At 50.9% G+C, this 56,417-nt stretch carries 55 protein-coding genes, 1 tRNA gene and 2 rRNA genes (1 of these 58 running past the window's edge); 31 read left to right on the forward strand and 27 right to left on the reverse strand.

The window, feature by feature from the left end; translation table 11 throughout:
* Positions 1-151, forward strand: a 23S ribosomal RNA gene (locus tag AC1W8Y_RS11715); the annotation flags it as partial.
* A gap of 323 nt (positions 152-474) precedes the next feature.
* A 5S ribosomal RNA gene (gene rrf / locus AC1W8Y_RS11720) occupies positions 475-587 on the forward strand.
* A 101-nt stretch (positions 588-688) separates the two neighbouring features.
* Here rrf and AC1W8Y_RS11725 read toward each other — a convergent pair.
* The 9 genes from AC1W8Y_RS11725 to AC1W8Y_RS11765 all read right to left on the reverse strand — a co-directional run bounded on the left by AC1W8Y_RS11725 (position 689) and on the right by AC1W8Y_RS11765 (position 8,138).
* Positions 689-1,852 (reverse strand): NAD-dependent epimerase/dehydratase family protein, encoded by a 1,164-nt coding sequence (locus AC1W8Y_RS11725; RefSeq protein WP_482014667.1) that lies wholly within the window; start codon positions 1,850-1,852, stop codon positions 689-691.
* On the reverse strand, positions 1,849-2,880 hold the full coding sequence (locus AC1W8Y_RS11730; protein ID WP_482014668.1) for a polysaccharide biosynthesis protein: 1,032 nt from the start codon (positions 2,878-2,880) through the stop codon (positions 1,849-1,851). Before AC1W8Y_RS11730 ends, AC1W8Y_RS11725 begins: the two co-directional genes overlap by 4 nt.
* Before the next feature lie 135 nt (positions 2,881-3,015).
* The gene (locus tag AC1W8Y_RS11735; protein WP_482014669.1) at positions 3,016-3,618 is read right to left on the reverse strand and encodes a Maf family protein; all 603 of its coding nucleotides are present in this window, start codon (positions 3,616-3,618) and stop codon (positions 3,016-3,018) included.
* Between the two features lie 5 nt (positions 3,619-3,623).
* Positions 3,624-4,094, reverse strand: coding sequence for a 23S rRNA (pseudouridine(1915)-N(3))-methyltransferase RlmH (rlmH, locus tag AC1W8Y_RS11740; protein ID WP_482014670.1), 471 nt, complete (start codon positions 4,092-4,094; stop codon positions 3,624-3,626).
* Between the two features lie 22 nt (positions 4,095-4,116).
* The gene (rsfS, locus tag AC1W8Y_RS11745; protein ID WP_482014671.1) at positions 4,117-4,581 is read right to left on the reverse strand and encodes a ribosome silencing factor; all 465 of its coding nucleotides are present in this window, start codon (positions 4,579-4,581) and stop codon (positions 4,117-4,119) included.
* A 19-nt stretch (positions 4,582-4,600) separates the two neighbouring features.
* Positions 4,601-5,200 carry a nicotinate (nicotinamide) nucleotide adenylyltransferase gene (nadD, locus tag AC1W8Y_RS11750; protein WP_482014672.1) on the reverse strand — a complete coding sequence of 200 codons (600 nt, stop codon included), beginning with the start codon at positions 5,198-5,200 and terminating at the stop codon, positions 4,601-4,603.
* Entirely contained in the window at positions 5,197-6,102 is a 906-nt protein-coding gene (hemF, locus tag AC1W8Y_RS11755) for an oxygen-dependent coproporphyrinogen oxidase (RefSeq protein ID WP_482014754.1), read from the reverse strand. The genes nadD and hemF overlap by 4 nt, the downstream gene beginning before the upstream one ends.
* Positions 6,103-6,117: 15 nt before the next feature.
* Positions 6,118-7,401: a phosphoribosylamine--glycine ligase gene (purD, locus tag AC1W8Y_RS11760; RefSeq protein WP_482014673.1), complete on the reverse strand. Its 1,284-nt coding sequence runs from the start codon at positions 7,399-7,401 to the stop codon at positions 6,118-6,120.
* Positions 7,402-7,406: 5 nt separating this feature from the next.
* Positions 7,407-8,138 (reverse strand): YebC/PmpR family DNA-binding transcriptional regulator, encoded by a 732-nt coding sequence (locus AC1W8Y_RS11765; RefSeq protein WP_482014674.1) that lies wholly within the window; start codon positions 8,136-8,138, stop codon positions 7,407-7,409.
* A 110-nt stretch (positions 8,139-8,248) separates the two neighbouring features.
* Here AC1W8Y_RS11765 and AC1W8Y_RS11770 point away from each other — a divergent pair, with 110 nt between their 5' ends.
* Positions 8,249-9,235, forward strand: coding sequence for a quinone oxidoreductase family protein (locus AC1W8Y_RS11770; RefSeq protein ID WP_482014675.1), 987 nt, complete (start codon positions 8,249-8,251; stop codon positions 9,233-9,235).
* A 119-nt stretch (positions 9,236-9,354) separates the two neighbouring features.
* Here the strand turns inward: AC1W8Y_RS11770 and AC1W8Y_RS11775 are convergent, their stop codons facing one another.
* The 3 genes from AC1W8Y_RS11775 to AC1W8Y_RS11785 are packed head-to-tail and all read right to left on the reverse strand — an operon-like array spanning position 9,355 to position 13,471.
* Positions 9,355-10,365: a class 1 fructose-bisphosphatase gene (locus tag AC1W8Y_RS11775; RefSeq protein ID WP_482014676.1), complete on the reverse strand. Its 1,011-nt coding sequence runs from the start codon at positions 10,363-10,365 to the stop codon at positions 9,355-9,357.
* A gap of 41 nt (positions 10,366-10,406) precedes the next feature.
* A complete protein-coding gene (gene pepN / locus AC1W8Y_RS11780; protein WP_482014677.1) occupies positions 10,407-13,106 on the reverse strand; it encodes an aminopeptidase N in 2,700 nt (899 codons plus the stop codon).
* Positions 13,107-13,108: 2 nt separating this feature from the next.
* On the reverse strand, positions 13,109-13,471 hold the full coding sequence (locus tag AC1W8Y_RS11785; RefSeq protein WP_482014678.1) for an H-NS histone family protein: 363 nt from the start codon (positions 13,469-13,471) through the stop codon (positions 13,109-13,111).
* Positions 13,472-13,735: 264 nt separating this feature from the next.
* Between AC1W8Y_RS11785 and AC1W8Y_RS11790 the strand changes: the two genes are divergently transcribed.
* The 7 genes from AC1W8Y_RS11790 to glcF are packed head-to-tail and all read left to right on the forward strand — an operon-like array spanning position 13,736 to position 22,437.
* Entirely contained in the window at positions 13,736-14,557 is an 822-nt protein-coding gene (locus AC1W8Y_RS11790; protein WP_482014679.1) for a carbon-nitrogen hydrolase family protein, read from the forward strand.
* Complete coding sequence (gene tldD, locus AC1W8Y_RS11795) at positions 14,554-16,014, forward strand: metalloprotease TldD (RefSeq protein WP_482014680.1); 1,461 nt, start codon at positions 14,554-14,556, stop codon at positions 16,012-16,014. Before AC1W8Y_RS11790 ends, tldD begins: the two co-directional genes overlap by 4 nt.
* Before the next feature lie 44 nt (positions 16,015-16,058).
* Positions 16,059-17,132 carry a 3-deoxy-7-phosphoheptulonate synthase AroG gene (aroG, locus tag AC1W8Y_RS11800; protein WP_482014681.1) on the forward strand — a complete coding sequence of 358 codons (1,074 nt, stop codon included), beginning with the start codon at positions 16,059-16,061 and terminating at the stop codon, positions 17,130-17,132.
* A gap of 12 nt (positions 17,133-17,144) precedes the next feature.
* Positions 17,145-18,566: an FAD-binding oxidoreductase gene (locus AC1W8Y_RS11805; protein WP_482014682.1), complete on the forward strand. Its 1,422-nt coding sequence runs from the start codon at positions 17,145-17,147 to the stop codon at positions 18,564-18,566.
* Positions 18,563-20,059, forward strand: coding sequence for an FAD-linked oxidase C-terminal domain-containing protein (locus AC1W8Y_RS11810; RefSeq protein ID WP_482014683.1), 1,497 nt, complete (start codon positions 18,563-18,565; stop codon positions 20,057-20,059). The genes AC1W8Y_RS11805 and AC1W8Y_RS11810 overlap by 4 nt, the downstream gene beginning before the upstream one ends.
* A gap of 8 nt (positions 20,060-20,067) precedes the next feature.
* The gene (glcE, locus tag AC1W8Y_RS11815) at positions 20,068-21,159 is read left to right on the forward strand and encodes a glycolate oxidase subunit GlcE (RefSeq protein ID WP_482014684.1); all 1,092 of its coding nucleotides are present in this window, start codon (positions 20,068-20,070) and stop codon (positions 21,157-21,159) included.
* A 42-nt stretch (positions 21,160-21,201) separates the two neighbouring features.
* Complete coding sequence (gene glcF / locus AC1W8Y_RS11820; protein WP_482014685.1) at positions 21,202-22,437, forward strand: glycolate oxidase subunit GlcF; 1,236 nt, start codon at positions 21,202-21,204, stop codon at positions 22,435-22,437.
* Here the strand turns inward: glcF and AC1W8Y_RS11825 are convergent, their stop codons facing one another.
* Genes AC1W8Y_RS11825 through AC1W8Y_RS11835 form a run of 3 tightly spaced genes read right to left on the reverse strand, consistent with a single transcriptional unit; the run spans position 22,438 to position 25,330 of the window.
* Complete coding sequence (locus AC1W8Y_RS11825) at positions 22,438-23,886, reverse strand: NAD(P)(+) transhydrogenase (Re/Si-specific) subunit beta (protein WP_482014686.1); 1,449 nt, start codon at positions 23,884-23,886, stop codon at positions 22,438-22,440. It lies immediately after the preceding gene.
* Complete coding sequence (locus AC1W8Y_RS11830) at positions 23,883-24,212, reverse strand: NAD(P) transhydrogenase subunit alpha part 2 (RefSeq protein ID WP_482014687.1); 330 nt, start codon at positions 24,210-24,212, stop codon at positions 23,883-23,885. The genes AC1W8Y_RS11825 and AC1W8Y_RS11830 overlap by 4 nt, the downstream gene beginning before the upstream one ends.
* Positions 24,212-25,330: a Re/Si-specific NAD(P)(+) transhydrogenase subunit alpha gene (locus AC1W8Y_RS11835; protein ID WP_482014688.1), complete on the reverse strand. Its 1,119-nt coding sequence runs from the start codon at positions 25,328-25,330 to the stop codon at positions 24,212-24,214. Before AC1W8Y_RS11835 ends, AC1W8Y_RS11830 begins: the two co-directional genes overlap by 1 nt.
* Before the next feature lie 82 nt (positions 25,331-25,412).
* Between AC1W8Y_RS11835 and mnmA the strand changes: the two genes are divergently transcribed.
* Entirely contained in the window at positions 25,413-26,531 is a 1,119-nt protein-coding gene (mnmA, locus tag AC1W8Y_RS11840; RefSeq protein WP_482014689.1) for a tRNA 2-thiouridine(34) synthase MnmA, read from the forward strand.
* A gap of 23 nt (positions 26,532-26,554) precedes the next feature.
* Here mnmA and AC1W8Y_RS11845 read toward each other — a convergent pair whose 3' ends face one another.
* A complete protein-coding gene (locus AC1W8Y_RS11845; protein WP_482014690.1) occupies positions 26,555-27,166 on the reverse strand; it encodes a glutathione S-transferase N-terminal domain-containing protein in 612 nt (203 codons plus the stop codon).
* Positions 27,167-27,295: 129 nt separating this feature from the next.
* Between AC1W8Y_RS11845 and purB the strand changes: the two genes are divergently transcribed.
* Both purB and AC1W8Y_RS11855 read left to right on the forward strand, forming a co-directional pair.
* A complete protein-coding gene (purB, locus tag AC1W8Y_RS11850) occupies positions 27,296-28,672 on the forward strand; it encodes an adenylosuccinate lyase (protein WP_482014691.1) in 1,377 nt (458 codons plus the stop codon).
* A 61-nt stretch (positions 28,673-28,733) separates the two neighbouring features.
* The gene (locus tag AC1W8Y_RS11855) at positions 28,734-29,189 is read left to right on the forward strand and encodes a c-type cytochrome (RefSeq protein ID WP_482014692.1); all 456 of its coding nucleotides are present in this window, start codon (positions 28,734-28,736) and stop codon (positions 29,187-29,189) included.
* Between the two features lie 61 nt (positions 29,190-29,250).
* Here AC1W8Y_RS11855 and pcaD read toward each other — a convergent pair whose 3' ends face one another.
* The gene (gene pcaD / locus AC1W8Y_RS11860) at positions 29,251-30,027 is read right to left on the reverse strand and encodes a 3-oxoadipate enol-lactonase (RefSeq protein ID WP_482014693.1); all 777 of its coding nucleotides are present in this window, start codon (positions 30,025-30,027) and stop codon (positions 29,251-29,253) included.
* Positions 30,028-30,078: 51 nt separating this feature from the next.
* Positions 30,079-30,780: a cytochrome b/b6 domain-containing protein gene (locus AC1W8Y_RS11865; RefSeq protein WP_482014694.1), complete on the reverse strand. Its 702-nt coding sequence runs from the start codon at positions 30,778-30,780 to the stop codon at positions 30,079-30,081.
* Positions 30,781-30,835: 55 nt separating this feature from the next.
* Between AC1W8Y_RS11865 and AC1W8Y_RS11870 the strand changes: the two genes are divergently transcribed.
* The 10 genes from AC1W8Y_RS11870 (at position 30,836) to AC1W8Y_RS11915 (ending at position 39,186) form a co-directional block, all read left to right on the forward strand.
* Complete coding sequence (locus AC1W8Y_RS11870) at positions 30,836-31,873, forward strand: ABC transporter ATP-binding protein (RefSeq protein ID WP_482014695.1); 1,038 nt, start codon at positions 30,836-30,838, stop codon at positions 31,871-31,873.
* Positions 31,874-31,971: 98 nt separating this feature from the next.
* Positions 31,972-33,243 carry an ABC transporter substrate-binding protein gene (locus tag AC1W8Y_RS11875; RefSeq protein ID WP_482014755.1) on the forward strand — a complete coding sequence of 424 codons (1,272 nt, stop codon included), beginning with the start codon at positions 31,972-31,974 and terminating at the stop codon, positions 33,241-33,243.
* 4 nt (positions 33,244-33,247) lie between these two features.
* Positions 33,248-34,123, forward strand: coding sequence for a carbohydrate ABC transporter permease (locus AC1W8Y_RS11880; RefSeq protein ID WP_482014696.1), 876 nt, complete (start codon positions 33,248-33,250; stop codon positions 34,121-34,123).
* Positions 34,120-34,944 (forward strand): carbohydrate ABC transporter permease, encoded by an 825-nt coding sequence (locus AC1W8Y_RS11885; RefSeq protein WP_482014697.1) that lies wholly within the window; start codon positions 34,120-34,122, stop codon positions 34,942-34,944. Before AC1W8Y_RS11880 ends, AC1W8Y_RS11885 begins: the two co-directional genes overlap by 4 nt.
* 92 nt (positions 34,945-35,036) lie before the next feature.
* Complete coding sequence (gene cynS, locus AC1W8Y_RS11890) at positions 35,037-35,480, forward strand: cyanase (RefSeq protein WP_482014756.1); 444 nt, start codon at positions 35,037-35,039, stop codon at positions 35,478-35,480.
* Between the two features lie 74 nt (positions 35,481-35,554).
* Entirely contained in the window at positions 35,555-36,925 is a 1,371-nt protein-coding gene (locus AC1W8Y_RS11895) for a surface-adhesin E family protein (protein ID WP_482014698.1), read from the forward strand.
* Between the two features lie 135 nt (positions 36,926-37,060).
* Positions 37,061-37,137: transfer RNA gene (locus AC1W8Y_RS11900), tRNA-Met, on the forward strand.
* A gap of 27 nt (positions 37,138-37,164) precedes the next feature.
* Entirely contained in the window at positions 37,165-37,515 is a 351-nt protein-coding gene (locus tag AC1W8Y_RS11905; RefSeq protein WP_482014699.1) for a CidA/LrgA family protein, read from the forward strand.
* Positions 37,508-38,233, forward strand: a complete 726-nt coding sequence (locus AC1W8Y_RS11910) for an LrgB family protein (RefSeq protein WP_482014700.1) — start codon at positions 37,508-37,510, stop codon at positions 38,231-38,233. The genes AC1W8Y_RS11905 and AC1W8Y_RS11910 overlap by 8 nt, the downstream gene beginning before the upstream one ends.
* Before the next feature lie 59 nt (positions 38,234-38,292).
* Positions 38,293-39,186, forward strand: a complete 894-nt coding sequence (locus AC1W8Y_RS11915; protein WP_482014701.1) for an alpha/beta hydrolase — start codon at positions 38,293-38,295, stop codon at positions 39,184-39,186.
* Here AC1W8Y_RS11915 and AC1W8Y_RS11920 read toward each other — a convergent pair.
* The 5 genes from AC1W8Y_RS11920 to AC1W8Y_RS11940 form a co-directional block, all read right to left on the reverse strand.
* The gene (locus AC1W8Y_RS11920) at positions 39,183-39,404 is read right to left on the reverse strand and encodes a SlyX family protein (RefSeq protein WP_482014702.1); all 222 of its coding nucleotides are present in this window, start codon (positions 39,402-39,404) and stop codon (positions 39,183-39,185) included. The two genes, AC1W8Y_RS11915 and AC1W8Y_RS11920, sit on opposite strands and share 4 nt — an antisense overlap.
* Entirely contained in the window at positions 39,401-40,459 is a 1,059-nt protein-coding gene (locus AC1W8Y_RS11925) for a J domain-containing protein (protein ID WP_482014703.1), read from the reverse strand. Before AC1W8Y_RS11925 ends, AC1W8Y_RS11920 begins: the two co-directional genes overlap by 4 nt.
* A 105-nt stretch (positions 40,460-40,564) precedes the next feature.
* On the reverse strand, positions 40,565-41,152 hold the full coding sequence (locus AC1W8Y_RS11930; protein ID WP_482014704.1) for a chromate transporter: 588 nt from the start codon (positions 41,150-41,152) through the stop codon (positions 40,565-40,567).
* Positions 41,149-41,715, reverse strand: a complete 567-nt coding sequence (locus AC1W8Y_RS11935; protein ID WP_482014705.1) for a chromate transporter — start codon at positions 41,713-41,715, stop codon at positions 41,149-41,151. Before AC1W8Y_RS11935 ends, AC1W8Y_RS11930 begins: the two co-directional genes overlap by 4 nt.
* Positions 41,716-41,748: 33 nt before the next feature.
* Complete coding sequence (locus AC1W8Y_RS11940) at positions 41,749-41,889, reverse strand: hypothetical protein (RefSeq protein WP_482014706.1); 141 nt, start codon at positions 41,887-41,889, stop codon at positions 41,749-41,751.
* A 135-nt stretch (positions 41,890-42,024) separates the two neighbouring features.
* Here AC1W8Y_RS11940 and AC1W8Y_RS11945 point away from each other — a divergent pair, with 135 nt between their 5' ends.
* Genes AC1W8Y_RS11945 through AC1W8Y_RS11955 form a run of 3 tightly spaced genes read left to right on the forward strand, consistent with a single transcriptional unit; the run spans position 42,025 to position 44,571 of the window.
* Positions 42,025-42,429 carry a YchJ family protein gene (locus AC1W8Y_RS11945; protein ID WP_482014707.1) on the forward strand — a complete coding sequence of 135 codons (405 nt, stop codon included), beginning with the start codon at positions 42,025-42,027 and terminating at the stop codon, positions 42,427-42,429.
* Positions 42,430-43,287 carry a DMT family transporter gene (locus AC1W8Y_RS11950; protein ID WP_482014708.1) on the forward strand — a complete coding sequence of 286 codons (858 nt, stop codon included), beginning with the start codon at positions 42,430-42,432 and terminating at the stop codon, positions 43,285-43,287.
* A 15-nt stretch (positions 43,288-43,302) separates the two neighbouring features.
* Complete coding sequence (locus tag AC1W8Y_RS11955) at positions 43,303-44,571, forward strand: MFS transporter (RefSeq protein ID WP_482014709.1); 1,269 nt, start codon at positions 43,303-43,305, stop codon at positions 44,569-44,571.
* A gap of 33 nt (positions 44,572-44,604) precedes the next feature.
* Here the strand turns inward: AC1W8Y_RS11955 and AC1W8Y_RS11960 are convergent, their stop codons facing one another.
* Together AC1W8Y_RS11960 and AC1W8Y_RS11965 are read right to left on the reverse strand one after the other, a co-directional pair.
* Complete coding sequence (locus tag AC1W8Y_RS11960; RefSeq protein ID WP_482014710.1) at positions 44,605-45,942, reverse strand: NAD(P)H-dependent oxidoreductase; 1,338 nt, start codon at positions 45,940-45,942, stop codon at positions 44,605-44,607.
* A gap of 72 nt (positions 45,943-46,014) precedes the next feature.
* Positions 46,015-47,019 carry an asparaginase gene (locus AC1W8Y_RS11965; protein WP_482014711.1) on the reverse strand — a complete coding sequence of 335 codons (1,005 nt, stop codon included), beginning with the start codon at positions 47,017-47,019 and terminating at the stop codon, positions 46,015-46,017.
* Between the two features lie 150 nt (positions 47,020-47,169).
* Between AC1W8Y_RS11965 and nudC the strand changes: the two genes are divergently transcribed.
* The 4 genes from nudC (at position 47,170) to AC1W8Y_RS11985 (ending at position 52,555) form a co-directional block, all read left to right on the forward strand.
* Positions 47,170-47,949 carry an NAD(+) diphosphatase gene (gene nudC, locus AC1W8Y_RS11970; RefSeq protein ID WP_482014712.1) on the forward strand — a complete coding sequence of 260 codons (780 nt, stop codon included), beginning with the start codon at positions 47,170-47,172 and terminating at the stop codon, positions 47,947-47,949.
* Positions 47,950-48,040: 91 nt separating this feature from the next.
* Positions 48,041-50,629 carry an ATP-dependent chaperone ClpB gene (gene clpB, locus AC1W8Y_RS11975; RefSeq protein WP_482014713.1) on the forward strand — a complete coding sequence of 863 codons (2,589 nt, stop codon included), beginning with the start codon at positions 48,041-48,043 and terminating at the stop codon, positions 50,627-50,629.
* Between the two features lie 88 nt (positions 50,630-50,717).
* Positions 50,718-51,737 carry a glycosyltransferase family 2 protein gene (locus tag AC1W8Y_RS11980; protein WP_482014714.1) on the forward strand — a complete coding sequence of 340 codons (1,020 nt, stop codon included), beginning with the start codon at positions 50,718-50,720 and terminating at the stop codon, positions 51,735-51,737.
* Positions 51,734-52,555: a ChbG/HpnK family deacetylase gene (locus AC1W8Y_RS11985; protein WP_482014715.1), complete on the forward strand. Its 822-nt coding sequence runs from the start codon at positions 51,734-51,736 to the stop codon at positions 52,553-52,555. The genes AC1W8Y_RS11980 and AC1W8Y_RS11985 overlap by 4 nt, the downstream gene beginning before the upstream one ends.
* Here AC1W8Y_RS11985 and AC1W8Y_RS11990 read toward each other — a convergent pair.
* Together AC1W8Y_RS11990 and glnE are read right to left on the reverse strand one after the other, a co-directional pair.
* Positions 52,521-53,231 carry an epoxyqueuosine reductase QueH gene (locus AC1W8Y_RS11990; RefSeq protein WP_482014716.1) on the reverse strand — a complete coding sequence of 237 codons (711 nt, stop codon included), beginning with the start codon at positions 53,229-53,231 and terminating at the stop codon, positions 52,521-52,523. The genes AC1W8Y_RS11985 and AC1W8Y_RS11990 overlap by 35 nt on opposite strands.
* 23 nt (positions 53,232-53,254) lie before the next feature.
* Complete coding sequence (gene glnE / locus AC1W8Y_RS11995; protein ID WP_482014717.1) at positions 53,255-56,035, reverse strand: bifunctional [glutamate--ammonia ligase]-adenylyl-L-tyrosine phosphorylase/[glutamate--ammonia-ligase] adenylyltransferase; 2,781 nt, start codon at positions 56,033-56,035, stop codon at positions 53,255-53,257.
* A 136-nt stretch (positions 56,036-56,171) separates the two neighbouring features.
* Between glnE and AC1W8Y_RS12000 the strand changes: the two genes are divergently transcribed.
* Positions 56,172-56,417, forward strand: the beginning of a protein-coding gene (locus AC1W8Y_RS12000) for a YhdP family phospholipid transporter (RefSeq protein ID WP_482014718.1). It continues 3,393 nt past the right edge of the window; 246 of the gene's 3,639 nt are visible here — the first part of the coding sequence; it begins with the start codon at positions 56,172-56,174; the stop codon falls past the right edge of the window.

A 56,417-nucleotide genomic window follows, 5' to 3' on the forward strand; every position in this document is an offset into this window, starting at 1 on the left:
TCTAAGCGGGAAACTCGCCTTGAGATGAGATTTCCCTGGGGGTTCAACCCCCCTGAAGGGTCGTGGAAGACTACCACGTTGATAGGTCGGGTGTGGAAGTCCAGTAATGGATTAAGCTAACCGATACTAATTGCCCGTAAGGCTTGATCCTATAACCCTACAGGTTATGGTGCTGAGACTGACTCGCATGCGGCGCATCGCAAGATGCAAAACAAGCGTGACAGATTGAAGCGTTCAAGTGTCGTTCGAATCCTGAGATATGGATTCACACGCAAAGCAGTATGAAAGAAATTATGCAGTCGTTGATTACAACCAGCGACGTTATCAAAGACAGTCTAACGACAGTCTAGACACACACACCAAACAAACACACCGTTTTGCTTCTTCCCAGATTGGAGATGTTGATCATCACCACACGCCCGAGCCCCTCAAGTGGGCCGCGTCTGGCGAGCGTCAACCTCTCAACAAGCTACGCTTGACGACCATAGCGAGGTGGTCCCACCCCTTCCCATCCCGAACAGGACCGTGAAACACCTTAGCGCCGATGATAGTGGACGTACGTCTGTGAAAGTAGGTCATCGTCAAGCTCTTACCCCTCAAACCCCCGTCTGCCAAAAGCAGGCGGGGGTTTGTCTTTGGGCAAAGCAAACAGGTAAACGCTGATCACCCTGCGCTCGCATCGAAAAGATCAATCTTTGTTCAATGAGCGCCAGCTGACTCGCGGCATTACTTTATGTGTGTCGATACTGTCTTTGTACGACTCGATCACCTTCAACATATCTGTAATGACCTCTGTCGTTAACAAATGAGGCACCAAACCCATATCGGTCAGACCTTGATGGGAAGCGTTGTAGTAATGACTTTCTAATTCGTTTCTAGGGTTGGTGATGGCGTTGATTTCGACCTTCAGCCCCATTTGCTTTGCTGCAAGCACGACCTTTTTGGCAAGTTCGTTGACAGAGAATAGCTCAGTGAACTGATTAAGTATTCTCAATTGACCAGATTCAATGGGTTGGCTCGCAGCAAGTTCGAGGCATTGCAGGGTATCTTTAATATTAATGTACCCTCGGGTTTGTCCGCCCGAGCCATACACTGTCAAAGGGATGCCCGCGACGGCTTGAACCAAAAATCGGTTTAATACAGTACCAAAGATGTCGTCATAATGAAAATTCGGCAGTAACCGCGGATCTTGTTGGCTTTCATCGGTCAGCAGGCCGTAAACGGGGCCTTGCATTAGATCAGTTACTCGCAGACCATAGGATCTGACATAGAACCAAAGTAAGTCAGTATCCAGAATTTTTGTCGTATGGTAGAGCGACCCTGCCTGCCTAGGGAACAGAAACTTGTCAGTCCTTCCCTTGTGCTCAATATCGATCCAACCTTCTTCGATATCTATGTTTGGGGTACCGTATTCACCCATCGTACCGAGCTTGATAATGTGACACGCTGGGGCGTGCTGAATGACGGACCAAATGACATTGAAAGTTGTCTGAAGATTGTTATCAAATGTCGTTTTAGCTTCGGTGAAACCCCGCATAGAGTAGGGCGCTGAGGGCTGCTCTGCATAGTGAATCAGTACGTCAGGTTTCGTTCGTTCAACGATTGTGCCAAGTGCCGTGGCATCTGTGCAATCTTGTATCTGAACGTCAATATTCTGTTGACTTAAGGCTCTGAATATCCGTGCGCGCTCAATAAGATCTGGGGTTTCAATCAGTGCTTCAGACTGTGTTTGCCTAGCCAGCGTTCGTCTTAAGTAGTTATCAACCACGGTGACACGATGTCTTTTGCTAGCGAAACGCATAGCGGTTGGCCATCCTAGATAACCGTCACCCCCTAGGATCAATACATTCATAGAATCCGATTTTTGATGAGATACAACCGTAACTCTTCTTTCGTTAACGGTCTACCAAGATTGGAGCTATAAGGATGCTCAACCGAGGTATTCAAGGCACCAGCATATTGATAACTAATATTTTGATAGACGGAAGTGAAGGCCGGCTTGATGACATAGTATTTCTTTAATTCGATAGAGCGTCGCGTTTCGTCGCTACTTAACAGTTCTTCATAAAGCTTTTCACCCGCTTGTGCACCGATGTTTTTGATTTTGATTTTCTTTGGATCGTGGCCATAAATTGGTGCAAGCTCTTCGATCATCACCTGTGCCAAATCCTGGATAGTAATGATAGGCATTTTGGTGACAAAAACTTCACCACCTTGAGCCGCTTTCATCGCGTTCATCATTAAGTGAATTGACTCGGCCGGCGTCATGACAAATCGGGTCATCTGACTGTCGGTCAGCGTGACTGGCCCACCGGCGGCAATTTGTGCCTTGAATATCGGGACAACCGATCCGTGTGATCCCAGCACGTTGCCAAACCTGACTGACGAGAAGACGGGGCCGTTGACGTGTTTGTGCGAGCTGATCGCCGTTACTAATCGTTCGCCCAGCAGCTTGGTCGTCCCCATTACGTTTGTTGGGTTGACGGCCTTGTCAGATGATGTGAACAAAAACCGCTCAACGCTCCTGCTATTGACCGCGGCTTCAATGACGTTTTGCAACCCCATAATGTTGGTACTGACAGCATCTCGTGGAGAGCGTTCAGATAATAAAACATGTTTTAAAGCCGCCGTATGAAAGATATGCTGCATTCCTCTAAATTGATAGAGCATTTTTTCTCTATCCCGTATATCACCAAGGATGATATCGACGTGATCCATCTTGCGATACTTTTCGAATAGAGTGGCAACACCGCTTTCATCCTGATCAATGCCGCGGATGGACGCTGGCTTCTGGGGGATCAGTTGCTTGATGAGCTCTTGGCCAATTGTGCCGCAGACGCCCGTGATAAAAATATGCTTGTCTGTAAAAATACTAGGCATGTAGTCGCTACGAAATTCAACGGAACAGAGTGTAGACCGTCTCCAGCCTAGTATGTCCCAGCTTTTAGTGCCTAGGTGATACCTTGCACGACCATTTATTTCAATTGGTTACGCAAATACTTTTTAAGCTATTTTTCAGTGCTGTGCCGACAACAGAAGGGCTGTTTCAAACAGAGGCAAACCGACGACGCCGCTATAGCTGCCAGTCAATTGGGTGATGAAAGAGGCTGCCCGTCCTTGAATGCCGTAAGCACCCGCCTTACCGAACGGTTCGCCCGTTTGTATGTAGTGCTCGATCTGTTCCTGAGTCATCGCAGCAAATGTGACCGTAGAGGTCGAAAGGACACTGCGTATCTTTGTCTCTCTGATCAATACAACCGAGGTATAGACTTGATGCGTTTTACCAGATAGCTTCGATAGAATACGAAACGCGTCCTGAATGTCTGTTGGTTTACCGAGAATTTCGGCGTCAAGCGCAACGGTGGTGTCCGCTGTCAAAATCGGTTTGTCAGCCATTTGTCGTTCGAACACCTGTTCTTTCAACCATGAGGCTGCGAGTTGAGCTTTGCTTAGCGCTGTGCGTTGCACATAGTGGACTGGCGTTTCATTAGGAAAGACAGGTTCATCTTCACCCGGCGGTGGGGGTACCTTCAATACTTCGTGAGGCACACCGATCTGATTCAATAACTCATGTCTCCTTGGGCTCGCAGAGGCTAAGTATATGTTTGGGTAGAGCATGGTGATCAGACGCGGTGATAGGGGTGGTTAGTTAAAATCGACCAGGCCCTGTAGATTTGTTCAATCAGCATTACTCTGACCATCGGGTGAGGCATGGTTAGCGACGACAGCCGTATTTGCTGTTGGCAAATCGATTTGAGATGGGGGTCTAAGCCGTCCGGTCCGCCGATGATCAGGGTGATCGCCTGCCCGTCATCATGCCATTTGCCCAATTGCGCTGCAAAACCGGTCGTCGATAAGTCTTTGCCATGCTCATCTAAGGCAATGTTGACGGTATCCGGTAATAAACAGGCTTGAATGCGCTTTGCCTCAGCAAGCATTAACTGACCGGCCGTTTTGCCAGAGGTTCTCGCTTCGGGTTTAATCTCTTTAAGGGTGACTGACCAATCGGCGGGAAGCCTTTTGATGTAATCGGCCCAAGCCACTTCTACCCAATCGGGCATGCGGTTACCCACGGCGATGATGAGTATTTTCATGCCAACTCAACCTAGCCCAATATCAACGGGTCTGCGGTTTGCTGACTCGGCTAGCTGCGCGACGACCCGTTGGAAGCTCTGGGATCATATTCGGCTCATTATCTTCGTCGTCTGCGTAGGCCATCACGCCTCGATTAGATTCGGGTAAGAGTTTCATCCGAACGGGTTTGCCCCCCCATACTTCTTCTAGGTTGTAATAAGCACGGATGGCGGGTTGCATGATGTGCACGACAATATCGCCAACGTCGACAAGCACCCACTCACCAGTCTCTTCACCCTCAATGGCGATGACTTGAAGGCCGGCACTTTTTACTTTTTCAGCAACGCTTGATGCAAGTGCGCGTGTTTGGCGGTTAGACGTCGCCGATGCAATGATGACTCGATCAAAGAGACTGGTCATGTGCATCGTGTTGTAGACATGAATGTCCTGGGCTTTGACATCCTCCAGTGCGTCTACGACTAAGCGTTGTTGTTTTGTAATATCCATGTAGTGGCGTGTTGTCCAGTTAGGTAGGCAGTTGTTTGTATAAACCGTGGAGAGCAATGTAATTGGCCACTGGGGCAGTAATAAGTCCGCTAGTAGATTGGCCGCGGGCAATCCGTTGTCTGATACCGTTGGCCGACACATCCATCGGGTCGAAACTGAGTTCAAGCAAGTGTTTGTTTTTTAGCGCTAATAATCGAGCCAACTCGTCAGGCGCGATGAGATCAGCCCCTGGCCGCTGCGCGACCACGAGCGTGACTCGCTCGATGATTTCTTGCCAATGGCGCCAAGTGCAAAAATTAACAAGTTGATCGGCACCTAACAACCAAAAATAATCTGGCCCTGCCGGAAGTGCGTCAAGTGTCTCGATTGTATACGTTGGGCCATTTCTGTTAATTTCAATCGGGTTGATCACCAAACCAGGCGTTTGACCAACCGCTAGCTCGAGCATCGCCATTCTTTGCGAGGGAGAAGCCCCGAGCGGTGCTCTTTGCCAAGGTTGACCGGCCGGAATGAGTTGCACCTGGTGTAGTGACAACGTCGCCAGTGCGGTGCGTGCCAACGCCAAATGAGCACTGTGCACGGGATCGAAGCTACCCCCAAATAGACCAATTCGGGTCATAGCCAATCGCGCGGGGTTAGAAACGCATTCAAAGCGGCTTCTCTGCTGTCCGGTGCGGCGTGCCAATCGTATTTCCAGCTGGCGTTGGGTGGCATCGAGAGTAAGATCGATTCTGTACGCCCACCCGATTGCAAGCCAAATAACGTTCCTCGGTCGAACACCAGATTGAACTCGACGTATCGGCCTCGGCGATAGGCTTGAAAATCACGCTCTCGCACAGAATAGGGAAGTACACGCCGTTTTTCGACAATCGGCATGTATGCCGGTATCAGTGCATTACCGACAGATTGTATTAAGGAAAACGACTGGTCAAATCCTAGTTCATTTAAGTCGTCAAAGAAAATGCCGCCGATGCCTCGGGTCTCTTGGCGATGTTTGAGAAAAAAGTATTCGTCGCACCATTTCTTGTAGCGAGGGTAGAGCGCTTCTCCGTAGGGAGCCAAGGCATCATGACACATTTGGTGAAAATGTTTGGCATCGTCCTCAAACGCATAGTAAGGCGTTAAATCCATCCCGCCTCCAAACCAAAAGATATCACTTTGATCAGGGACGTTATCGCTTTTAGCCACAAATAGGCGCACGTTCATGTGGGTTGTCGGGATAAAGGGATTTCGCGGATGCAACACCATCGAGACACCCATTGCCTCCCAAGGGCGTCCGCTTAATTCGGGGCGATGGGCACTGGCTGAGGGGGGGAGTGTTTTGCCCTTGACATGACTAAACAACACACCGGCTCGCTCAAATAGTTCACCGCCTTCGATGAGTCTTGATACACCGCCACCACCTTCATCTCTCACCCAACGGTCGCTTCTGAAGCGTTCAGCACCCGCCTTCTCAAGTTCGACGACGATGTTTTGCTGAAGACTGAGCAGGTAGTCTTTCACGAGGTCGATGTTGATCATCGAATTGACCGTCAATTAATTGTTCTCCAGGGCTCGCCACCCGATGTCGCGTCGATATTGTGCACCAGCGAACGCGATGGCATTCAGGGCCTGATAGGCACGCGACCGTGTCGCCCGGACATTATCATCCAAGGCGGTGACGCATAACACGCGTCCACCCGAGGTGGTTAAATTCCCCTCGCTTAGCGTGGTGCCCGCATGAAACACGATGCAATTGTCTTCATCGCTCGGTATACCAGTGATGAGGTCCCCTAAGCGTGGCGTGTTGGGGTAATTGGCGCTAGCCATCACAACGCCAAGCGCGGTCCGCGGATCCCAATCAATCGTCGCTTGATTCAGGGTGCCTGCGATGGCGTGCTCAAAGACTTCAGATAAATCACTTTTGATTCGAAGCATAATGGGCTGCGTCTCCGGGTCTCCCATTCGGCAATTGAATTCAAGCACTTTGATTGGGCGGGTATGGTCGTTACCGTCACCGATCATCAAGCCTGCGTATAGGAACCCGGTGAATTCAATACCGTCGGCAGCCATCCCTTGAATGGTAGGTTCGATGACCTCCCGCATGATTCGCTCGTGCACGACTGCAGTCACAATTGGCGCCGGTGAATAGGCACCCATCCCACCCGTGTTTGGGCCTTGATCACCGTCGCCTAAACGTTTGTGGTCCTGACTGGTGGCGAGCGGCAAGATATGCTTGCCGTCGCAAAGAACGATAAAACTAGCCTCTTCGCCAAGCAGACATTCTTCGATAACGACGCGTGCACCCGCTGCACCGAGAGAGCCGTCTCCCAGCATGGCGTCGATGGCCTCATGGGCTTGAGTCGTTGATGTGGCGACTACGACGCCTTTGCCGGCCGCCAACCCATCCGCCTTGATCACAATCGGCGCCCCTTGCTTATCAACGTAATGATGTGCAGAGACCGGATCAGTAAAGGTTTGATGGACAGCTGTCGCAATTTGGTGGCGAACTAAAAATTCTTTTGCGAAATCTTTAGAGCTCTCTAATTGAGCGGCTGCTTTCGTCGGACCAAATATCTTGAGCTGTTGACTTCGAAAAACATCGACGATGCCTTTGGCCAGCGGCGCCTCTGGGCCCACCACCGTAAAACTAATGTTCTTGTCCTTGACGAACTCTGCCAGGGCATTCGCGTCAGTAAGGTCGACGTTCGAGGCGCCTTTCATGCTGGCCGTGCCACCATTGCCGGGCGCTACAAAAACGTGACTGACACGGGGTGATTGCAATAAACGCCAAGCTAGCGCGTGTTCACGTCCGCCTGACCCGATGACGAGCAATTTCATGTTGATCAATCCTGTTCGTCAATGAGTGCGTTGCTGTAGACTTCTTGCACATCATCGAGATTTTCAAGCGCATCGAGCAGTTTTCGCATTTTTATGCCGTCGTCACCTGACAGTTCGATTTCGGTCTGAGGTTTCATCACGATATCCGACATTTCAGGTTGCAAGCCTTTTGCGACAAGCGCGGCCTTGACCACGGCATAAGCGGAAGCGGGACAAATCACTTCAACCACGCCTTCCTCGTCGGTGGTGACGTCGTCAGCCCCTGCATCGAGCGCCACTTCCATAATGGCATCTTCAGAGGTACCTGGCGCAAAAATGAATTGGCCACAGTGATTAAACATAAATGCAACTGAGCCCTCTTGACCTAAGTTGCCCCCATGTTTAGAAAATGCATGTCGTACTTCTGCAACTGTTCTCACTCGATTGTCCGTCATGCAATCAACCACCACGGCAACGCCGGTAATACCATAGCCTTCATAACGAATTTCTTCGTAATTGGCACCGTCCGCCCCTCCAGCGCCTCGTGTGATGGCTCGCTGGATATTATCTTTAGGCATGTTGGCATCCATTGCCTTATCCCAAGCCATCCTGAGCCTAGGGTTGGCGTCCGGATCTGCACCACCAGCACGCGCGGCTACGGTGATCTCACGGATGATTTTGGTCCAGAGCTTGCCGCGTTTCGCATCTTGACGGCCTTTGCGGTGCTGGATGTTCGCCCACTTACTGTGTCCTGCCATAATTTTTATTTACTGATCCGCTAATTTTGGTCAAGTGTTCATTTTACCCTGTGGCGATATACACTTGTCGACTGAACAGTTTTGTTTTTTTTCATGTGTCAGGAGCATTCATGAGCAATCTCGTTAAAGCAATCCGTATTGATCAGAACGGTGGTCCCGAAGTCTTGCAAGTTGTCGAAATCGAGGTGCCCGCGCCCGCGGATCATGAAATCACCATCAAGCAGCACGCAATAGGTTTGAACTTCATCGATGTCTACTTTCGCACGGGTTTGTACAAAGCACCTTTGCCGCATGGGCTAGGGTTTGAGGGCGCTGGCGAAGTCATTGCTGTCGGTAAAGCAGCGAAGCGCTTCAAAGTCGGTGATCGAGTGGCTTACGGTCAGAGCCCCTTGGGCGCCTACGCCGAGGTACGTAATGTTCCCGAAGCCCAAGTCGTTGCGATCCCTGACAAAATTAGTTTTGAGCAAGCGGCAGCTATCATGCTCAAAGGGCTGACGGTGCAGTATCTGTTCCGGCAAACGTATCGCTTGCAAGGCGGTGAATCGATTCTGTTTCATGCTGCAGCAGGTGGCGTTGGTTTGATCGCTTGCCAATGGGCCAAAGCGCTCAAGGTTAAGCTGATCGGCACCGTGTCGACACCAGAAAAGGCCGAGCTTGCTAAAGCCCACGGGGCATGGCAGGTGATCGACTATTCAAAAGAAAACGTCGTTGAGCGTGTTGCAGAGCTTACCAAAGGAAAAAAATGTCCTGTCGTTTATGACGGCGTCGGTAAAGATACTTGGGAGACCTCGCTTGATTGTCTGCAACCCAGAGGATTAATGGTGAGTTATGGCAACGCGTCAGGTTCAGTCGAGGGCGTGAATTTGAATATTCTGGCGGCGAAAGGTTCGCTGTTCGTCACCCGTCCCACACTCGGCACGCATGTGAACACAGCAGCCAAAATGCAAGCGGCTGCTGATGAGCTCTTTGATCTGGTGCTTAACAAGAAAATCAAGGTTCGTATCGATCAGCGCTACAAACTTGAGCAAGCCGGCCAAGCTCAGGCAGCCCTCGCATCGAGACAAACAACGGGTGCTACTGTTTTTACGCTTGACTAACTACTGCAATTAAAGCGAACTGCCGAGTATTTTTTTAACGCCGCAGACGCAAAGTCTGCGGTGGTTTCGGTCACTTCGGCTGTGCGTGCCCGTGTGATCGGCGTTTAGTGCGGCAATGCTCAAGCGCCATGATGATATTGAGTGACTCGTTCAACTTCATTTTTTGAACCAAGCACAACGCCAACTCTTTGATGCAATGAGGTGGGTTGAATGTCCAAAATTCGTTGCTGCCCGTCGGTCGCTGCGCCTCCAGCCTGCTCAACCAGCATACTCATCGGATTTGCTTCGTACATTAACCGCAATTTGCCAGGTTTTCCGGGTTCGCGCGCATCCCACGGATACATGAACACCCCACCGCGCATCAGCAAACGATGCACGTCGGTCACCATCGAGGCGATCCATCGCATATTGAAATCTTTGCCGCGCGGCCCCGTTTTACCTGCCAGGCATTCATCAATGTAGCGCCTTACAGGCGCTGCCCAGTGGCGCATATTCGACATATTAATGGCGAACTCTTTGGTGTCTTCCGGGATAGTAATGTTGTCATGGGTCAGAATCCACGAACCCATTTCACGGTCAAGCGTAAAGCCGACTACTCCATGTCCGATGGTGAGAATCAGCATGGTCTGCGGGCCGTAGACGGCATATCCAGCACAGACTTGCGTCGTCCCTTTTTGTAAAAAATCTTGCTCGGTCACTTCTCTGCCCGATGCATCCGCCGGTGCTCTGAGAACGGAAAAAATGGTTCCGATGGTGACATTGACGTCAATGTTTGACGAACCATCCAATGGGTCAAACAGCAACAAAAACTCGCCTTTAGGATAGCGATTTGGGATAAGGTGGACGGTTTCCATCTCTTCAGACGCCATCGCGGCCAAGTGTCCACCCCATTCGTTAGCTTCGAGCAGAACTTCGTTTGACATCACATCCAGGCGTTTTTGGACTTCGCCTTGGACGTTTTCGGTTTCCAGGCTGCCCAACACGCCACCTAGCGCGCCTTTGCTCACCGCATGGCTGATCGTTTTGCAAGCGCGCGAAACGATCTCGATTAAAAGCCTGACTTCTGGCCCCAACGCTTGCGCGGCACGCTGTTGTTCGACGAGGTACTGAGTAAGTGTTTTGCGTTTCATTGGCTATTTTGATCTATCGGAGTGAGTCTTATACGTGGAGTTTAAAGTGCGATTGCTTTGCTAACGATCTCTAGTGTATTGCGAGATAGGCCCGGTTGCGAAGCAACATATTGAAGCTTTTCAAGCATGGCTGTCCTCGGTTCAGTGGCAAAACGTCCCCAGAGATCCATGACTCGTGCCAGTCTGGCGGCTATTTCTGGATTGATCTTATCGAGCGCAAGTACCTGCTCCGCCCAAAATGCGTACCCGGCACCACTGGAGGCGTGAAATCCTTTTGTATTTTGTGAACAGAACGCAAAAATCACTGATCGTGCTCTGTTGGGATTTTTGAGGGTGAATGAAGGATGCTGCATCAGTGTGTTGATATGCGTGACAGTGGCGACAGGGTTAGTCGCTTGTACTGAAAACCATTTATCCAGCACCAGTGGTTGCTGATGCCACCTGCGATAGAAGTCCTCAAGCGCCGCGTCCTGATATTGGTTGGTCGATCCGTGCACGAGGCAGCTAAGGGCGCCCAGGCGGTCAGTCATGTTCGTGGCGTTGTCATACTGCTGCTTGGCAAGTGCGGCGCCATGGGTTGCATCGCCAGACATCAAATAACTCAGCGCCAGATTTTTTAATGAACGTTTGCCCGCCGACAAGGGATCAGGACTGTATGTGCCGGGCGTTTGATGATTCGCATAAATACAGTCCAATTCGTCGGCAAGAGATTGACCAATTTCTTTTCTCAAATGGTCGCGGGCCGTGACCACGGCCAGTGGATCTATGACTACCATTCGTTCAAGCAAGGTCTTTTCACTCGGCATCGTCATCGCCCGTGCACGATAACCAGCGTCAAGCGTTGGGTCACTCGCCAGTGTTTTCCATACATCCAATATCGCGGGGCTGGCAGCAAGCGGTTGTTCGTGTCGACGCCAATGCTCGGCAGACTTCAGTAGATGACGAGTCGCCAGTTCTTGTCCCGCTTCCCAGCGCGCGAATGGGTTCGTGTCAAAAGCGGACAGCACGCATAGGTCTTGCTCACTGTAATCGTAATCGATGATAACGGGTGCAGAGAAGTCCCGTAGCAACGAAGGAATAGCATGCACGGCCTGACTCTTGAATGTCCACGTCTGACGCTGGGTGGTCAGTTCGAGCATTTTTGTCTCTGTGACCCCGTCTTTGTCTTCTAGCAATACGGGCTGACCGCGTGCGTCTAAAGCACCAAATTTAATTGGAATGTGAAAATCTTCTTTTTGCAAGGCTCGCTGCTTTTCAACACCAACAGGCGGGCAGCTTTGTGCTAGCGTGATGGAGAGCGTTTGGTTGGTGGCATTCGTGGTGAGAGTCGCAGCGACACGTGGTGTACCAGCCTGGCGATACCAGCGGCGAAACACCTCGAGCGATTGCTCTGGTTTGCTTTTCACATACGCGAATTCCATTGCATCGACAAAGTCGTCGCAAGTGACGGCTTGACCATCATGCCGTCGAAAATATTCGTCCATCCCGGCTCTGAACACCTTCTCGCCAAGCAGCGTATGCAACATACGAATCACTTCAGATCCCTTTTCGTACACCGTTGCCGTGTAGAAATTACTGATCGACTGATAGCTCTCAGGTCGAATGGGATGCGCCATTGGCCCGCTATCCTCTGGAAACTGAGCGGTTCTCAGCGTAATGACATCGTCTATCAGTTTCGTTGCGCGTGCGCTTTTCGCTTCTCTGTCGGATAAACCGCTTGCCATCATGTCAGCCGTGAATTCGTGATCCCTGAAAACGGTCAATCCTTCTTTGAGACTGAGCTGAAACCAATCCCGGCAAGTCACTCGATTACCCGTCCAGTTGTGAAAGTATTCATGTCCAATCACTGCTTCGATGCCTTGGTAGTTGACATCGGTTGCCGTCTCTGGGTCTGCTAAGACATAAGCCGCGTTGAAAACGTTAAGGCCTTTGTTCTCCATGGCCCCCATGTTGAAATCACGAGCGGCGACTATCATGAAACGGTCGAGATCAAGCTCAAGGCCAAAACGCTGTTCGTCCCATTGCACTGATCTAACGAGTGAATCCATGGCCCAACTGGTTTGGTTGAGTGTCCCGGGGTCGCTGTAGATTTGCAGCAAAACTGGTTTGCCGCTTTGGGTATACATGTTGTGTTCACGACAATCGAAAACCCCGGCGACAAGGGCAAATAAGTAGGAAGGCTTTGGAAATGGATCATGCCAAACGGCCTCGTGGCGGCCGTGCTCTATCTCTCGAACTGAAACTAGGTTGCCGTTTGAGAGCAGCGTTGGATAAGCTTGTTTGTCAGCACGGACAGTGACGGTAAAGATGGACATCACGTCTGGACGATCCGCAAACCAAGTGATTTTTCTGAACCCCTCGGCCTCGCATTGGGTGAAAAAGCTGTTGCCCGATACATACAGACCCATCAAACTGCTGTTCGCAGACGGACAGCAGCTGCCCACAATTTCGAGCTCACCGTGAGCCGGAAACCTCGGTATCGTCAGCGTTTCACCGGTCAGCACATATTGCGTTTGATCAAGCACTTCACCATTTAAGACAAGCCGCTCAAGCGAGAGATCCTGACCATTTAAGACTAGCGGCTCATCCTGACTTGCTTGGCTTCGTCGCTGGACGACTAAGAGGGTTTTGATGGTGGTCTGATCGGGCCGCAGATCGATCTCTAGCTCGACGGTGGGGATGACAAACGGAAACGGTTGGTAATCGCCTCGGTAGATGGTCTTGCTGTCGTTGCTATGCATGACTAAATCAGAAACAGTTGACGAGATTGACCGGACTTTTCCGCTTCTAGAATCCAAAGTGGTGCTTTGCCACGACCTGTCCAAAGCGCACCTGTGGCAGGGTTGCGATATTTGGCGGCGACCGGTTTTCTGGGTCGGTCAGACTTGACAGACTTTGCCAGGGGAGCAGTCTGCGCCTCAATCGCAGCGTTGGCAAACGCCTGGCTCACCTCTTCTGGTGAAATGTCATATTCTTTCATAGACTTTAAAATAGCTGCGAGCACAGGTTTGCGACGTTTTGCTTGAAGCAATAAGGCCTGTTTCTGCAGTTTTGCGATATTTTTCTGAAGTTTGGCTTGTTGCGATGCGTAAGAGAGTTTGTTCATTGAAGACCTACTGAGGTAAATGAAGCACTGGATTCAATAATATGTATTAAATATGTCTTAATGGTTTTTCGGATCGATCAATCTTTCATGCGGCGTTTTTTCGATGGTGTTAAATGATTAAATATTCTGTCAAATAATCATTGAAAATTTAGATTTAAACCAATTATATGATGTGAATAATTTTGAGTCTCGATGTAATAAAAAATTACAATTTCAATATTTATTATTTAAATGTTTCATTTTTAATGAACAGAGGCGTCATCCATGCAAAATAAATTTGAAGTCGCTGCTATACAAATGGTGACAAGTACGTCCCTCAGCGATAATCTGGCTACCGCTGGGCATTTGATTGAACAAGCGGTGGATGCCGGCGCGAAGCTGGTGACGCTACCAGAGTATTTTTGTTTACTAGGACAAAAAGAGACGGACAAACTTGCCATCGCTGAAGCCGATGGTGTGGGGCCTATCCAGGATTTTTTAGCTGAAATTTCCTCTAGACTCAATATCTGGTTGGCGGCAGGCAGCATCCCACTAAAAACGAGTGATCCTAATCGCGTATTTAATACTCAACTGGTTTTTAATCCTGCGGGTGAACAAGTTATCCGCTACGATAAAGTTCATTTATTTAGTTTCACGCGCGGTGAAGAGAGTTACGACGAATCTCGCGCGATAGAGCCGGGGCGTGACATTAAAATCTTTGATTGTGAGCTAGGTCGAATCGGATTGTCGATTTGTTACGATCTGCGGTTTCCAGAAATGTATCGGGCGATGGGGCCAGTCGATCTGCTGTTGGTACCGTCGGCGTTCACCTATACCACCGGGCGGGCGCACTGGGAGATCCTCTTGAGAGCGCGTGCAATCGAGAATCAGACCTATGTTCTCGCCGCCGCACAAGGTGGCGTGCATCAAAACGGTCGTAGAACGTGGGGGCATTCTATGCTAATCGATCCCTGGGGTGACGTGCTGAGCGTTTTGCCAGAGCACGAAGGGGTAGTAAGCGGTACCATTGACCCTCAGCGTCTGTCCGATATTCGACAGTCGCTTCCAGCACTTAAACATCGAATTTTTAATCAAAAAACGACATGACTCTGACGAATCCTTCGATCTCCGCGTTGGCAACTGCGAAAAGCGTTTTACTTGACCCCTGGGGATTGACCGAGACAGACATGGCACGTGCGCTCGGCGAAATTTTCACCCACAAGGTTGACTACGCTGATTTGTACTTTCAGTACACCCGAAGCGAGGGTTGGAGCCTGGAAGAAGGCATTGTAAAGACGGGTAGTTTTTCAATTGGGCAGGGCGTTGGGGTGCGAGCCGTCGCGGGTGAAAAGACGGCTTTCGCCTATTCAGACGCACTATCTGGCGATGCACTGTTGAATTCTGCACGAGCAGTGCGTGAGATCGCGCGTCAAGGGGCTGGCAAGATTCATGTGCCTGCGTACAAAGACGAGGGCAATGCCCGAGCGCTTTATCAGCCGATCGATCCGTTGACGACCTTGACGGCGCCAGAGAAGGTGGCGTTGCTCGAGCGGCTTGAAAAAATGGCGCGCGCCAAAGATCCGCACGTCATTCAGGTGATGGCAGGTCTGGGTATGGAATACGACGTGATTATGGTCGCCGGCAGCGACGGCCGATTAGCCGCCGATGTGCGACCGCTGGTGCGGCTATCCCTGACGGTTATTGTCGAGCGTCAGGGGCGACGGGAAACAGGTCATGCGGGTGGTGGTGGCCGAACCGGATTGTCTTATTTCACCGATGATGTGCTGCGGTTTTACGTAGAGCGAGCCGTCCACGAAGCAATGACGAACCTCGATTCCAGACCTGCCCCCGCAGGCGAGATGACGGTCGTCTTAGGCAGCGGCTGGCCAGGCATCTTGTTGCACGAAGCGGTGGGCCACGGGCTCGAAGGTGACTTTAACCGCAAGGGCTCCAGTGTCTTTTCTGGCAAAGTTGGACAGCAAGTGGCGTCCAAAGGTGTCACTGTGATTGACGATGGCACGATTGCAGATCGCCGCGGGTCCTTAAATATCGACGATGAAGGTAATCCAACACAAAAGAACGTCTTGATAGAAGACGGCGTGTTACGCGGATATATGCAAGACGTGACCAATGCGCGTCTAATGAAGACCGGTGTGACGGGCAACGGGCGACGTGAATCCTTCGCTCATTTGCCCATGCCCCGAATGACCAACACTTTCATGTTAGCTGGGGATAAAGATCCCAAAGAAATTATCGCCTCCGTGAAGAAAGGCCTGTATGCCGTTAATTTTGGCGGAGGGCAAGTGGACATTACCAGTGGTAAGTTTGTCTTCTCGGCTTCCGAGGCCTATATGATCGAAAACGGTAAAGTGACCTATCCCGTCAAAGGGGCGACGTTGATTGGCAACGGGCCTGATGCGATGAACCGTGTCGAGATGATCGGTAACGATTTGTCGCTCGACAGTGGGGTAGGGACATGTGGCAAAGAAGGGCAAAGCGTACCCGTGGGTGTCGGTATGCCAACCTTGCGCATGGAAGGCCTGACGGTCGGCGGTACCGCTTAACAAATACAACAAACCATGATTGATTTAGAACTGGAGTAATTTTTGTGTCACATAATACCGACGACTTGCGTATCAAAGAAATCAAAGAGTTAGCTCCTCCATCCCACGTTATGCGCGAGTTTCCTTGTAGTTCTGAGGTGGCCGAACTGGTTACTGAAAGTCGAAATGCCTTGCACCGTATCCTTCACGGGATGGATGACCGCTTGATTCTCGTCATCGGGCCATGTTCGATCCATGACCCCGTTGCTGCAGTGGATTATGCAAAGCGACTAAAGGCCAAGCGAGATGAGTACAAAGGTGAACTCGAAATTCTGATGAGGGTTTATTTTGAAAAGCCCCGGACAACGGTTGGGTGGAAAGGTTTGATTAATGATCCCGACATGGATTCAAGTTTCAATATCAACAAAGGTTTGCGGATTGCTCGTGGTCTATTGAGCGAAGTCAACGGCATGGGTCTGCCTGCCGGTTGTGAATTTCTCGATATGATTACGCCGCAATATATTGCAGATTTAGTCTCCTGGGGGGCCATCGGCGCACGGACAACTGAGAGTCAAATCCATCGCGAACTGGCTTCTGGCCTGTCTTGTCCGGTAGGCTTTAAAAACGGCACCGATGGCAATATCAAAATCGCCGTTGATGCGATGAAAGCAGCCTCATCGCCTCATCACTTTTTGTCGGTCACCAAAGGCGGTCACTCGGCCATCGTGTCCACCGCAGGCAATGAAGACTGTCACGTCATTCTGCGCGGTGGTAAAACGACCAATTATGATGCGGCAAGTGTTCAGGCGGCAGCTGACGATTTAGGTAAAGCCGGTTTGGCGCCTCGCCTGATGATAGACACGAGCCATGCAAACAGTAGCAAAAAGCCCGAAAATCAACCCCTGGTGTGCGATGACGTAGCCCGTCAGATCGAGGCAGGTGAGACCCGTATTGTTGGCTTGATGGTTGAAAGCAATCTCGTCGCTGGCAGGCAAGATATGGTACCCGGTCAACCGCTTGTTTACGGTCAGAGCGTTACCGATGGCTGTATTGACTGGGATAGCTCTTTGCAGGTGATCGAGAGACTCGCCACTGCGGTGCGTGAGCGTCGACGGATTCAAGCCACCAAAAGCGAATAAGGACGATTCCCCATGAACGCACCTCATCATTTTCAAGTGCTTCGTAAACCTCTACCGGTCGACATGGCGGCAGAGTTGCAACGGTTATTTGGTGATCGGTTTTCGACAGGCCAAGCCGTGCGTGAGCATCACGGAAAGGATGAATCCGCCTACCCCTCGATGCTGCCGGATGCAGTGGTGTTTGCGTTGACGACCGATGAAGTGGTGGCCGTAGTGACGCTGTGCAATCAGTTTCAGGTGCCTTTGATTCCCTTCGGGGCTGGGTCGTCGCTTGAAGGACATTTGCTCGCCATCGAAGGCGGGATCAGTCTGGATTTAAGCGGGATGAATCAACTCATCTCTCTTGATGCCGAAGATCAAACGGTGACAGTTCAGCCAGGTCTGACGCGTAAACAGTTAAATGAGCAAATTCGTGACTCGGGTTTGTTTTTCCCCATCGATCCCGGTGCAGATGCATCATTGGGGGGAATGGCCTCGACTCGAGCGTCGGGAACCAACGCGGTGAGATACGGCACGATGCGAGAAAATGTCGTTTCGTTGACCGTCGTGACGGCGCAAGGCAAAGTCATCAGAACATCGCGTCGTGCGCGTAAATCCTCGGCAGGCTACGATCTGACCCGTTTGTTTGTCGGAAGTGAGGGGACACTCGGTGTCATCACCGAGGTGACAGTGAAGCTATACCCCCAACCCGAGGCAGTCAGCGCAGCAGTCTGTAACTTCCCGTCCGTGCATGACGCGGTTCAATGTGTGATTCAAGCCATTCAAATTGGGGTTCCGCTTGCTCGCGTTGAATTAATGGATACGGCAGCCGTGCACGCCAGTAATCGATACAGCAAATTGACGCTGCGTGAGACGCCGTTGTTGCTCTTCGAATTTCATGGCAGCGAGACGAGCGTCAAAGAGCAAGCTGAAATGGTGCAAGAGCTGGCGAAAGAGTGCGGTGGGATGGACTTTGATTGGGCGGATCGCACCGAGGATCGCAATCGTTTGTGGACAGCGCGTCACAATGCATACTTCGCTGGCTTGCAGTTACGGCCAGGATGTAAGGCGAGCACCACCGATGTATGCGTGCCGATCTCTCGTCTGGCGCAGTGCATTGATGAGACGACCGCTGAGCTTGAGCAGGCGAGCTTTCCGACCACCATTGTCGGCCACGTCGGTGACGGAAATTTTCATGTCCTCATGCTGCTGGATCCGAATGATGCAGATCAGTGGGAAGAGTCCGAGCGAATCAATCAGAGCATCGTGCGTCGCGCAATCGAGATGGATGGCACCTGCACAGGTGAGCACGGCATCGGCCTCCATAAAATTCAGTTCATGGCGCTAGAGCACGGCGAGGATGCACTAGATTTAATGCGAACCATCAAGCGATCGTTTGATCCCAATAATATTCTGAATCCAGGAAAGATTATCGAGCTGGAGTTCGTCAAATGAACGCGTTGACTGATGCTGGATTGCTTACCTCTCCTGCTGTGGATCCAGCGACAGTGATCGCAGCGCTGTTAAAGGTGCTGCCAGCCCATTGCGTCTTAAGTCGGCAAGAAGACACCCGTCCGTATGAATGCGATGGGTTGTCGCTCTACCGATCATTGCCGATGGCTGTCGCTTTGCCTGAAACAGAAAAGCAGATTCAGGATGTGCTGATGACGTGTCGCAGGCTCAACGTCCCCGTGGTCGCACGAGGTGCAGGTACTGGTTTATCCGGTGGTGCCATGCCTCACGCGCATGGCGTTTTGCTGGGTTTAGCAAAGCTGAACAAGATCAAGCATATTGATCCCCAGGCGGCGATCGCCGTGGTCGAGCCAGGCGTTCGCAATCTTGCCGTGTCTGAGGCAGTTGCACCCTACGGCCTCTATTACGCACCGGATCCGTCGAGCCAAATCGCCTGCACCATTGGTGGCAATGTCGCTGAAAACTCAGGCGGTGTCCATTGTCTGAAATATGGATTGACCGTGCACAACGTCATGATGGTGCGAATGATCACCATTGACGGCGAAATTGTTGAGCTAGGCTCACTGTCACCCGATAGCTCAGGCCCCGACTTGCTGTCGGTCTTTGTTGGATCGGAGGGCATGCTGGGTGTGGTCACTGAGGTGACTTTGAAGCTAACGCCCAAACCTGCCTTGGCGCGCGTCATCATGGCGAGTTTTGATGACGTTGAGAGCGCTAGCCGCGCGGTGTCGGAAATCATCGCAGCGGGCATTATTCCCGCTGGTCTTGAGATGATGGACAGACAAGCGACTCAAATGGTTGAGCCCTTTGTCAAAGCCGGCTATGACACCTCAGCCGCAGCTATTCTGTTGTGTGAATCCGACGGTACCGTGGAAGAAGTGGCCGATGAGATCGCCAGGATGGAGGCAGTGTTCAGGCACGTTGGCGCAACTAAGCTACAGGTTTCCGATTCTGAGGCGCAACGACTGCTGTTTTGGGCAGGACGAAAAAATGCGTTTCCTGCTGCCGGCCGCGTGTCGCCAGACTACTACTGTATGGATGGGACCATCCCCCGGCACAGTCTGGGTGAGGTGTTAAATGCCATTACCGCCATGGAAAAGCAGTTTAGTTTGCGATGCGCAAACGTTTTTCATGCGGGTGACGGTAACTTGCACCCCTTGATCATGTTCGACTCAAACATCGCAGATGAAGTACAACGTGCCGAAGATTTTGGTGCGGCCATTCTTGAACTCTGCGTGAAAGTGGGGGGTACCATCACGGGCGAGCACGGTGTGGGGATGGAAAAAATCAATCAAATGTGTGTTCAGTTCTCGAGGGACGAGCTTGAGAAGTTCTTGGCCGTTAAGCGGGCGTTTGATCCTGCGACCTTACTCAATCCGGAAAAAGTTGTCCCAACACTTGCCCGTTGCGCCGAGTACGGCAAAATGCATGTGCATGGTGGTGTGTTGCCTTTCGCCGATTTACCCAGATTTTAAGCTTATCGATGAATAGTCAATTAGCAGTGCTGTGTGAGCAGATTCAAACGGCCGCTAGTCAGTCGTTGCCGATCGTGATCGCGGGTGGTAACACCAAACAATTTTACGGCAATGCGTATGTTCAAAAGGATCTTGTTCCGCTTGAATTAGACATGACGGGCTTGTCGGGCATCATCGATTACGAACCAACCGAACTTGTCATGACCGCCTGGTCTGGCACGCCTTTGCAATTGGTTAAAGAGCAGCTAAATGCCGCAGGACAGATGCTTGCTTTTGATCCACCTTCCTTTGGCCCGCGAGCAACCCTGGGTGGTATGGTGGCCGCAGGCTTATCTGGCCCGTTTCGCCACGGCGCTGGATCACTCAAGGACTTTGTGCTGGGGGCAAACTTGATCGATGCCGATGGCAAGGTCCTCAAGTTTGGCGGCCAAGTGATGAAGAACGTAGCTGGTTATGATGTTTCGCGACTGCTGGCTGGATCTCTCGGCATGTTCGGTCCGATGACGCAAGTGTCTGTGAAAGTGGCGCCCAAGCCGCTAGAAACCCTAACCTTGCAGTTCGTGCTTGGTGAACAAGCTGCTTTGGATATGTGTCTGAGTTGGCGTGCTCAGCCTTTACCTATTTCTGCGACTGCAATCACTGCCGACGGTTTATACGTGCGACTCGCTGGCGCACCCAGCGCAGTTCAGTCCGCTCATAAGAAACTGGGTGGGTCGGCCTTAATAGGCTTAGAGGCCTCAGTATTTTGGGATAGCTTGCGCGAACAGACACATGCCTTTTTTGATGGTCTGACTTCACCGCTGTGGCGTATTGCCGTTGCGCCTCATACCCCCGCTTTGAATCTTGGGCCAACCTTGATCGAGTGGGGGGGGGGGCAGCGCTGGACAAAGACGGATCTGGCTGCGTCGCACTTGCGTCAGTTAGCGCTAAAGTCTGGCGGGCACGCAACGCTGTTCAGAAGCCAACCAGATCAGCGTCTGCCAGGAGACGGTGTTTTTCATCCGCTGACACCTGGTGTCAGCACCATTGTTCGGCGTTTAAAGCAAGAGTTCGATCCCAAGGGCTTGTTCAATCCCGGTAGGCTGGTCTGGGGCATTTAGCACTCGGACTCCCATTAAAGTTTTTGACGAGCTTAGATCATTATGCAAACCAACCTTGCCCAGTGGGCCCTTGATTCAAATTTAGGTCAAGAGGCTGACGCTATTTTGCGTCGTTGTGTTCACTGTGGATTTTGCACCGCTACTTGTCCGACTTATCAAGTCCTCGGCGATGAGCTCGACAGTCCTCGTGGCCGTATTTACTTGATTAAAGAAGTGCTTGAAGGCAAAACCCCGACTCGGGCAACGCAAGAGCACTTGGATCGGTGCTTGACCTGTCGCAATTGCGAAAACACGTGTCCTTCTGGTGTTCAATACGGCCATCTTGTTGATATTGGCCGTGAGCTTGTCGAACAACGAGTCTCACGACCGACATCCGAGAGATTAAAGCGCTTTGCGCTACGTAAAGGGCTGGTGTCACCACTCTTCGCACCCGCGTATAAGTTGGGGCTGGTGCTACGGGATTTCTTACCATCCGTCATGAAAAAGAAGATGTTGCAAAGCCGGCCTGCGGGCTTAATCCCAAATACCGGTCACCATCTCAAACAAGTCTTGATCTTGGCAGGATGCGTTCAACCCGCCATGATGCCCAGTATCGACGCAGCTACCATCCGGGTGCTTGATCGCCTTGGTATTGGTACCAAGGTAGCAGCAGGGTCAGGTTGTTGTGGCGCGTTGAGTTTCCACTTAGATGACCAAGCCGCAGCGCTCACACAGATGAAAGCAAATATTGATGCTTGGTGGCCGTTCATCGAATCCGGTCGAGTTGACGCCATTGTGATGAACGCGTCCGGCTGCGGCGCCATGGTCAATGAATATGCACATCATTTGCGCCATGATGTGCACTACAAAGAAAAGGCCGAAAAGGTTCAGTCGCTGGTGCGTGATGTTGCCGAACTGTTGGGCCCTTATGCTGACCAACTGACCGACATGATCGATCAAAAGCAGCTACCTGCACGCCCCGTTTTTCATCCCCCTTGCACGCTGCAACACTGGCAGGGGCTGCGTCCACAAAGCGAACAGTTACTGATGAAATTGGGCTTGGCATTACAGCCATTTGTTGACACCCATCTTTGCTGTGGCTCGGCTGGTACTTATTCGGTGTTGCAACCAGAGATATCGACGGCGTTGCGGGATCGTAAGCTAAACAGTTTGCATGAAGCCAAACCAGATATGGTGTTGTCATCCAACATCGGTTGTATCGGCCACTTGCAAAGTGGCACCGATACTCCCGTTAGACATTGGATTGAAGTGATTGATAGCGCGTTAATACCGAAATGATTAACCCGCCTCAACTGCTTTGATAATATCTTCAATGACTTTCTTGGCGTCACCGAAGACCATCATGGTTTTATCGAGGTAGAAGAGTTCATTGTCCAAACCCGCGTAACCGGCAGCCATCGAGCGCTTGTTAACAATGATGTTGCGCGCTTTGTAGGCCTCTAAGATAGGCATGCCAGCGATCACTGATTTCGGGTCGTTTTTAGCTGCCGGATTAACCACATCATTCGCACCCAGCACTAACACGACGTCGGTTTGGGAGAACTCGCTGTTAATGTCGTCCATTTCGAACACTTGGTCGTAAGGCACTTCAGCCTCAGCAAGCAGCACATTCATGTGACCGGGCATGCGACCAGCCACTGGATGAATCGCGTATTTGACTGTCACGCCGTGAGAAGTGAGCTTCTCAACTAACTCTTTGAGCGCATGTTGCGCCCGAGCTACCGCCAGTCCGTAGCCAGGCACAATGATGACGGTTTCGGCATTGTTGAGCAAGAAAGCAGCGTCGTCAGCACTACCGCTGCGCACGTTACGTTGGGCTTGTGCGCCAGCGGCACCGCCCGCGTCAGGTGTGGCACCGAATCCCCCCATGATCACGTTGATGAATGAGCGATTCATCGCTTTGCACATGATGTATGACAGAATTGCACCCGACGATCCCACCAGTGAGCCCGCAATGATGAGCATCGGGTTATTGAGTGAGAAACCAATGCCAGCAGCAGCCCAGCCTGAATAACTGTTCAGCATTGACACGACGACAGGCATATCAGCACCACCAATAGGTATGATGATGAGTACACCCAATACGAAAGCCAGGGCTGCCATCATGACGAACGGTGTCCAGCTTTGACTCATCATAAATGCAATGCCACAGCCAACCATCGTCAACGCCACGACCAGGTTGACCCCATGCTGACCGTTGAAAACGACAGGGGTGCCCTGAAACAAGCGAAACTTGTATTTGCCTGACAATTTGCCGAACGCAATGACAGAACCTGAAAACGTCACGGCGCCAACAAATGTGCCGATGAACAACTCGAGGCGGTTACCGAAAGGAATGGGGTCACCAGCAGCAGCCACTAGTTTGAAGGCTTGCGGCTCAGCCACAATGGCAACCGCGATGGCCACAGCTGCTAGACCAATCATGCTGTGCATGAACGCCACGAGTTCAGGCATTTTCGTCATTTCGACACGCTTGGCCATTAACGTGCCAACACTACCGCCGATGAGCAGACCGAGCAATACCCAACCGAGCCCAGCAATGCTCATGCCGGCGCGGGCTTGTCCGACGATCAAGACGGCTGTTGTCAATACGGCGATCAACATACCGATCATGCCGAATGCGTTGCCAAGTCTGGATGTATTTGGATGCGATAAGCCTTTGAGAGCCTGGATAAAACATATCGAGGCCACGAGATATAAAAGAGTGACGAGGTTCATTGAAATCATTTGCCGTCTCCCTTGGTTGCTTGGGTAAGGGCTTTTTTATCTTTTTTCTTAAACATTTCAAGCATGCGTCGCGTGACTAAAAATCCACCAAAAACATTGACCGCCGCAAGTGCGACAGCAACAACTCCCATACCTCTCGCGAGGCCGCTATCCGTCAATCCCGCCGCCAGCATCGCCCCAACAATCACAATGGCAGAGATGGCGTTCGTGACCGCCATCAAGGGCGTATGCAGCGCAGGGGTGACATTCCAGACGACGTGATATCCGACGTAAATCGCTAGAACAAAAATAATCACATTGATCAGGGTGTGGTCAATCGCTTCCATTAGCTTTTCCTTATGAGTTCGCCGTTTGCACACATCAGGCACGCTTTGACGATTTCATCTTCTAGATTGATATTTAGTTTTGCGTCTGCACCGATAATGAGCTTGAGAAAGTCCATGAGGTTACGCGCGTACAACGCAGAGGCGTCCGTTGGTACCATGCCTGGCAAGTTGGTCAAACCAACCAACTTCACCCCGTGATGTTCGGTCACTTCGCCTTTGACAGACAGTGGGCAATTTCCACCACGCTCGACGGCGAGATCAACGATGACCGACCCAGGCTTCATGCCAGCGACAGTCTCCGCAGACACCAGCGTTGGTGCTGGACGGCCAGGGATCAGGGCAGTGGTAATGACGATGTCGGCTTGTTTACACCGTTCAGCGACCAGCACCCCTTGCCGAGCCATCCAAGATGCCGGCATTGGTCGCGCATACCCACCGACACCTTGGGCGATTTCACGCTCCTCATCGGTTTCAAATGGGACATCAATGAATTTAGCGCCGAGTGATTCGATCTGCTCTTTCGCTGCGGGCCTGACATCTGAGGCTTCAACCACTGCACCCAGCCGCTTGGCAGTCGCAATGGCTTGTAAGCCCGCGACGCCAGCACCCAGCACAACAGTCCGAGCAGCCTTTAACGTGCCCGCAGCTGTCATCATCATTGGGAACATACGACCGTAGTAGTGCGCAGCCAAAAGCACGGCTTTATAACCAGCCAAATTTGCCTGCGACGAGAGTACATCAAGGCTCTGAGCACGCGTGATACGCGGCGCTGCCTCAAGCGCAAAAGCTGTAATGCCAGCGCTGTTCAGCGCGTTGAGTCCTGCTTGATCAAACGGATCCAACATGCCGACCACCGTTGCCCCGGCTTTGATTTTGCTGATTTCCTCGGTCGAAGGTGCTCTGACTTTTAAAATCAGCTCGGCACTGAGGCATTCGGCCGCGTCCACCAGTGTTGCACCGGCAGCGGTGAAGGCTTCATCCGTGTAGTAGGCATGGCCACCAGCGCCGCGCTCAACCACGACATCGTGGCCCGCACTGACGTATTTTTTTACAGTTTCTGGGGTGCCAGCTACTCTGGTCTCGTGATCACGAGTCTCTCGCGGGATTCCGATTCGCATAGATCTGTCCGTCTATTAGTTCAAAAGGATTGTTTATACACCAGACAGGGTGAAGACTGAGAGTCAGTCTACAATTTGGTTGATGATAAATGAACTGAAGTCTACGAAAAGTCGCGTGGTTGTCGGCATGTCCGGCGGGGTCGACTCGTCTGTCACCGCTTGGCTGCTCAAACAACAGGGCTACGACGTTGTCGGGCTGTTCATGAAAAACTGGGAAGACGATGACGACTCGGCTTATTGCTCGACTCGCCAGGACTGGCTTGATGCCGTGAGCGTTGCCGACGTGATCGGCGTTGACATTGAGGCGGTCAACTTTGCTACCGAGTACAAAGACCGTGTATTTGCTGATTTTTTACGTGAATATTCTGCCGGTCGTACGCCAAACCCAGACGTACTGTGTAACGCCGAGATTAAATTCAAGGCATTTTTGGATCACGCAATGTCGCTCGGTGCAGATCACATCGCGACAGGGCATTATGCTCGGGTAAGAAGGGTCTCTGGCCCAAGCGGTGATCGTTTTGAATTACTCAAAGCGTTTGATCACACCAAAGATCAAAGCTATTTTTTGCATAGACTAAGTCAAACACAACTCGCTAAGACCTTATTTCCGCTCGGCGAGCTTCCCAAAACTGAGGTCAGACGCATTGCCCATGACTTGGGCTTGCCGAATGCGGCCAAAAAAGATTCAACAGGTATTTGTTTTATAGGCGAACGACCGTTCAGAGCGTTCTTAAATCGCTACCTACCGACACACCCTGGGCCAATTCTGACTGAGGCAGGCAAACAAATTGGCCAGCATCATGGCTTATCTTTTTATACGATCGGGCAGCGTAAAGGCTTAGGCGTGGGTGGTGTCAAAGGCGAACAGGGCGCCGATGGTACAGGCCCGGTCTGGTACGTCGCGCGTAAAGATCTAAAAAACAACGCACTGTTTGTCGTACCAGGGCATGAACACCCCTGGTTGCTTGAGTCGTCGCTACTGGCGGCTCAGGCCAGCTGGATTTCAGGCGCTGTCCCCGCATTGGGCGCCTATTGTGCGAAAACCAGATACCGACAAGCGGATGCGCTCTGCAACGTCTTGCGAACCGAAGGTGAACAATTCAGCTTGTCTTTCGCCGAACCACAGTGGGCCGTCACTCCCGGCCAATCCGCGGTGCTGTATGACGGGGATATCTGCCTTGGGGGGGGCATTATCGAATAGTTGAGATGGATTGCTACCACCGTTTAGGCAGACACCGGTACCGTATCGACGAAAGAGGGTCGTGCAGACAGCTTTTGATATAGCTTGGTTAAATTCGGGTGATTGGTGCGCCATTCCAGGTGGGCAAATCGAAAGTCCAAAAGCCCCAGCAGGCAACCGACTGCGATGTCGGCCAACGTGAAATTAATACCCATACAGAACGCATGGTCTCCGAGTGTTTGCTCCATATGGTCAACAGCAGCGGTGATTTTCCCGTACTGACGCGTGATCCATTCAGCGCTTTGCTTGCCTTTGGGTCGTTGCTGCTCTTTAAGGATAGCAACCCCGGCGTCCATTGCCCCGTCTGCTAACGCCTCCCAGCACTTGACCGCGGCCCGCTCGCGTCCGCCTTGCGGAATCAGCCGACTGACAGGGGATAGGGTATCCAAGTATTCAACGATCACCGCCGAATCAAATAACGCACTGTCATCCTCCATGATCAAGCAAGGAACCTTGCCCAGAGGATTATGATCTTGTATTTTTGTATCGTCTGCCCAGACGTTTTCTAATTGAATCTGATAATCGAGTTTTTTTTCAGCCATCACAACGCGCACCTTGCGCACGTATGGGCTGGTCATTGAAGCAATGAGTTTCATGAGCCTGCGTCTAAAACGAATCTGAATGCTAGTGTATCGTCTAAACGACGGCGTGACGCATTTTATGCAGTGATAAAATCAGCGTATTCGTTTTTGTCGTTTTTTTTCTCGTTTTTGACACCCGCCACCATGCAAACTAGTCCCGGCCTTACGCTTTTGAATGCACTTTCACCCATAGACGGGCGCTATGCGTCTCGTTGTGACCGGTTGAGACCACTGCTGTCCGAAGCTGGGTTCATGGCGCATCGGGTTGAAGTCGAAATTGCCTGGCTCATTGGTCTGTCAGAGGCTGGTTTGCCCGAGCTCACCCCATTTTCGTCTGACGCCAAGACGCATCTGAATAATTTGGTTAGTCATTTTTCAGAATCAGATGCGCAACGGATTAAAGAAATCGAACGAGTCACCAACCACGATGTGAAAGCCGTCGAGTACTGGCTGAAAGAAAAGGTCGCGGATTACCCCGAATTGACCAAGGCCGGTGAATTTATTCATTTCGCGTGCACCTCCGAAGACATCAATAACACCTCTCACGCTCTAATGCTTTCAAGGGCGCGCGATCAGGTGATTCTACCTACGTTAAACCAATTGCTCGTCGCTTTGACGAACATCGCCAACGATCAGGCGACCCAACCGATGCTGGCGCGCACCCATGGTCAGGCTGCAACGCCAACGACGCTTGGTAAAGAATTCGCCAATGTGGTTGTTCGCTTAAAGGATGCGATTGCGAATATCGAAAAAGTGATCCCTTTGGCAAAGATGAATGGTGCGACGGGTAACTATAATGCGCATGTCAGCGCTTATCCCGAAATCGATTGGCCTAAATTCAGTGCTGGGGTGCTGGCGCGCTTGGGTCTGAAACAGAACCCGCTCACGATTCAGATTGAGCCGCATGATTGGATGGCAACGCTATTTGATGCCATCGGTAGAGCCAACACGATTTTGTTGGACTTGAATCGAGATGTGTGGGGCTATATCTCGTTGGGTTACTTCAAACAAAGATTGAAAGACGGTGAGGTCGGCTCGTCAACGATGCCGCATAAAGTTAACCCTATCGATTTCGAAAACTCCGAGGGTAACCTTGGGTTGGCGAATGCGTTATTGCGACACCTGTCTGAAAAGCTACCGATTTCCCGTTGGCAGCGCGACTTGACGGACTCGACCGTGCTTCGTAACTTAGGGGTGGCGTTTGGCTACAGCCTGGTGGCCTATGATGCTTGCCTAAGAGGGTTAGGTAAGCTGGAAGTCAATAGCGCCGTTATCGACGCTGATCTTGATCGCTGCTGGGAGGTTCTCGCCGAGCCGATTCAAACGGTGATGCGTCGTTATGGCTTGCCAGCGCCTTACGAACAATTGAAAGCGTTAACGCGTGGCAAGGGGATCACCCAAGAAGGGTTGGCTGTGTTTATTGCGGGTCTTGCCTTGCCCGATGAGGTCAAAGCACGTTTGTCAAAGCTGACACCACGCAGTTATATTGGCCTCGCGGATCAGCTGGTTAAAGAGATTTAATGCTGTTGTAGTTGACGGATTGAAGCCTGTACTTTTCAACTAACCCTTTGGGAGCACTGCAATGAAAAAAACGTCTATTTTTGCGATAACCTTGATGTTATTTGCCTCGATTTGGGCAGGTAGTGCGAGTGCTCAGTTCTCAAAACCGGAACAGGCAATCAAATATCGGCAGTCAACCATGATCCTGATTTCATCACACTTTGGCCGTATGCAACCTGTGATCAAGGGTCAGGCACCTTACGATAAAGCCGCCATTCAAGCTAACATCGCTGTCCTCTCAACGTTGGCGGCTTTGCCTTGGCAAGCGTTTCCAGAGGGTACGCAAAGTAAAACTGCGTTGGCCGATATCTGGAAGGATCCCGCTGGCTTTAAAGCTGCGCAAGAGAAATTCACGAACGCGGTCGCCAAGCTCTCAGCAGCCGCTGACACGGGTGACTTAGCAATGATCAAAACGTCTTTTGGTGAGGTGGGCGCTTCTTGTAAGTCGTGTCACGACTCGTATCACGAGAAAAAATAACGTAGCTTCGCGGGCTATTCAGGCAACAAAAAAAGCGCTCAGGCGCTTTTTTTGTGTGGTGCTACTGGTTCAAAAATCCCAGTAATACCGCTAGGTACTGTTTTGGTATCTCGGTGGTTGGAATGTGCGCGCAAGGCAAGCTGACCAGTGTTGCATTTGCCAACTTATCGACAATGTCTTGCCCGCGAAATGGGGGGGTCGATAAGTCAAACTCGCCAACAACCACGAGTGCGGGAACATTGATGGTGCTGAGGCGATCCGCGAGATGCATATCGCGGATGGCGGCGCAACAACCCGCATAGCCATGGGGTGTCTGCATTAAGACAATGTTTTTCAGGTGCCTGAACTCGACACTGTTTGCTTGAATGAAGCCGTCAGTAAAAAACCGACCCAGGACTGTATCGATGATTGATCCCAGACCACCCCGGGTGACCGAGTCAATTCTCGCATCCCAAATGCCATCAGGAAACTCAAACGCAGTATTACTCAGCACGACGCGAGTCAAGCCTTTAGGTTGCCGGGCAGCGAGCTCCATCCCGACCATGCCGCCCAGTGAGATACCGGCGTAGCTGTAAGACGTGAGCCCCGCCGCCTGAATCACGGCTTCTACATCGCCAACCAATGTATCGAGTGAATAGTCTCCCTGGGGTGCGTCAGAGCCACCATGCCCTCTCATGTCAAACCGGACCACATAGAAATGCTGCATCAACTCGGGAATGATGGGATCCCAGAGCGACACATCCGTGCCGAGCGAATTACCTAATACCAGGCCTGGCAGTGAAGGGTCTCCGTCGCCACGCCAATAAAGACGACAAGATTGATGTTGAGTGATCGGCACGAAAAGCTCCTTTTTTGCTTTTTTCTATCTTGCTTGCTCGTGCCCCAATGATCAAGTCATTTTAATCAGGTAATAGGCACCGGTTGCGATCACACCGGCGAGCACCAGCGCAAATAAACGCAAAGCGACACCATCATTGGCGGCAACCGTGGCGGGCGGCAACTGGTCAGCAGGCACATCTCCCATGATCATCGGCTTGATGAGCGCATGTTTTTTCAACGTATAAAAAACGATAGCTAACAGATGCAAGCCAAGGATAATGTAAATCGGTACCGCATTAAATTCGTGGATACTTGTCATCAGTGATCCCGTGGTTTCGCTCACCAAGCTAACGAGCGGCCCTTGGGTCATCACGTCATCACTCGTGAAAAGCCCTGTGGTCGCTTGTACACTTAGTAGAAACAACATAGCCAGTACTGACCATGCGCCAAGCGGGTTGTGCCCAGCTGTCTTATGCGTTGGCGGGTTAGCCTGACGGAGATAGGCCAAAGTCGCTCTCGGTGATCTGACAAATTGACTAAAGCGTGCGTACTGCGATCCCACAACCCCCCAGACCAAACGAAAGGTCAAGAGGGCCAAGCTGATAATGCCCAGTCTGACGTGCCATTCCATCCAATTGTCGCCGAGTTTGACAGCAATAATTGCGCCCGTGACTGAGCATGCAAGCAGCACATGAAATAATCGTAACGGTAAATCCCAAATGCGGATTTGATCTGAAGCGCCCGATGTTTCAGGAATTTTTACAGGAGTCATATATTTGTCATATTTGTTGCGTTAGAGTTCAAATCAAATCATTGATAGAAAAAACATGCAAGCCGTTAAATTCGAACAAGTCAGCAAATCATGGGGCGGCACACACGCGCTCTATCCAACCGATCTAGAAATGCCTGCTCACCAGTTTACGGTACTGTTAGGGCCTTCAGGTTGTGGCAAAACGACGACCTTGAGATTAATTGCTGGCCTTGAAACAGCCAGTCGGGGCGTCATTAAAATCTTCGAAAGCGACGTGACAACGCTGCACGCCTCGCAGCGCGGCGTATCGATGGTTTTTCAAAGTTACGCTCTTTTTCCGCATTTGTCTGTTGCCGAGAACATTGTGTTCGGCTTGAGAGTAAGAAAGGTATCGAAAGCTGACATTAGTCAAAAATTGAAAGTGGCTATCGATCTGTTGGGATTACAGCACTATCTTGATCGCAAGCCTAGCCAATTATCTGGCGGGCAACAGCAGCGCGTGGCACTGGCAAGGGCTCTGGTGGCGGACAGTCAACTGTGCTTAATGGATGAGCCCCTGTCTAACCTTGACGCTCAATTGCGACAAGAAATGCGGCTCGAATTGCGAGCATTACAACAAAAGCTGGGGCTCTCTGTGGTCTATGTGACGCACGATCAAGTCGAGGCCATGAGTATGGCTGATCAAGTTGTTTTATTGAATGCGGGCAGAGTCGAACAAGTCGCGCGCCCCGTTGATTTGTATCAGCGTCCGGCAAACTTATTTGCAGCTAAATTCATTGGGCAGACACCCATGAATATCTGGCCACTAGAAGCCGATTGCCTTAGGGGAAGTACGATCCGCGTCAATCCCCCTTCGGGGGCGAAATGGCTGGGCGTTCGTCCCGAAGCGATAACGGTGTTGCGTGAGCCCGAACACCGTTTTGTCGGCAACGTTGAAAAAATCGAATACACCGGCGCTGACGCGTTGCTGACGTTAGTCGCACAAGGGGTTAGTTTTGTGACGAGGATACCGGGTGACTTAGCGATAGGGTTAGGTGGTGCGGTGAACTTTGGCTGGATGAACGCCGCTCAAGCTTGGTTTGACGACCAAGGTTGCGTGATGAAGTTGAGTTAGCAGACTGAGACGTTGCGCAAATTGCGACGGTGATGAATGTTTTACGTGTTGATTCGTTCGATTCTTTGGAGAGATCAGTGAAAAATTTATGCAAATCGATGGTGGCCTTCGCGGCCTCTGCCTGTTTTAGCCTTGGCGCGAGCACCAATGCGCTCGCTAAGACAGATATCTCATTTTATTTTCCGATTGCTGTCGGTGGGCCAATCACGAAAATAATCGACCAATATGCAAATGACTTCAATAAAGATAACCCTGATTTAAATGTGATCCCTGTCTACGCGGGGACGTATCAAGAGACCATTGTCAAAGTACTTACTGCGCACAAAGCGGGCAAACCTCCTGCGGCAGGTATTTTGTTGTCGACGGATACTTTTACGCTGGTCGACGAAGATGCAATTGTGCCTGTGGATAACTTTGTCAAAACGGATGCAGATCGTGCTTGGCTGAAAGGTTTTTTCCCTGCTTTCATGCTGAATGGACAAATTAACAACAAGACATGGGGTATTCCCTTTCAACGCTCCACCGTCGTGATGTTCTGGAACAAGAGCCTTTTCAAAGCCGCCGGCCTAAACCCAGAACAAGCGCCCAAGAACTGGCAGGAAACCATTGATCTGAGCAAGCAGCTGACCAAAAAGGATGCGAGCGGCAACGTCACGCAATGGGGTATTCAGGTGCCGTCCAGTGGTTTTCCGTATTGGTTGTATCAAGGGTTTAGCACCCAAAATAATGCTGTACTGGCGAATCAAGAGGGCACCAAGGTCAACTTTGACGACCCCAACGCCATTGCTGCCTTACAGTATTGGGTTGATCTGTCTAAAACTCACCAAGTGTCACCCGCCGGTGTTGTAGAGTGGGGTACCACACCCAGAGACTTTCTAGAAGGCAAAGCAGCCATGATTTGGACAACCACGGGTAATCTGACCAATATCCGTAGCAACGCAAAGTTTGATTTCGGTGTCGCGATGTTGCCAGAAGGTAAACGTCGTGGTTCTCCAACGGGGGGCGGTAACTTTTTTATCTTCAAGAAAACCAGTGCCGCCGAGCAAGAGGGCGCTTACAAGTTTGCCAAATGGCTCACTCAGCCAGAGCGTGCTGCCCAATGGAGTATTGACACCGGCTATGTCGCAGTGTCGCCTGCCGCTTACGATACGCCAGCATTGAAGAAATACACGAGCGATTTCCCGCCCGCCATCGTGGCACGCGATCAACTGCCTTTTGCAGTGGCAGAGTTTTCGACCCACGATAATCAGCGTGTGACGAAAGCGCTCAATGATGCGCTGCAGGCGGCCTTGACGGGGGTCAAGACCTCAGAACAAGCGATGAAAGACGCACAAGCTGAAGCAACGCGTTTGTTGCGCAGTTACCAATAGAAGTTTGGGGCAGGCAGTGAAACAGACGCACGTTTACCTGCTCTTGCTGCCTGCCCTGCTTTTTTTGCTCATTTTTACGCATTACCCGGCCGTTAGTACCGTCATAGACAGCTTTATGTCGACGCCTAAAGCCGGTCGTGGTGCTGTTTTTATCGGCACTCAAAACTATCAGATCATGATAGATGACCCCGTCTTCTGGCGGTCGTTACGTAATAACCTTTGGTTCGCAGCCGTTACGATCCCGCTGTCGATTGCGCTGTCTCTGGCGATGGCTTTGTGGGTAAATCAAAAAATGGCAGGGCAGTGGTTTTTACGTACATCTTTCTTTTTACCCACGATTTTGCCCATGATTGCGGTTGCCAATATCTGGATATTCTTTTACACCCCAGGCTACGGGCTTTTGAATCAAATACTTCAAGTTTTGGGGTGGACAGGGCAGAATTGGCTCGGAGACCCACGGTTCGCCCTAGGCGCTGTCATCATTGTGGCTATCTGGAAAGAAGCTGGATTTTTTATGATTTTCTATTTAGCGGCCTTGCAAGGTTTGAGCCCCGTTTATCGCGAGGCAGCCGATATTGAAGGGGCAAGTACTTGGTATTTTTTCAGACGCATTCAGTGGCCGCTGTTGATGCCAACGACGATATTTGTGTTCATTAATGCCGTCATTGACGCTTTTAGAATGGTCGATCACATCATTGTGATGACCCATGGTGGTCCGGACAACGCCTCTTCGGTGTTGCTCTATTTTCTCTACCAAGTTGGGTTTCAGTTCTGGGATCAGGGATACGCGTCGGCCTTGACGGTTGTTTTGCTTTTTGTGCTCGCGCTGATCGGCGTATTTCAGTTTTTTACGCTCGACCGCAAGGCGCACTATCAATGAATGCAAGCGCATCCTGGTCAGTGTCTCATCGGCTGTCGCTGGTCGGGGCGTGGTTGCTTGCCATTGTGTGGATATGTCCTTTGCTTTACGCAGTCTGGGCGGCAATTCACCCAAGTGAGTTTGCCACGCATTTGATTCTATTTGCACCATTGACCTTTGATCATTTTATTCAAGCCTGGGAGGCGGCTCCCTTTGCGAGATATTTTTTGAATACGACCTTACTGGTGAGCATGATTCTGATTGTTCAGTTGATGATTTGCACGCTTGCAGCCTACGCCTTTGCGAGGTATGAATTTGTAGGCAAAAACGTTTTGTTCGCCCTGGTCTTGGTGCAATTGACCGTGATGCCAGAGATTCTCATCGTTAAAAACTATCAAACTTTGACGACGATGGGGTTAGTCGACACCCTGTTCGGGATCGGTTTGCCCTATTTTGCGTCGGCATTTGCAATATTTTTGTTGCGCCAAACTTTCAAAACCATTCCCAAAGAACTGGTCGAAGCGGCAGAAATGGAGGGGGCTAATGCGATGCAGGTACTCAGGCATGTCTATATCCCACTTGCGAAGCCCACTTTTTTGGCGTTTTCCCTGATATCCGTTAGCTATCACTGGAACAACTTCCTTTGGCCATTGGTCGTGAGCAACTCAGTCACCTCACGCCCCTTAACGGTTGGTTTGCAGCTGTTCTCCTCGACAGATCAGGGGATCGATTGGTCTATTATTACTGCGGCAACCCTTCTGTCGTGTTCGCCTCTATTGGTTGGTTTTTTGATTTTTCAGCGTCAGTTTGTTCAATCATTCATGCGTGCGGGGATTAAGTAGCGGCAAATTGATGGCACAAAAATTGCTGACTTTGCAGGCTTTATTTCAATTTAAGGAGCAGTTCAATGAAAGCAATCGCCGTTCAAAAGCCGATGACTCGTGAAGATGTCACTGATCTCATTTATTCAGCCAAAGTGCAAAAAGGCCTGAAGTGGTCTGACGTCGCGACAAAACTCAAATTATCAAAAGAGTGGGTCACGGCAGCCTGCCTTGGTCAAATGACATGTACGAAGCAGCAAGCCACGATCTTAGGCAAACTGTTCGGCCTACCAGCAGAAGCCGTCAATTTGTTGCAAGTGGTGCCGTATAAAGGATCTTTGCCTACGCCCGTGCCGACAGATCCGTTGATTTACCGGTGTTACGAAATTGTGAGTGTCTATGGCACAACGATCAAAGAACTCATTCATGAAGAGTTCGGCGATGGCATCATGAGCGCAATCGATTTTTCTATGGATATTGCGCGTGAGCCTGATCCTAAGGGCGATCGCGTGAAGGTTGTTTTGTCTGGTAAATTCCTCCCATATAAAACGTATTAATAGGGAGCGTGCTCACCTGCCGAATGGATCACTTCTCAGATGAGGTTTTTTCAGGCAGGTGACCGACAGTCGTCATGAGACAATTGAAACGATTGGTGCTGGTTTCCGTTTTTGTTGTTGTTTCGCTGATTGGGCGAGTTGCGATGGCTGAGCAATGGGTGCGGTTGCAGAAGACCCCCGCGGATGCCAACAATCTTTCGAATAGTGTTGCTGTCGACGTCTCGTATTCGCCCGTGATCAACAAAAAGGGCGATGTAGCGATTGTTTCAATTTTAAACAACCTGTTTCCTTACAAAGAAGGTGCCTCCGCGATCGTCGATGTCGAATTCAATTGTAAAAACAATACATTTGGATTCAAACGATTAACTGTCTACACGAACGCGAACGGCAAAGGGCGGCCAGAGACGGTGCCTGATCGCGAAATTGCCAGCGTGAATAATCTGCCTGCGGTTGATGATGATCCTGATCTCGAGATGGCCGAAAATGTCTCTGGTGCGCATTTTGGGGCACTCAAGAAAATCGCGTGCGATGGTGCCACGCCAGATGATTATTTGAAAGCCGCAACAGGCATCGCAGTGCCCGCAGCACCGGATGTGTCAGACACACCGATTCGACCTAATTTCGAATACACAGGGCAGCCCACTTGGCTCAAATTAGGTGCCAATGCGAGAACAGGCGCTCTTTTTTATGACAGTCAGGTGTTCAAAAAAGACAACAATTTAATTGTCAAACTCATGGTCAATCCGGTGCAAGTGGACACCAAGGATAGAGAATCGGCCTTTGTATCCCTAGATGGCCAGCAAGCAGGCCAGTCACTGGTGCAAAGCTTTGAGATCAATTGCGCCGATAAGTCATGGCGAAGAGGCTGGGTTGCTGTATACAGCCAGCCTAACGGTCAAGGGCCCGTGGTCGATACCGAAGTCATGCAGGTGCAGAACGCGCAACCGTATCAAGACGAATTTGAAAAAGCAGAGGGTGCGTTTGCTTGGGCCGGTATCAATGGACGGCCGTTTATGGAAGTGAATTCAAATCGTTTGTTAAATATTGTGTGCTTTCGTGCCCCCGCATCAACCTACTCCACCCCAAGTCCGATGGCTGAAAGCCCGCCGGAGACCCGGTCGATGGCCGGCAAAGGCCTGAACGGGCAAGGCAATGATCGGACTGTTACCGGCGCTAATGTCGTTTCGGTCGTCTATGGCACTGGTCGCATTGATTACACCGGGCAAGAGGGTGGTAAGCCCGTCTGGACGGAATCTTGGAACAATGGCACCAAGTATCGGTTGAGGGAGGATAAAGTGGATGAATGGTCGGTTTATCTTTTCGATCCAGAGAGGTCTGCTCACATTCAGCTTGATCTTTATCGTAAGGTGATGGTCTATGACGATGGTTTGGTGCCGAAAATCGATCCTTATCCTCTAGAAAGCGTGAAGGCAGGGGTCAGGTAGGTGTATTCTTTTGGCCGCAACTTGTCTGGCTGCATCAAAAAATGCTAGAATTTACGACTTCGGTGGATTTGTAAAGAAAGACGTTAAAGCGTCAGTCGATGCACCGATAGCAGCACGACCCACAGCAATACAGATGGCGCATTAGCTCAGTCGGTTAGAGCAGCGGAATCATAATCCGAAGGTCCCCTGTTCGAATCAGGGATGCGCCACCAGAAAAGCAGGCAGGTTATAATCAGTGGATGATTTCCGGTCTCATTCAAATCCTATTTTTTCAGTGTTTAGGCGAGCTGATCTCTAAACTGTGGCTCTCGTCTTTGCCCGGGCCTGTGATCGGGTTGGTATTGCTGTTGTTCTGGTTGATCAAGAAAAAGCGAGTAAATGCTGAACTGGCATTAGTCAGCGATACCCTCAGCAAGTATCTAGGCTTACTGTTTGTGCCAGCCGCCGTCGGGGTTGTTTTATTTTTGCCGCAATTAAAAGAAAACGCAGTGGCAATTATTTGCGCGTTATTTGGCAGCGTTGTCCTGACGATCGCTGGGGCGGCAGTGATCTTGAAACTGTTTAGCGCAGGGACTAAGCCCAGTGATTAATTCAAACTCAATTGTTGAAATTTGGGTTTACTTATCCGGCAGCCCGTTACTGGCGCTATTTATCACTTTAGTTGCCTACCAGATTGGCTTGCTTGCCTATCAGCGAACTCACCAAAATCCACTCGTCAATCCTGTAGCGATTGCTGTGATTCTGGTGGCGGTGTTCATCACCTTGATTGATATGCCGTATGACAAGTATTTTCTGGGTGCACAGTTTATTCATTTTTTGCTTGGCTCGGCGACCGTGGGTTTGGCTATTCCGATCTACCGCGGCATAAACAGTCTGAAAAAGAGGGCGGTTCCACTCGTTGTTGCGCTTTGCGCTGGGGGCGCCATCTCAATTACCTCGGCAGTCGGGATCGCAACCGCGCTGGGTGCTGATAAAAATATTGTCGGTGCCTTGTATTCAAAGTCGGTCACAGCCCCAATTGCCATGGGGATTGCCGAAAGAATCGGTACATCACCCACATTGACAGCCATCTTTGCCGTTTGCACGGGGATACTGGGCGCGATTATTGCCCCTTACGTGTTGAACTTTTTACACATAAAGTCATGGTGGCAGAGAGGGTTTGCAATTGGTGTCGGTGCCCACGGCATTGGGGCGTCAAGGGCATTCAGTATCAATGCCGAGGCAGGCACCTATGCAAGTTTAGCAATGGGGTTGCATGGCATCACGGGATCCATTGTGATACCGATGGTCTACGGATTTTTTAATTGATCAGCGCGTCATAGACGTTGAAGTGCTAAAAAAATTGAGCTTGGTGTGGGAGAGCGACCTTGAGAACGAACACAAAAATAATGGCCAACGGTGTCGAACTGGATGCGTGGTTTTACACGCCCGATCTGCCTTCAGCGCCTTTTCCAACCATTGTGATGAGTCATGGTTTTGGCGCAGTCAAAGAGATGTCCCTAGATCAAACCGCTGATGTTTTTGTCAACGCTGGTTTCGCCTGCGTGGTGTATGACCATCGCAACACAGGGGCAAGTGCAGGTGAACCTCGGCTCGAGCTTGATCCGTGGCAGCAGATCGCGGACATGCGCGATGTCATCACCTGGGCGGTGATGCAGCAACAAATCGACTCAAACCGGATTGGCGTCTGGGGGACAAGCTATTCTGGCGGGCACGTCTTGGTGGTTGCTGCCACTGACCGGCGCGTGAAGTGTGTCGTGTCGCAAGTACCCACGGTGAGCGGCTACAAAAATACGCTGAGAGCCACACCCACCGATAAGTTAGATGCTGTGCTTGACGCGATGAACGAAGATCGAATTAACCGAGCGAAGGGCTTGCCACCCAAACTTGTGCCGATTTCATTAGAGGGCTCAGAGAGCTACGAATGGAGCGAAGTCGCAGGGGTTGGGACCACTTACGTTAATTCGGTCACGTTACGCACCTTGGATCTTCGCATGGCGTATGAACCAGGGATTTATATCCCTCGGATTGCCCCGACACCCCTATTGATGATTATTGCTGACCATGACATGCGTTGCCCGACAGACGATCAGCTGGCTGCGTTCGAGACTGCGCGTGAGCCTAAGAAGTTGCATCTATTCAAAGGTGGTCACTATCAACCCTACAATCTGCGTCTAGCAGAGTGCTCGAACCTGGCAAAAGACTGGTTCACCGAACACTTGATCACACGCGATAAAGGCACTGAGCGGGCGAGCGTTTAATAATGTGGCGGCAATTCGTCTCGTAAGCTTGGCAACTGTGTGTTGCCTTCTGGCGAGGTTTGCCGACGCAAAATACCGATTTCTTGCGCCAGAGATTCAATTTGTCGCTGTTGTCTGAACAGCGTTTGGCTTAGCTGATCAAGCATGTCATCCGCCAAGGATAGCTTTACCTCTAGATCTGTCAACCTCTTATCTACGTCGACATCATCGCCCATCATAGAAGCTCGTCTTGTTCTTTTAACCAGCGTTTGAGGCCGATCCGCGTCGACATGTTGACCATGTCGGCTTTGAGGTCGGTAATATTGCTCATCAAATCAAGCTGCGTTTTTTTCAGATGTGACTTTAATGAAGGTGCTGTGATCGATACGGCAGAAGGTAAGACAAACTCTGCGACCGTCTCGATCTCTATATCGCGTAACGCTCGGCGTAATAACTGGATTCTGTGCTCAAGCAGTTGTATCAGTGCAGGTATTTTTTCTACTGAAAGACTGGCGGTAATTTGCTTTTCAGTAAGATTTGCTTTGGATTGCAGTTGTAGCAATGTAAACAAATCGTGTTGCTCGTAAGCGGTATTTGCTTCGCTCATCAAGCTGGTTTTGTAGGTACGCTTCACAGGATCAGTTTCGCGGTCAGGGTGTAAAGCACTCGCTAATTGACGGTAAATGGCTCTGAGCGTGGCCTTTGTGTCGAAATCGTCCTCAGCTAGGCCGTGATCCACGGCTGATTTGCCGGCGCGTTTTCTGCGTTTTTCTTTGACTTTTTCACGTGCCTCAGCCTGTTTACGCATCCGTTCAATGCTTGCATGCAGCACATCGTCGATATTTTCAAAGTCATCTTCTTCGTCGAGATCTTCACCCATCATCTGCTCGAAATACGATTTGGCCTCATCAGCTTGAGATTTTTCGATTTCGGCTAATGTTTCTTCGCTGTGTTTGTCGTGCAGCAAACGCATTTCAGCATCACCCTTTTGGGCAAATTCTTTAGCGGTGCGACAGATAATTCGCTTAATCTGCCGCTGTTGCTTGGCTGTCAGCCCTTCTATTGAAAGTTTCTCATCCAACATCAGGATCGTGGCCCGTTTCAACCCTGCCTGTCGAGCTTGCAAGGGCCTGACGATGCCCCAAAACGTCACTCGATGCTCGTCGATCAAGGCGCGCAGGGATGCGGTCTTTTCTGCCAAAGACTTGGCCTCGTCTACCAGCGCTGTAAATTCTTGCTGCTCGATGCTGATGGGGCCCGATTCTTGTCGAGTGATGACGATGCCGCTATTCATTCATTGCTATTAAGTAAGATAAGAGGGCGAAGCCCAACACTATACTTGACGAAATGCTTCAGCTCTTTGAAACGAGCGAGCTTTTAAGTCAATCTGCTTAAGTTTTCAGGCAATCAACCCAACCGCACCCAGAAACGCGCTGATCGCCAAGAGCCAGAACATGTTGATCCGACCATGAATCACCAACGCTGCAGCAACCGCAGTCGTGATCCACAATGGCCAATCGCTTGAGTCCGACGCGTTCGCTGTTGCCAATAACCATCCTGAAGCGATCAGCATGGCAATCACGGTGGGGCTCATGCCCTGCTTAAAGGCCCGAACCGATCTCAAATTCTGATTGCGTGATATCCATTTCGTTGCGAAAAACATCATGCTGCAACTCGGCAATAAAATACCCACGAGTGACAAGATTGCCGCCCCTGGTGCAAAAAGGTAGCCTCCCGCATTCATCCCAATGTTCCATCCAAGAAGCGCGACAAACAGCACATTTGGACCAGGCGCTGCCTGAGCAAGCACGACGGAAGCGTTGAATTGTCCATCCGTCAACCAATGTTGTTGCGTGACCAAATACCGATGCAGTTCCGACACTAAACCGAGTGGTCCACCGATGGATGCCACAGAATAAGCGAGCAAATGTTTAAACAGATCCTGCCAGTCTGACCAAGTCAGCACGATTTTTAGGGTGCTGTTCACGGTTTGAATTGCCGGTAAGCAAGAGTGCTGCCTACCAGTCCCAGTACGGCAAGCACAAGAATAGAGTGCCAATGCAACAGCGCAATGGTGGTAAAGCCAGTGATGGCCAAAGCTGCACACAGCGGGATACCAAGGGGGTTGTGCTTCAGCGCTGTCAGTAATTTAATCCCGGTTGCCATGATGAAACCAGCAGCGACAGCGCCCATCGCCCGCAAAGCGTGTGTCACTTGAGGGTAGTCACCGAACTGCGCGTAGGCAATGCCTAAAACAATCACGGTGATCGACGGCACCATCAGCATGCCGGCAGCAGCAACAACGGCCCCTCTCCAGCCAAAGTACTTTGCACCGACCATGATGCTCAAGTTCATGGCGGGCGGCCCAGGCATCGTTCGTGCAACGGCCCACTCTTGAACAAATTCCTCGCGGGTCATCCATTTTTTTTGTTCGACCAGTGTGCGCTCCATAAAAGCGAGTACGCCGCCGAAGCCTTGTAACGCTAGTCGCGTAAAAGACATAAATAAATCACCAAGAGAGCTTGGCGCAGGATGTGTGGGCTGAGTCATTCGGTCAATCAATTGCCTGAATCTAAAGGCATCTTACTGCCCAGAAGCGACCAAATGAAGCACCCAACCTAGTGTCAACGCTGAGGGTATTAACATGATGAGGACGATCGCTAACCTGCCTTTGCCGGCACCAGCGTGCGGGTGATTGTCGTGCGAATGATCTGCATTGCTCATTTGTATTCCCTCTTGAGTGGCTGATTAAACAGCATAAATTAACATTTGATACATGTTATCAAACAACATTCGTGCGAATGTTGTTTGCCAGCTTAAAATAGGTGCTTGTTCGAACCCTCTAACGATCCCCCTCGAATGCTGAGTGCCGCCGTCAAACACTGTCCCTGCGGGTCTTTGTCGCCTAAGCAGACACCAATACCCGTGCTTCAGTGCTGCATTCGTTACATTGAGTCTTTCGATACTGAGCCGGCACCAGATGCTCTGGCGCTCATGCGATCAAGGTATACTGCGTATACCCTTGAAAATGAATCCTATTTGCTCGATACGTGGGCACTTGAAAATCGTCCCCAGAGTCTGGAATTTGATCGCAAACTCAAGTGGCTTGGGTTGGACATCAAACAGTACAGCGTCACGGATGAATACTCGGCCACGGTGACGTTTGTTGCTCGATACAGACAGGACGGACGGGGAGCTCGGTTGCAAGAGACTAGTCGGTTTGTTCGACGGGCAGGGCGCTGGTATTACCTGGATGGTCAGTAAATGAACGCACCGAAGCAGCCGTTATACGGGGTGTTATTCATTTTGGTCTCCACTTTGCTGTTCGCCAGTCATGATGGCATCACGAAATATTTGACCCTCACCTATCCGCCTATCATGATCCTATGGGCGCGCTTTACCATCCAGACTGTGTTGACGGCGGGGATCTTTCTTCCAAAAATGGGCAAAACCATTTTTCACTCTCAACAATACAAATTACAAGCCTTGCGAGGGTTATGCATGCTGATGTCAAGCATGTTTTTTGTCTTAGGGCTACGTTATGTGCCGGTGGGAGAGGCTACTGCCGTCGTCTTTCTTGCACCGGTGATCGTGACGTGGTATTCGGGCAAGTTTTTGCACGAACATATTCAAACAGGGCAATGGGTGGCGGTGATTTCGGCCTTAGTGGGCGTGTTGATCATTGTTCGGCCTGGTAGTGCCCTTTTTACCCCTGCTATCTTGCTGCCTGTGGCGGCGGCCTTTGCGATGGCCAGCTTTCAAATTTTGACTCGGCGAGTTTTGGCATCTGATCACATGATAGCGACCAATTTTCTGACGAGTTTAGTTTGTACCTTGTTATTGAGTGCCGTGGTTGTGTCTTTTTGGCAAACCCCCAACGCTCAAGCCCTCGCCCTCATGGTGGTCGCTAGCTCTCTGGCAACGGTGGGACATCTTTTGCTAACCCATGCTTACCGTTTGGGTTCGGTTGCGTCATTGGCCCCTTTTAGTTACGCGCAGATTATTTTTGCGACGTTGGTTGGTTTTATCTTTTTTCGCTATACCCCGGATGCACCCACGCGTGCAGGGATGGCAATTATCATCCTGAGTGGCGCTGGGCTTATTTGGTGGCAACGCCGATAAATACATTGAGTCACTTTGAAAATTAGCCGATCCACCACCCTTGGCATGGCGGTCATCTGTCTTGGGGCTTCCATCGCCCCTTTAGACTTTTCTGTCAATGTTGCGTTTCCGGCAATGACACAAGCATTTGACCTGAGCACGCAAAGCATCCGATGGGTGGCAGTTTGCTACATGCTCAGTTACGGCGGATTGATGCTTTCATTTGGTTCAATTGGGGACAGGGTGGGGCACCTGAAAGTTTTTCGCTTGGGTTTGGTGCTTGGGGTGCTTGCCTTTCTGTTGTGTGCCGTGGCGCCGACTTTTCGTCTGCTTCTGATTGGTCGGGTCGTCCAGGGCGTTGCCACGGCGCTAACGCTCTCTTGTGCGCCAGCCTTAGTGCTTAAACTGTTTCACGATAGCCGGCGGACATGGGCACTATCCTTATACGGGGCTTATTTTGCTGTTGCGGCAGCGCTCGCGCCAGTCATTGGCGGTGTGATGACAGGCGCCTATGGTTGGCCAGGCGTTTATTGGTTTCGCGTGCCGATTGTTCTACTCGCGTTGATTTGCCTGCGATTCATCCACTTACCCAATCAGACGAATGAGCCCCAGCCCCGACCATCCGGTGATTATGCGGTTTGGCCCATATTGTCACGAGTGACGATTGAAAATAACAATTTTCTCTGGATCAATGTGTCCAGTTTTGTGATTCAGTGGACAGTATTTGCTGTTCCCCTGATGGTGCCTTACTACATGGTTAGGACGCTTGGCTGGTCCTTTACTCAATGTGGTGTTCTGTTGGGTATTTGGGCGACTGGCACCGTCGTAGGTTCGTTTTTTGCGCCCCGACTGGTTAGATTCGTTCGTATACCGTCGATGGCCTTCTGGTCGGCCTGGGTCACGATGTTTGGGGTAGGCTCGATTGCGTTTTGGTCACCAGATGGGTCGCTAGCAGCCATGGTGACTTCTCTGCTTGTTTGTGGTTTGGGATTGGGGGTCTATCAAGTAGCCTACGCCGACCTCGTGGTCGCCGCCTTGCCTGCGCACTCAAAAGGGGTGGCTGGCAGCCTGACACAATTTACCCGCACGATTGGTGTTATCGCGGGGGCTTTCACTTGGTTATGGATTTTTCAGCAAGTCGCTCAAACGGTGGGCGAACATGGGCCAGATGGCACTGGGTCTTTTATTCTGGGATATCGCGCAATTTTTATCATCAGCCCCGCGATTGCTGCGGTGTTTTTGATTGGTAGCAGCTTCAAACAGGGCCTTTGGTTTAAGAAAGACCCATCAGCCCACTCAGATTGAACCAGTCGTGGGTCAAGACCTCGTTGACGATATTCAGCGAAAAAGCGTCTCCATCTCAAGACGCACGCGAACAGCCTCTTTGGTCTTGTCGATCTCAATATCCACCCACCTGACAGGATGCCCCGCGGCCACGTCGTTCTTGAGCGTCACGTGATGCGCTAAACCAATCGGCAAAGCCCCCAGTTTGAGTGAGTCTGCCGCTGGCATGACCTTGCCATAAACCGTATAGCCACCTTCGCCATCGAGTTTTTCGCCCGCCTTGAGTGCTCGTTTAGCGCATGCAGCAACGTCGCCGTGAAAGCCCATGGTCGACCCAGTGGCCTCCTGACGACAGGCAATACTCGCGATCGAAGTACCCAGTTCCAGTCCAATCAGATGATAAGGTTTGTACATGGCAGCGTAGCGGCCGCTCGCATCTGTTTTTAAGCCGTATTGAGAAAAACAGCTTTTTACATAGTCAGTCGGTGCTTCGAACACGACATAAACCCCCCAGCGCAAATCGCGAAAGACAGGTCGTCCATCGCGTTCGATAGATGACACGACCTCAACGTTGCCCTTGTGCGATAAAACGCCCCCATCGGCGATCGGTCGCAGAATATGGGGTAAATCATCCACCCCGCAAGGGGGGAACAACAATCCGTCTGCAGGGGGACGTAAATCACAAGCGTTGGCGACAGCGGCCATTTCGAGCGCTGACTTGGTGCCATCCAAAAATGAATTAAACATTTGCGCGTTGAAGTCGCCAGAGCCCACTTGCTCATCGGTAAAGCCGTAGTGACCCCAAACGGTATCCGGCGTTGATTGGTGATAAATGGGCAAATATTTTGTCCCTTTGCCAGCACAAACCACGTCAAAGCCCGTGGATCGTGCCCAGTCGACCATCTCAGCGATCAGCGCAGGTTGGTCGCCCGAGGCCATTGAGTAAATAACGCCAGCTTCGGCTGCTTTTTTGGCAAGATAGGGGCCCGCGAGCACGTCGGCCTCTACGTTGACCATCACGATATGTTTGCCGTGTTTGAAACACAATAGGGCGTGATGGATACCTGCCGCGGGGCTGCCCGTCGCATCAATCAAAATATCGACGTGACCACTAGCAATCATCCCGTCCGCATCATCTGTCACGAACGTTGAACCGGATTTGCGGGCCTCATCCCACGACTGAGCCTGGTACTGCTCTTTGACCCACCCCACTTTGTGTAAGGCCTCGCGAGCGCGGTCCGGAGACAAATCGGCCAATCCAACCAAATGCACGCCTGGCGTGCGCGGTATCTGCGAGAGATACATCGATCCAAATTTGCCTGCACCAATCAGACCGACTCTGACGGGGTTGCCAGTAGCGGCCCTGCTTTTAAGTTTTGCAAATAGGGACATGTCTAATCTCCTTTGAGTGATGGTCGGCCGATCGATGGTTAATCTCGGTCTGGCTGCGAAGTAGGCTTGGTGTTAATAGGTGTTGAAAATCCGTTGGATTTCAGCCAAGTCTCTTGTTTTCGTTAAGGCAAAAGCAAGCAGAATACGTGCTTTTTGGGGGTTAAGATTGTCTGCTTGCAAAAATCCAGCTGCGCGATTGTGGCTCGGGCCAAAGACGCGTCCGGATCCCGCTCTGGAGGATAAGACAACACAAATACTCTGTGCGGCTGCTTCTTTCATCGCCGTCATATCGTCGGGGCCCAGCAGCCCCGGTGCAAAGGCGGCCCCGACAATCCCCTGTGCACCCGCTGCCACGAATGCACGAATAGCAGTCCCATCGCTACCTGCATAGCTATAAGAGATATCTACCCTGGGCATTGTTTCCATCTCATCGAGCGTGAATTCAGTGTTCGGATACGTTGGCCGCGTTGGTTTACGATAAATCACCACTTGGTCACCGTCCGCATGACCAAGCGCACCAAAATCTGCCGCACGAAACGTCTGCAACCGCCCGTTGGATGTCTTGGTCACATCGCGCGCTGCATGAATTTCATCGTTTAAACAGACCAGTACGCCCAAACCTCGAGCATCAGGACAGGCAGCAACGCGCACTGCGTTATAGATGTTGATGCCCGCATCTGTCGACAGCGAGCTCGCTGGTCGTTGAGAGCCTGTAATGACAACCGGCACGTCGACCTTTAAGCTCAAGTTCAGCGCAAAGGCCGTTTCTTCCATCGCAGAGGTGCCGTGCAGGATGACAATGCCAGCCAGTTGAGGATGCTTTTCGACAAGGTTCTCGATGGTCTGCGCAAGGCGCTTCCAGTGGGGAAACGAAATCGCGGTCGACAAAAGAGCCTCGAAAGGGACTGGGATAATATCGGCGACCTGGTTTGCCTGAGGGAACATTTCCATCATTTGATTTGCATCCAACCGTCTGCCGGTGGCACTGTATTCAAAAAGGTCGAGTTCACCGAGTCCGCTAATCGAGGTGATCGTGCCGCCTGTGCTGATGACGGCGACGGTGGGTTTGTTGTGCATGGGATCTATCCGTTTCAGAGCTTATCGTTGGGTTTTTTATTAGGATAACTCGCTTTCGCGCTTGTACGGCGAGTGCATTAGTTTCAAATTGCCACTGCATTTACAATTAACCCGTTGTTGTTCCAGCTCACGCCATCATTGGGATCTTCTATGAGTCAAATGTGTTATTGGTTGCTTCGTCAGCAAAATCAACTGCTAATTTCGCTCGATGAGAACGGGGTCGCGATGTTCCCTCGGGCGCAACGAGAAGATTTTGGTGACTGGGCAGACCCGATTTTCGTGGGGCACTATCAGGGTGAGCCCTGTTACGCCAGCGATTTTCTTGAATTGCCCTCACATATTGTCGGTCAACTCACACCTGTCCGAAGCTTGTTTAGTTTGGCGGGGCCTGAGGTGTTTGCCTTGGCCGGCAGAGCCACGCAATTGATGGATTGGAAAGCCAATCACCGCTTTTGCGGTAAGTGCGCGACCCCTACAATACTAAAAACCAATGAGTTTGCCGCTGAATGTCCAGCTTGCGGATTGATCTGTTATCCGCGAATCTCGCCTGCCATCATGGTGCTGGTTCGCCGGGGTAAAGACGAATTGCTGCTTGGCCGTAGCCCACATTTCAAGCCCGGCATGTTTAGTGCACTTGCTGGCTTCGTTGAAGCAGGCGAAACGCTTGAAGAGTGCGCTCGTCGAGAAGTGCGTGAGGAGGTTGGTATTGAAATCGGTGAAATGGAGTACTTTCAAAGCCAGTCTTGGCCTTTTCCGAATTCGCTCATGATCGCTTTCTTTGCTGACTATGTGAGCGGCGAAATCACGCCTGATCCTGCAGAGATTGAAGATGCTGACTGGTTCAGTATCGACAACCTCCCGACTTTGCCGGATCGAGTGAGCATTGCTCGCCGATTAATTGATGAAGCGATCTACCGAAGCAGGTCTTAAGGTTGTTGCGCGTATTGAAATTGAGATGATCATCCCTATATAGAGATCATCCAATTCAGGTTAGTTACCTGCCCAACTGAGGGACTAAACAATGCGTTTTGATAAATTGACGACCAAATTCCAACAAGCGTTGGCTGATGCTCAAAGTCTTGCTGCCCACAGTGATCATCAATATATAGAGCCAATTCACGTGTTGATGGCGCTGATGCAAGACGCTGACAGTGGTGCGAGCAGCTTGCTCTCCAGATCAGGCGTTGCCGTCGCGAGATTGATCCCCGCGTTAGACTATGCATTAAAGAGCTTGCCCCAAGTCAAAGGGGCAGACACCACGGTTCAGATCGGACGCGACTTACAGAACTTGTTCACTCAAGTTGAAAAAGAAGCCACGAAACGAGGTGATACCTACATCCCAAGTGAATTGTTTTTGCTGGCACTTGCCGACGACAAGGGTTCGGCAGGGCGTGCTCTGAGAGAGACGGGGTTGCAGCGTAAGGCCCTTGAAGCCGCCATTGATGCGGTGCGTGGCGGTGCGGCCGTGACAGACCAAGAGGGTGAATCCAAGCGACAAGCGCTCGAAAAATACACCATGGATCTGACCGACCGTGCGCGGCAAGGCAAGCTTGACCCAGTGATTGGTCGTGATGATGAAATTCGCCGAACAATCCAGATTCTGCAACGTCGGACTAAAAACAATCCCGTACTGATCGGTGAGCCTGGGGTCGGTAAAACAGCCATTGTCGAAGGTCTTGCACAACGGATCATCAACGACGAAGTGCCTGAGTCTCTGAGAGGCAAAAGAGTACTTTCGCTTGACATGGCCAGTCTGTTGGCTGGGGCAAAGTTCAGAGGTGAATTCGAAGAGCGGCTGAAATCCGTACTCAAAGAGCTTGCACAGGAAGAAGGTAACGTCATTGTTTTTATCGATGAGTTACACACGATGGTAGGGGCTGGTAAAGCCGAAGGGGCCATGGATGCTGGCAATATGCTTAAGCCCGCGCTTGCGCGCGGTGAGTTGCATTGCATCGGTGCTACAACACTTGATGAATACCGTAAGTATGTTGAGAAGGATGCCGCCCTTGAGCGTCGCTTCCAGAAAGTCATGGTCAACGAGCCAAACGTTGAGTCAACGATTGCCATTCTGCGCGGATTACAAGAGCGTTACGAACTTCACCATGGGGTGCAGATCACTGATCCCGCTATTGTGGCGGCTGCTGAGCTATCCAATCGTTACATCACAGATCGCTTTCTGCCCGATAAGGCGATTGATCTGATCGATGAGGCCGCCGCCCGAATCCGCATGGAGATCGACTCAAAACCTGAGGTGATGGATAAGCTTGATCGCCGCATCATTCAACTCAAGATTGAGCGAGAGGCGGTAAAAAAAGAATCAGATGATGCCTCTAAGCGTCGTCTGCAAATTATCGAAGAAGAGCTCGAAAAGCTTCAACGCGAGTACAACGATTTTGAAGTCATCTGGAGACGCGAAAAAGCAGCCGTTCAAGGGACGCAGTCGATCAAAGAAGAAATCGAACGCGCGCGTGCTGACATGGCAGAGCTGCAGCGAAAAGGGCAGTTTGATAAATTGGCCGAGATTCAGTATGGCAAATTGCCTGATCTCGAAGCCCGCTTGAAAGCCGCCGAAGTGTCACCACAAGAAGCAATTGAAAAGCCCAGATTGCTGCGCACGCAGGTCGGTGCCGAAGAGATCGCCGAAGTCGTTTCCCGCGCCACTGGCATTCCTGTCTCAAAGATGATGACGGGTGAACGCGACAAGCTGCTCAAGATGGAAGAGCGCTTGCACAAGCGAGTCGTGGGCCAGGACGAGGCCGTCGGGCTGGTCGCTGATGCCATACGTCGCTCCCGCGCGGGTTTGTCTGATCCCGCGCGCCCGTATGGATCGTTTTTATTCCTGGGGCCCACTGGGGTTGGTAAAACAGAGCTGACGAAAGCCTTGGCTGACTTTTTGTTTGATTCGGACGAGCACATGATCCGTATCGATATGAGTGAATTCATGGAGAAACACTCTGTCGCGCGTTTGATTGGTGCCCCGCCGGGCTATGTCGGATATGAAGAGGGCGGTTACTTGACCGAGGCCGTTCGCCGTAAACCTTATAGCGTGGTATTGCTAGATGAAGTTGAAAAAGCCCATCCAGATGTTTTCAACGTATTGCTGCAAGTGCTTGACGATGGTCGATTGACAGATGGTCAGGGTCGGACGGTTGACTTCAGAAATACAGTCATTGTCATGACATCGAACCTCGGTTCACAACAAATTCAGCATATGGCAGGTCAGGCCTATGAAGCCGTGAAAGAAGTGGTTTGGGAAGAGGTAAAACAACACTTCCGACCAGAATTCTTGAACAGGATTGATGAAGTCGTGGTCTTCCATGCCTTGGACAAGACAAATATCGAGCGCATCGCAGCCATTCAAGTTGATCGTTTGGCTAAACGGATGGCTGAAAAAGATATGGTGTTGGAAGTCAGTGACGCGGCGCTCGCTGAGCTCGCTCGAGGAGGGTTTGATCCCCTCTTTGGGGCAAGACCCTTGAAGCGGGCAATTCAGCAAATGCTTGAAAATCCGATTGCGAAGTTGATCTTACAAGGTAAATTTGGGCCTAACGACGTGGTTCCTGTTGATTATCGTGATGGTAAGTTTGAATTTACCCGTACCCTTCAGTAAGCTGACGAGGTTTTGTATAGGTTGAGTGGCAGAGACACTACAATGGCAGATATGATTCATATGAGCCGGGTGAAACTCTGTCCACACGATGACCATCGAACACAATCAGACCAATCTATCGCTTCGCCACCTTGACACTGCAGTTGTCTCGTGTGTTGTGCCCGCTTACAACGAGCAAGCAAACCTGAGTCTATTGCTGCCAGCATTGCAGGCGATGTTGATTTCCGTTTGCACCTGCTGGGAAGTCATCGTGGTTGACGACGGTAGCAAAGATCAAACGACAGAGCTGATGCTTGCTTGGTCTCAAAACCCTGGGTTTCGATACGTGCAGTTGTCTCGCAATTTTGGCAAAGAACCGGCGATCACTGCAGGCCTTGAAGCGGCCAAGGGAGATGTTGTACTGATTCTGGATGCTGATATGCAACATCCGCCAGAATTGATCCCTTCCATGCTGCAGCGATGGGTGACGGGACGCGACATGGTTTACGCCGTCAGAGCCCACCGAAACGACGAAAGTTGGGGTAAGCGGGTCGGATCAAGGTTGTTTTATCGTTTACTGTCGGTCTCAGGGGATGTAGAGGTTCCGTCCCACGCAGGCGACTTTCGCTTGTTGGACAGAAAAGTGGTTGACGCTTTATTGCAGTTGCCAGAGCGAAATCGTTTCATGAAGGGTCTGTACGCCTGGGTCGGTTTCGATTCAGAGGCAATGACGTATACCCCCGCCTCCAGACAATTCGGTGAGTCTAGGTTCAACGTGTTCAAACTCATGAGCCTCGCCCTTGCGGGTTTAACAGCATTTACCACTTGGCCGTTGCGTGCGTTGAGCCTGCTTGGCTTTTTTGTGTCGATTTGTTCGTTTTCCTATGGTGTCTTTATTATTCTTGAAGACTGGCTCATCGGTAACCCGGTAAGCGGGTGGCCGACGATCGTCACCATCTTGTGTTTTTTTAGCGGTCTGAACATGTTGGCGCTGGGCATCGTCGGGGAATACATCGCAGGTATCTTCAAGGAAGTCAAAGGCCGACCTTTATATTTAGTCAAAAGAGATCAAGGAATCCTTTACAAGAGATCAGCGGCAGATCAATCAAACGAGGGGCGCTCGCCTTGACTCGATGCATTGGGATTTGTGCCGACGATTTTGGTCTTGCGCGCGGTATCAACGAAGGGATTCTGCGGCTGATCGATCAACAGCGCCTAAGTGCGGTGAGTTGCTTGACGCAAGCGGCATATTTTGCCGAGGATGCAGCGCAGTTGGCCTGCAGCAACACCGATATTGGCCTGCACCTTAATTTTACCGAACCGTTGGCGGGTACTGACATCAGGCAGCCCGTTGCCTCTTTAATTTTGCAGGCATATTTGCGTCGTTTGCCGATGCTTCGGGTGCGGGCGCAAATCGACCATCAACTTGACCTGTTCGAAAAGGGCTGTGGTCGAGCGCCTGATTTTATTGACGGACACGAACACGTTCATCAGTTGCCGCTGATTCGCGAAGCCCTGCTGGCGGCGCTTGTGCAGCGATATCCCAAACGCTCAATCTGGCTCAGAAGTACCCGGCCCGGGAAACTTACTCGCGGTTTACCGCTGATGCAAAGGGTCAAAGCACATTTGATTGGTGCACTTGGTGCAAACGCGCTTCGCACGCAAGCCCAGCAACAGGGGTTTCGAATGAACGCTGATTTTATGGGGGTCTATGACTTCGCGCGGCCGCATCCTCATTACTTGACCATGCTTGACGATTGGTTAAGCCAGGCCGTCACCGGTACATTATTGATGTCCCATCCCGCAACGAGGGTTGAGGGGGCTGACCGCTACGGTTTAGACCGAGTCACCGAGTACCAAGTGTTAGGCAGCGAAGCCTTCTCAGCACTGCTTTCAAAACTTGATCTAAAAATCAGCCGTTTGTCGACCCTGAACCTTGCGGCTTAACCCGAGTGATTTCTTGGGTTTCGAATTCTGATTTGCCATAAAATTTGACACCCAGTTCGATTCGGTCACGTCCCTGTGATCGTCGATGGCGGTTAGTGTCACGAAGCGAATAGACGCAACCGCAGTACTCTTGCTGGTAGAACGCTTCGCGCTTGCTGATTTCAATCATCCGTTGAGAACCACCGTGCTTGCGCCAGTTATAAGTCCAGTACACGAGATCGTCATATCGTGCGGCAGCACGTTCACCGCAGCCGTTGATCTGATTCATGTCCTTCCAGCGAGAGATGCCGAGCGAGCTAGAGATCGTGTCGAAACCGTGTTCGTGTGCGTACAACGCGGTGCGCTCGAATCGCATATCGAAGCACTTCGTGCAGCGTTCGCCTCGCTCTGGTTCATTTTCTAGACCTTTGATTCGGTCAAACCAATTGTCAACGTCGTAGTCTGCATCGATGAGTTCGATGCCGTGTTGCTCTGCGAATCGAATGTTTTCATTCTTCCGGATTTCGTACTCTTTGACTGGATGAATGTTTGGGTTGTAAAAGAAAATAGAGTAGTTGATGCCCGCTTCCAGCATGGCCTCCATGACCTCGCCAGAGCAAGGGGCGCAACAAGAGTGCAGCAAAACTTTGCTGCGTCCTTCTGGCAAATTCATCGTGGGGCGTAGTGGCGTTTTCATACACCTATTTTAATTTGAGATTGCTATTTTGTCTCAAACACGTGTTTCCATAAATTCTGAATCGACTCTCGCTCGAACACCAATTCAGTCGTCGGAACGCGAGCTTTGTCGGCACCCTGCAAACGAAGTAGATGTTGTCGATGGCGCAGGGATCGATAGCTGTTTGCACCAATTGACGCGAGTTTGGCATCAATCAGCCCTTCCTCGGCAGCCAGGCTAAGCAATCCAATATTGCCAAGATTTTCGATCAAACCAACATGATCTTTCGCGTAGCGAAGTACCAAATACTGAGTCACGAATTCTAAATCAACCATCCCCCCGGGGTCATGTTTGATGTCAAACAGCCCACTACGATTAGGATGGCCAGCGGTGATTTTTTCTCTCATCAGCAAAATTTCTTGCTTCAGTCCAACCGGATCCCGCTCACGGCAGAGAATGTTTCTGCGAATTTCCTCAAACTTCAATCCAACGTCGAGATCGCCTGCACAAAAGCGTGCACGCGTGATGGCCTGATGCTCCCACACCCACGCGTGCTCTCTTTCATAAGTTTCAAAAGCGTCAACCGAAACGGCTAATAAACCGGCCTCACCATCAGGTCTTAGCCTTAGGTCAACCTCGTACATTCGCCCAGAGGATGTCAACGTTGACAACCAAGAGGTCAAACGACGACTCAGCTTGGCATACTGCTCTTGCGCGCTTTCCCTTTGATCTTCGTACAGAAAGACGAGATCAAGATCAGACGAATAGCCGAACTCTTTACCGCCAAGCTTCCCATAGGCAATGACCGCAAGCCTTGGCAATACTGGCGTATCATCAACGCCGGGCTTGACCACTAAAGACCAGACGCGATGGATCGATTCTTGCAACAACAGGTCGGCAAGCGATGAAAGTTGATCAGACAGACGTTCGACCGATAGCAATCCTTCAAGGTCTTGAGCGAGCAATTGGAAACTGATTTGATGTTGTAAATCTCGCATCAGATTCATTTGTTGCTCAACATCCGGTTGTCCGTCACCGAGCATGCATTGATCCAGATCTTTTTTCAGTTGATCTCGCAGTTGATCGAACTCAATGGGTTGCATCATGCTTGACCATGAGATCAAGCTGTCGAGCAACATGGGATGTCTGAGTAAGTATTGTGCCGCCCAAGGGCTTGCAGCCATCAGTCGCGTGAGCTTGTTAAGCGTCCCTGGATACTCCGCTAACAGAGCCAAATAGGCACTGCGCTGCGCAATTGTCTCTAAAAAATCCATCATTTTGTAGGTCGTCGCCAAGGGGTGTTCAGTTTGAGCTGAGGCTGCCAGGGCACTGACTAAAATGGATTCGAGTCGTTGTCGGCTATGCGTGGTCAATGATTGGATTCGATGGCTTTGAAAAAAGAGCTTGAGCCGGGTCGATAACTCTTCGCGTTGATGCCCAAATTTAGCAATAGCCGATGCCAGCGGAACTGAAAACAAGTGATGAGTGCTGATAAAGTCTGCGGCGGGTGAGGGCAGTACGTCGGTTTCATCGCTCAGGCCGGCGATTCTAAACGCCTGCTTGAATTGGCTAGAAACAAATGAACGATGCGCTGACAGTGTTTCCCAAAAAAACTTTTCTGATAAGCCCATGGCCGCGGCAAGAGCGCTCTGAGTTTCTGGATCTTTTGGCAGCAAATGTGTCTGGGCATCTTCTCGGTATTGCAACAAGTGCTCTGTTTTTCTTAAAAATCGGTATGCCTGTTCGAGTTGATCGGCAATGTCCGGATCCAACAATTTGTTTAAAACCTGACTGTGCAGCGCTTTGATGAGGTTACGCTCTCTCAGTAAAGGCGTTCGCCCACCTCTAATCAACTGGGTGAGCTGAACGAGAAACTCGATTTCCCTAATTCCACCATCGCCCAGCTTGATGTTAGACGAGACGTCTAAGCCTGCTCGGCCTGAGGCACGCTTTTCCCAATCTTGTCTGATCTGAGCACGCAAATTCCGCAATGCCGCCAGTGCGTCAAAATCAAAATATTTTCTAAACACAAAGGGTAAGCGCATCCCCTCGAAACTCTTAATCGCTTCGTCTGGTTGACTACTTTTAAACGCTTTCGCGGGCAGCACGCGCGCTTTGAGCCAAGCATAGCGCTCCCACTCCCGACCCTGAGTAAATAAATAGTGTTCGAACGCGCTAAGACTCCAGGCCAAGGCACCAGAATCGCCATCTGGACGAAGCCGTAAGTCGGTCCGAAATACCTGACCGTCCCCGTCGAACGCAGAAAGGATCGGCAATATTAATTGAGTGAGTTTGACGTAAAACTCATGGTTACTGATTTTTTTTGGCCCCGACGTTTCTCCTTCTTCGTCGTACAGCATGACCAAATCGATATCTGATGACACGTTTAGCTCGCTACCGCCTAGCTTCCCCATACCAATCATCATCATTTCTTGAGGCAGTTGCGTCTGAGGGTCGATAGGTTCACCCCAGCGTTCTGCAAGCTCCCGAGCGCAGGTCTGATACGCCTGTTGCACAGCGATTTCTGCCAGTGTGGTCATGGCACCAGTGACTTCCTCTAACGTCGCCAGGCCACCAATGTCTCTCACCATCGACAGAAAAAAAACTCTTTTCCGTAGCAGTCGCAGGACTTTTCGGCAGCGCTCAGTATTTAACGTCGCGGCTGACACGGGCTGACCACTCAGCTCTACAAACCAAGTCTGAATCACGTCGCGATTAAGCACAACGTGCGCCTGCGACTCAAGCCAATCGACAAAAACGAGGTCTCCTTGAGCCAAACGGCGTAGCGTCCCAGACCACAACATTGCTTTGTCTACAATAGACATATTTCTACCTGTTAAATTGGCGCGTTTGCTGAACTTTACAACTTGGTTGGGTTATAAGTGAACGTCAGGACGCAAATCCACTGCTCATTGATAAACTGCAAGTGAAGTTGTTTTTTTACGATAAAAAGATACGGTTTTGTTAGTCCTCAGAAGAATCCTGCGTGTGTTACCCGTGCTGTTGATTGCCACCTATTTTTTGTCGGCAGGGGTAATGCTCAGTGTTAAATATCTCGTCTTACCCGATATTGACCGTTGGCGTCCGCTGATAGAACGCAAACTGTCACTCGTCATGAATGCCGATGTACAAATCGATGACATCTCGGCCAAATGGACGGGCTTACACCCGGTTTTGTCCCTGAAACAGCTGTCTGTTACCAATCAT

It is taken from the genome of Jezberella sp. (assembly GCF_964834465.1).

What these genes read in the sequence shown, in the direction of transcription:
- AC1W8Y_RS11810 (WP_482014683.1), top strand. Translation starts at nt 18,563, where the DNA reads ATGAACGCGTTGACTGATGCTGGATTGCTTACCTCTCCTGCTGTGGAT.
- AC1W8Y_RS11845 (WP_482014690.1), bottom strand. Translation starts at nt 27,166, where the DNA reads ATGAAACTCATTGCTTCAATGACCAGCCCATACGTGCGCAAGGTGCGC.
- AC1W8Y_RS11855 (WP_482014692.1), top strand. Translation starts at nt 28,734, where the DNA reads ATGAAAAAAACGTCTATTTTTGCGATAACCTTGATGTTATTTGCCTCG.
- AC1W8Y_RS11835 (WP_482014688.1), bottom strand. Translation starts at nt 25,330, where the DNA reads ATGCGAATCGGAATCCCGCGAGAGACTCGTGATCACGAGACCAGAGTA.
- glcE (WP_482014684.1), top strand. Translation starts at nt 20,068, where the DNA reads ATGAATAGTCAATTAGCAGTGCTGTGTGAGCAGATTCAAACGGCCGCT.
- nudC (WP_482014712.1), top strand. Translation starts at nt 47,170, where the DNA reads ATGAGTCAAATGTGTTATTGGTTGCTTCGTCAGCAAAATCAACTGCTA.
- AC1W8Y_RS11895 (WP_482014698.1), top strand. Translation starts at nt 35,555, where the DNA reads ATGAGACAATTGAAACGATTGGTGCTGGTTTCCGTTTTTGTTGTTGTT.
- AC1W8Y_RS11775 (WP_482014676.1), bottom strand. Translation starts at nt 10,365, where the DNA reads ATGAAACGCAAAACACTTACTCAGTACCTCGTCGAACAACAGCGTGCC.
- AC1W8Y_RS11980 (WP_482014714.1), top strand. Translation starts at nt 50,718, where the DNA reads ATGACCATCGAACACAATCAGACCAATCTATCGCTTCGCCACCTTGAC.
- AC1W8Y_RS11870 (WP_482014695.1), top strand. Translation starts at nt 30,836, where the DNA reads ATGCAAGCCGTTAAATTCGAACAAGTCAGCAAATCATGGGGCGGCACA.
- AC1W8Y_RS11920 (WP_482014702.1), bottom strand. Translation starts at nt 39,404, where the DNA reads ATGATGGGCGATGATGTCGACGTAGATAAGAGGTTGACAGATCTAGAG.
- AC1W8Y_RS11940 (WP_482014706.1), bottom strand. Translation starts at nt 41,889, where the DNA reads ATGAGCAATGCAGATCATTCGCACGACAATCACCCGCACGCTGGTGCC.
- AC1W8Y_RS11960 (WP_482014710.1), bottom strand. Translation starts at nt 45,942, where the DNA reads ATGTCCCTATTTGCAAAACTTAAAAGCAGGGCCGCTACTGGCAACCCC.
- nadD (WP_482014672.1), bottom strand. Translation starts at nt 5,200, where the DNA reads ATGACCCGAATTGGTCTATTTGGGGGTAGCTTCGATCCCGTGCACAGT.
- hemF (WP_482014754.1), bottom strand. Translation starts at nt 6,102, where the DNA reads ATGATCAACATCGACCTCGTGAAAGACTACCTGCTCAGTCTTCAGCAA.
- AC1W8Y_RS11965 (WP_482014711.1), bottom strand. Translation starts at nt 47,019, where the DNA reads ATGCACAACAAACCCACCGTCGCCGTCATCAGCACAGGCGGCACGATC.
- AC1W8Y_RS11765 (WP_482014674.1), bottom strand. Translation starts at nt 8,138, where the DNA reads ATGGCAGGACACAGTAAGTGGGCGAACATCCAGCACCGCAAAGGCCGT.
- mnmA (WP_482014689.1), top strand. Translation starts at nt 25,413, where the DNA reads ATGATAAATGAACTGAAGTCTACGAAAAGTCGCGTGGTTGTCGGCATG.
- AC1W8Y_RS11805 (WP_482014682.1), top strand. Translation starts at nt 17,145, where the DNA reads ATGAACGCACCTCATCATTTTCAAGTGCTTCGTAAACCTCTACCGGTC.
- AC1W8Y_RS11935 (WP_482014705.1), bottom strand. Translation starts at nt 41,715, where the DNA reads ATGACTCAGCCCACACATCCTGCGCCAAGCTCTCTTGGTGATTTATTT.
- AC1W8Y_RS11905 (WP_482014699.1), top strand. Translation starts at nt 37,165, where the DNA reads ATGATTTCCGGTCTCATTCAAATCCTATTTTTTCAGTGTTTAGGCGAG.
- AC1W8Y_RS11865 (WP_482014694.1), bottom strand. Translation starts at nt 30,780, where the DNA reads ATGACTCCTGTAAAAATTCCTGAAACATCGGGCGCTTCAGATCAAATC.
- purB (WP_482014691.1), top strand. Translation starts at nt 27,296, where the DNA reads ATGCAAACTAGTCCCGGCCTTACGCTTTTGAATGCACTTTCACCCATA.
- AC1W8Y_RS11990 (WP_482014716.1), bottom strand. Translation starts at nt 53,231, where the DNA reads ATGAAAACGCCACTACGCCCCACGATGAATTTGCCAGAAGGACGCAGC.
- clpB (WP_482014713.1), top strand. Translation starts at nt 48,041, where the DNA reads ATGCGTTTTGATAAATTGACGACCAAATTCCAACAAGCGTTGGCTGAT.
- AC1W8Y_RS11825 (WP_482014686.1), bottom strand. Translation starts at nt 23,886, where the DNA reads ATGATTTCAATGAACCTCGTCACTCTTTTATATCTCGTGGCCTCGATA.
- rsfS (WP_482014671.1), bottom strand. Translation starts at nt 4,581, where the DNA reads ATGGATATTACAAAACAACAACGCTTAGTCGTAGACGCACTGGAGGAT.
- rlmH (WP_482014670.1), bottom strand. Translation starts at nt 4,094, where the DNA reads ATGAAAATACTCATCATCGCCGTGGGTAACCGCATGCCCGATTGGGTA.
- AC1W8Y_RS11885 (WP_482014697.1), top strand. Translation starts at nt 34,120, where the DNA reads ATGAATGCAAGCGCATCCTGGTCAGTGTCTCATCGGCTGTCGCTGGTC.
- AC1W8Y_RS11945 (WP_482014707.1), top strand. Translation starts at nt 42,025, where the DNA reads ATGCTGAGTGCCGCCGTCAAACACTGTCCCTGCGGGTCTTTGTCGCCT.
- AC1W8Y_RS11770 (WP_482014675.1), top strand. Translation starts at nt 8,249, where the DNA reads ATGAGCAATCTCGTTAAAGCAATCCGTATTGATCAGAACGGTGGTCCC.
- tldD (WP_482014680.1), top strand. Translation starts at nt 14,554, where the DNA reads ATGACTCTGACGAATCCTTCGATCTCCGCGTTGGCAACTGCGAAAAGC.
- AC1W8Y_RS11830 (WP_482014687.1), bottom strand. Translation starts at nt 24,212, where the DNA reads ATGGAAGCGATTGACCACACCCTGATCAATGTGATTATTTTTGTTCTA.
- AC1W8Y_RS11730 (WP_482014668.1), bottom strand. Translation starts at nt 2,880, where the DNA reads ATGCCTAGTATTTTTACAGACAAGCATATTTTTATCACGGGCGTCTGC.
- glnE (WP_482014717.1), bottom strand. Translation starts at nt 56,035, where the DNA reads ATGTCTATTGTAGACAAAGCAATGTTGTGGTCTGGGACGCTACGCCGT.
- cynS (WP_482014756.1), top strand. Translation starts at nt 35,037, where the DNA reads ATGACTCGTGAAGATGTCACTGATCTCATTTATTCAGCCAAAGTGCAA.
- AC1W8Y_RS11785 (WP_482014678.1), bottom strand. Translation starts at nt 13,471, where the DNA reads ATGAACAAACTCTCTTACGCATCGCAACAAGCCAAACTTCAGAAAAAT.
- AC1W8Y_RS11725 (WP_482014667.1), bottom strand. Translation starts at nt 1,852, where the DNA reads ATGAATGTATTGATCCTAGGGGGTGACGGTTATCTAGGATGGCCAACC.
- pepN (WP_482014677.1), bottom strand. Translation starts at nt 13,106, where the DNA reads ATGCATAGCAACGACAGCAAGACCATCTACCGAGGCGATTACCAACCG.
- AC1W8Y_RS11950 (WP_482014708.1), top strand. Translation starts at nt 42,430, where the DNA reads ATGAACGCACCGAAGCAGCCGTTATACGGGGTGTTATTCATTTTGGTC.
- AC1W8Y_RS11790 (WP_482014679.1), top strand. Translation starts at nt 13,736, where the DNA reads ATGCAAAATAAATTTGAAGTCGCTGCTATACAAATGGTGACAAGTACG.
- glcF (WP_482014685.1), top strand. Translation starts at nt 21,202, where the DNA reads ATGCAAACCAACCTTGCCCAGTGGGCCCTTGATTCAAATTTAGGTCAA.
- AC1W8Y_RS11925 (WP_482014703.1), bottom strand. Translation starts at nt 40,459, where the DNA reads ATGAATAGCGGCATCGTCATCACTCGACAAGAATCGGGCCCCATCAGC.
- AC1W8Y_RS11875 (WP_482014755.1), top strand. Translation starts at nt 31,972, where the DNA reads ATGGTGGCCTTCGCGGCCTCTGCCTGTTTTAGCCTTGGCGCGAGCACC.
- AC1W8Y_RS11735 (WP_482014669.1), bottom strand. Translation starts at nt 3,618, where the DNA reads ATGCTCTACCCAAACATATACTTAGCCTCTGCGAGCCCAAGGAGACAT.
- purD (WP_482014673.1), bottom strand. Translation starts at nt 7,401, where the DNA reads ATGAAATTGCTCGTCATCGGGTCAGGCGGACGTGAACACGCGCTAGCT.